Annotated in this window: 39 protein-coding genes; 26 read left to right on the top strand and 13 right to left on the bottom strand. The window is 70.1% G+C overall.

All coding sequences use genetic code 11. The features are described 5' to 3' along the window. Together F4X11_02375 and F4X11_02370 are read right to left on the bottom strand one after the other, a co-directional pair. The coding region (locus tag F4X11_02375) for a hypothetical protein (GenBank protein MYN63868.1) at positions 1-1,035 on the bottom strand (1,035 nt) is incomplete at its 3' end. Positions 1,036-1,099: 64 nt separating this feature from the next. Beyond that, positions 1,100-2,146: a porin family protein gene (locus F4X11_02370; GenBank protein ID MYN63867.1), complete on the bottom strand. Its 1,047-nt coding sequence runs from the start codon at positions 2,144-2,146 to the stop codon at positions 1,100-1,102. A 300-nt stretch (positions 2,147-2,446) separates the two neighbouring features. Between F4X11_02370 and F4X11_02365 the strand changes: the two genes are divergently transcribed. From F4X11_02365 to F4X11_02320, 10 genes are all read left to right on the top strand, one after another. Further along, positions 2,447-3,316 (top strand): DUF4159 domain-containing protein, encoded by an 870-nt coding sequence (locus tag F4X11_02365; protein MYN63866.1) that lies wholly within the window; start codon positions 2,447-2,449, stop codon positions 3,314-3,316. Positions 3,317-3,447: 131 nt separating this feature from the next. After that, entirely contained in the window at positions 3,448-5,727 is a 2,280-nt protein-coding gene (locus F4X11_02360) for a hypothetical protein (GenBank protein ID MYN63865.1), read from the top strand. Between the two features lie 86 nt (positions 5,728-5,813). Then, a complete protein-coding gene (locus F4X11_02355; GenBank protein ID MYN63864.1) occupies positions 5,814-6,815 on the top strand; it encodes a hypothetical protein in 1,002 nt (333 codons plus the stop codon). Continuing rightward, the gene (locus F4X11_02350) at positions 6,812-7,594 is read left to right on the top strand and encodes a DUF4159 domain-containing protein (protein ID MYN63863.1); all 783 of its coding nucleotides are present in this window, start codon (positions 6,812-6,814) and stop codon (positions 7,592-7,594) included. The genes F4X11_02355 and F4X11_02350 overlap by 4 nt, the downstream gene beginning before the upstream one ends. A gap of 36 nt (positions 7,595-7,630) precedes the next feature. Next, entirely contained in the window at positions 7,631-8,884 is a 1,254-nt protein-coding gene (locus tag F4X11_02345) for an AAA domain-containing protein (GenBank protein ID MYN63862.1), read from the top strand. Between the two features lies 1 nt (position 8,885). Then, positions 8,886-9,803, top strand: a complete 918-nt coding sequence (locus F4X11_02340; protein ID MYN63861.1) for a DUF58 domain-containing protein — start codon at positions 8,886-8,888, stop codon at positions 9,801-9,803. Next, positions 9,803-11,884 (top strand): VWA domain-containing protein, encoded by a 2,082-nt coding sequence (locus F4X11_02335; protein ID MYN63860.1) that lies wholly within the window; start codon positions 9,803-9,805, stop codon positions 11,882-11,884. Before F4X11_02340 ends, F4X11_02335 begins: the two co-directional genes overlap by 1 nt. Positions 11,885-12,163: 279 nt before the next feature. Further along, on the top strand, positions 12,164-15,733 hold the full coding sequence (locus F4X11_02330) for a DUF4175 family protein (GenBank protein MYN63859.1): 3,570 nt from the start codon (positions 12,164-12,166) through the stop codon (positions 15,731-15,733). Between the two features lie 89 nt (positions 15,734-15,822). Continuing rightward, the gene (locus tag F4X11_02325; GenBank protein MYN63858.1) at positions 15,823-16,650 is read left to right on the top strand and encodes a DUF4159 domain-containing protein; all 828 of its coding nucleotides are present in this window, start codon (positions 15,823-15,825) and stop codon (positions 16,648-16,650) included. 105 nt (positions 16,651-16,755) lie between these two features. Next, positions 16,756-17,355 (top strand): alpha/beta fold hydrolase, encoded by a 600-nt coding sequence (locus tag F4X11_02320; GenBank protein ID MYN63857.1) that lies wholly within the window; start codon positions 16,756-16,758, stop codon positions 17,353-17,355. 85 nt (positions 17,356-17,440) lie between these two features. Here the strand turns inward: F4X11_02320 and F4X11_02315 are convergent, their stop codons facing one another. Beyond that, positions 17,441-18,442, bottom strand: a complete 1,002-nt coding sequence (locus F4X11_02315) for a hypothetical protein (protein ID MYN63856.1) — start codon at positions 18,440-18,442, stop codon at positions 17,441-17,443. Between the two features lie 133 nt (positions 18,443-18,575). Here F4X11_02315 and F4X11_02310 point away from each other — a divergent pair, with 133 nt between their 5' ends. Then, entirely contained in the window at positions 18,576-20,672 is a 2,097-nt protein-coding gene (locus F4X11_02310; GenBank protein ID MYN63855.1) for a S9 family peptidase, read from the top strand. An 8-nt stretch (positions 20,673-20,680) separates the two neighbouring features. Here the strand turns inward: F4X11_02310 and F4X11_02305 are convergent, their stop codons facing one another. Both F4X11_02305 and F4X11_02300 read right to left on the bottom strand, forming a co-directional pair. Further along, positions 20,681-21,172 (bottom strand): DinB family protein, encoded by a 492-nt coding sequence (locus F4X11_02305; protein ID MYN63854.1) that lies wholly within the window; start codon positions 21,170-21,172, stop codon positions 20,681-20,683. Positions 21,173-21,260: 88 nt separating this feature from the next. Continuing rightward, positions 21,261-21,851: a DinB family protein gene (locus tag F4X11_02300; GenBank protein MYN63853.1), complete on the bottom strand. Its 591-nt coding sequence runs from the start codon at positions 21,849-21,851 to the stop codon at positions 21,261-21,263. Here F4X11_02300 and F4X11_02295 point away from each other — a divergent pair. The 3 genes from F4X11_02295 (at position 21,850) to F4X11_02285 (ending at position 25,374) form a co-directional block, all read left to right on the top strand. Next, on the top strand, positions 21,850-22,899 hold the full coding sequence (locus F4X11_02295; GenBank protein ID MYN63852.1) for an NADP-dependent oxidoreductase: 1,050 nt from the start codon (positions 21,850-21,852) through the stop codon (positions 22,897-22,899). The two genes, F4X11_02300 and F4X11_02295, sit on opposite strands and share 2 nt — an antisense overlap. A 125-nt stretch (positions 22,900-23,024) precedes the next feature. Beyond that, entirely contained in the window at positions 23,025-24,386 is a 1,362-nt protein-coding gene (locus tag F4X11_02290; protein MYN63851.1) for a YfcC family protein, read from the top strand. 142 nt (positions 24,387-24,528) lie between these two features. Continuing rightward, a complete protein-coding gene (locus tag F4X11_02285) occupies positions 24,529-25,374 on the top strand; it encodes a TlpA family protein disulfide reductase (GenBank protein MYN63850.1) in 846 nt (281 codons plus the stop codon). Between the two features lie 108 nt (positions 25,375-25,482). Here the strand turns inward: F4X11_02285 and F4X11_02280 are convergent, their stop codons facing one another. The 4 genes from F4X11_02280 to F4X11_02265 are packed head-to-tail and all read right to left on the bottom strand — an operon-like array spanning position 25,483 to position 33,455. Continuing rightward, positions 25,483-28,776 carry an efflux RND transporter permease subunit gene (locus F4X11_02280; protein ID MYN63849.1) on the bottom strand — a complete coding sequence of 1,098 codons (3,294 nt, stop codon included), beginning with the start codon at positions 28,774-28,776 and terminating at the stop codon, positions 25,483-25,485. Beyond that, complete coding sequence (locus F4X11_02275) at positions 28,773-31,274, bottom strand: efflux RND transporter periplasmic adaptor subunit (GenBank protein MYN63848.1); 2,502 nt, start codon at positions 31,272-31,274, stop codon at positions 28,773-28,775. Before F4X11_02275 ends, F4X11_02280 begins: the two co-directional genes overlap by 4 nt. 50 nt (positions 31,275-31,324) lie before the next feature. Further along, positions 31,325-32,887 carry an efflux transporter outer membrane subunit gene (locus F4X11_02270; GenBank protein ID MYN63847.1) on the bottom strand — a complete coding sequence of 521 codons (1,563 nt, stop codon included), beginning with the start codon at positions 32,885-32,887 and terminating at the stop codon, positions 31,325-31,327. Beyond that, positions 32,796-33,455: a TetR/AcrR family transcriptional regulator gene (locus tag F4X11_02265; protein MYN63846.1), complete on the bottom strand. Its 660-nt coding sequence runs from the start codon at positions 33,453-33,455 to the stop codon at positions 32,796-32,798. Before F4X11_02265 ends, F4X11_02270 begins: the two co-directional genes overlap by 92 nt. A 251-nt stretch (positions 33,456-33,706) precedes the next feature. Here F4X11_02265 and F4X11_02260 point away from each other — a divergent pair, with 251 nt between their 5' ends. From F4X11_02260 to F4X11_02220, 9 genes are all read left to right on the top strand, one after another. Further along, a complete protein-coding gene (locus tag F4X11_02260) occupies positions 33,707-35,209 on the top strand; it encodes a sulfatase (protein MYN63845.1) in 1,503 nt (500 codons plus the stop codon). Then, a complete protein-coding gene (locus F4X11_02255; GenBank protein ID MYN63844.1) occupies positions 35,206-36,603 on the top strand; it encodes a hypothetical protein in 1,398 nt (465 codons plus the stop codon). Before F4X11_02260 ends, F4X11_02255 begins: the two co-directional genes overlap by 4 nt. Before the next feature lie 288 nt (positions 36,604-36,891). After that, positions 36,892-37,542 carry a (2Fe-2S)-binding protein gene (locus F4X11_02250; GenBank protein MYN63843.1) on the top strand — a complete coding sequence of 217 codons (651 nt, stop codon included), beginning with the start codon at positions 36,892-36,894 and terminating at the stop codon, positions 37,540-37,542. A gap of 2 nt (positions 37,543-37,544) precedes the next feature. Further along, positions 37,545-39,971 carry a xanthine dehydrogenase family protein molybdopterin-binding subunit gene (locus tag F4X11_02245; protein ID MYN63842.1) on the top strand — a complete coding sequence of 809 codons (2,427 nt, stop codon included), beginning with the start codon at positions 37,545-37,547 and terminating at the stop codon, positions 39,969-39,971. Between the two features lie 33 nt (positions 39,972-40,004). Next, the gene (locus F4X11_02240) at positions 40,005-41,006 is read left to right on the top strand and encodes a xanthine dehydrogenase family protein subunit M (protein MYN63841.1); all 1,002 of its coding nucleotides are present in this window, start codon (positions 40,005-40,007) and stop codon (positions 41,004-41,006) included. After that, the gene (locus tag F4X11_02235; protein MYN63840.1) at positions 41,007-41,840 is read left to right on the top strand and encodes a cytochrome b/b6 domain-containing protein; all 834 of its coding nucleotides are present in this window, start codon (positions 41,007-41,009) and stop codon (positions 41,838-41,840) included. Between the two features lie 112 nt (positions 41,841-41,952). Beyond that, the gene (locus F4X11_02230) at positions 41,953-42,483 is read left to right on the top strand and encodes a hypothetical protein (GenBank protein MYN63839.1); all 531 of its coding nucleotides are present in this window, start codon (positions 41,953-41,955) and stop codon (positions 42,481-42,483) included. Positions 42,484-42,558: 75 nt separating this feature from the next. After that, positions 42,559-43,299 (top strand): SDR family oxidoreductase, encoded by a 741-nt coding sequence (locus F4X11_02225; GenBank protein ID MYN63838.1) that lies wholly within the window; start codon positions 42,559-42,561, stop codon positions 43,297-43,299. Between the two features lie 11 nt (positions 43,300-43,310). Beyond that, positions 43,311-43,673, top strand: coding sequence for a cupin (locus F4X11_02220; GenBank protein MYN63837.1), 363 nt, complete (start codon positions 43,311-43,313; stop codon positions 43,671-43,673). Between the two features lie 73 nt (positions 43,674-43,746). Here F4X11_02220 and F4X11_02215 read toward each other — a convergent pair whose 3' ends face one another. Next, positions 43,747-46,146, bottom strand: a complete 2,400-nt coding sequence (locus F4X11_02215) for a S9 family peptidase (protein ID MYN63836.1) — start codon at positions 46,144-46,146, stop codon at positions 43,747-43,749. A gap of 78 nt (positions 46,147-46,224) precedes the next feature. Here F4X11_02215 and F4X11_02210 point away from each other — a divergent pair, with 78 nt between their 5' ends. Next, on the top strand, positions 46,225-48,258 hold the full coding sequence (locus F4X11_02210; protein ID MYN63835.1) for a peptidase M49: 2,034 nt from the start codon (positions 46,225-46,227) through the stop codon (positions 48,256-48,258). 3 nt (positions 48,259-48,261) lie between these two features. On the opposite strand, the gene F4X11_02205 is transcribed toward F4X11_02210, so the two are convergent. Then, positions 48,262-48,933: a hypothetical protein gene (locus F4X11_02205; protein MYN63834.1), complete on the bottom strand. Its 672-nt coding sequence runs from the start codon at positions 48,931-48,933 to the stop codon at positions 48,262-48,264. Between the two features lie 315 nt (positions 48,934-49,248). Continuing rightward, a complete protein-coding gene (locus F4X11_02200; protein ID MYN63833.1) occupies positions 49,249-49,839 on the bottom strand; it encodes a hypothetical protein in 591 nt (196 codons plus the stop codon). Between the two features lie 248 nt (positions 49,840-50,087). Here F4X11_02200 and bshA point away from each other — a divergent pair, with 248 nt between their 5' ends. Both bshA and F4X11_02190 read left to right on the top strand, forming a co-directional pair. Further along, complete coding sequence (gene bshA / locus F4X11_02195) at positions 50,088-51,281, top strand: N-acetyl-alpha-D-glucosaminyl L-malate synthase BshA (GenBank protein MYN63832.1); 1,194 nt, start codon at positions 50,088-50,090, stop codon at positions 51,279-51,281. A gap of 23 nt (positions 51,282-51,304) precedes the next feature. Then, the gene (locus F4X11_02190; protein ID MYN63831.1) at positions 51,305-54,016 is read left to right on the top strand and encodes a PIG-L family deacetylase; all 2,712 of its coding nucleotides are present in this window, start codon (positions 51,305-51,307) and stop codon (positions 54,014-54,016) included. A gap of 70 nt (positions 54,017-54,086) precedes the next feature. Here the strand turns inward: F4X11_02190 and F4X11_02185 are convergent, their stop codons facing one another. Further along, the gene (locus F4X11_02185) at positions 54,087-54,752 is read right to left on the bottom strand and encodes an anti-sigma factor (protein ID MYN63830.1); all 666 of its coding nucleotides are present in this window, start codon (positions 54,750-54,752) and stop codon (positions 54,087-54,089) included. Positions 54,753-54,754: the final 2 nt, after the last annotated feature.

Raw genomic sequence — 54,754 nt, 5'->3', positions numbered from 1 at the left:
GAAGTGGTTGGCGGAGAAGCCCTTCGCTTGCAGGTATTCGGCGATCTCCTCGCACCGCCGCCGGGTGGCGCAATAGACGATGGCCCCGCCTGACGCGTCGACGGGCAGAAAGGTCGTGAGCAAGTCCACGATCTGTCCGAGCTTCTCCTGGGGCGTCGTCGGTGCGATGTGGAACGTCAGGTTGTCGCGTCGCGCGCCGCCGTCGAAGATCTTGAGCGAGATGCCGAGCCGTTCCTGGAAGGCCAGCGCCACCAGGACGTCGATGACGCTTTCGTCGACGCCCGCGTCGTCCAGATCGATGAGCGTGGCGGCGTCCAGATTCAGGCGGGGCTGGGTCTCGGTGAGCAACGCCTCGACCACCGGAGAGTCCGCTCGCGCGGCGGCCTCGCGCACGCTCGACACGTCGAGCGGACCCGCAATGGACTGCCGGGCGTCGCGGATCGCGGCGCGCGTCGCCGGCAGCCGGACGTCATCGGACGCTTCGGCGTCCCGCGCCGGGTTGTAGCGGCGTATCTCGATGTGCCCGCGGTCCCCGACGGACACGCTCTGAATGTCGACCCACGTGGAGCGGTTGGACAGCAGGCTGATGCCGCTCATGCGGCGCGGCTCGTCGTTCCCGCAGCGGACCTCGCCCCGCGTGAAGAGGCGGCGTCCGTCGTCGGACCAGTCGCGGCGCTCCCAGCCGTTGCAGTCGCCCTCGGCCAGCGCATGCCGTACGCCGTCGGCGACGAGCGTGCGTTCGACGAGGACCTCGCTGTCGGAGCGCGCCGTGAGCCTGGCGCCGCTTGCATTCTCGGCCGGCGTGATGCAGACGGTGGTGCGCTCGGGGAACTCGGCCCCGTCCTCGGCCGCCGCGCGGTCCACCTGCTCTTCCCAGAGCTGCCAGCAGCCCATCCAGGGAAGCCAGCGCGCATCGGCGAGATCCGCCGCTACGGCTGTCGTTGCCTGCGTGCCCGCTCCCTGCGCCGCCGCCGGCAGAGCCAGAGTCAGTAGCAGACCGAGGACCACGTACGGAGCCCGCTGCATGTTTCGCATTGTCCCATCCCTTGCCATCCAGCGACGATTCCAACTATCGCTGCGCGTTTCCTACCACTATGCGTCAGAACACGAACCGAACGCCAGCGCTAATCCGCAGTCCACTCAGGTCGAGCGGCTCGAAGTTGGCGAAGTCCTCGCCGAGCTCCCCGCTGGCCTCGACGTGGCGGGCCTCCACGTTCAGGTAGACCTGCCGGGACATGCGGATGTCCGCGCCGCCGAAGAGGTGGAGCCCGGTGCCCCAGCCCTTCGACCCGAAGGTATCCTCGAAATAACCGAGATCGTCCACGAACTCCCCGACCTGCGCCAGGTCGTACCGCACGAGGCCGAGCCCTGCCCCCACATACGGGACCACGCGGTTCGGGATCCAGGCGTACTGCCCGATGGCCCGCCCCCGCGGCGCCAGGGCGAACGCCAACTCGCCGCGGAGCTCCACCTGAGACAGCTCCGTGCGCTGCGTGAACGGAAGGCCGTCCTCGCCGATGAAGTTCCGCAACTCCGACTCGTTCAGCGACTTCGCGTAATCGACGCCGACCCGCACGTCCAGCCGCGAGTTGACCCCGAACCCGAAGTCGAAGCCGATCCCCGGCGCATCGAAGTTCAGCAGTCCGTGGTCCGGGTTCTCGTGGTCGTCGTCCGAGCTCCGCCTCACGAAGAGCTCTTCGTTCACGAAGTCGTAGAAGTCGCTCTCGGCCCGCGGGCGATGCAACAGCCCCCGGATGCCGATCGAGAGCCGCGGCTGGCCGAACAGGAAATCGGGCTCCGGAGGCGCAGCCCGCCTCTGGGCGACCCGTGTCCCGGTCGTCGGGATCTCGGGCGACGCCGGGGCCGCGCGTCCAGGCCGCGAGTCGGGCGGAACCCCCCGCGCCGGCGCGGTACGGATCGCCGGCACGCTCACCGCCGCCGCTGCCGGCGGCACGGCTCCGGACCCTGCGGAAGAAGCGGTCTCCACGTGCGCCGGACCGGCGGCAGTTGCAGCGATTCGCGCGGCCGCTGGTTCGCTGCCGGATCCCCAGGCCGCTCCCGGGGCGGTCAGCATGCCGGCGAGACCCCAGACCAGTGGGTGGATCCAAGTCACGAAGCGATGATGCAAGAGCAGGTTGTCGGCCATCGATTACTGCATCTTCGCACAAACCGTACCAGTTGCAACCGGCAGGAGCCGCGGGCGCGCGGCCGTCGCCGATGAGGTGCTTCGCTGTCCGACAATGCGGACGCTGTCACGCGCCGTGGACACGTCAGGACTGCGGCGTGCAGCCTCGCCGGGACGCACGCCGGACGCATCGCCGACCATGCGTCGCTGCTCTCCAGCCGGGCTTTCGCCGCGGGCTGTCGGCCTGCCGGCTGCGCGAACGCTGTGCTATGCTGCGGATTCGGACCCGACGGTTGCGGGCCGAACTTCCTGGAGCAGCCGATGCGGTCGTCAGGCCTCGTACGGATCGCTCTCGTGGCGTTGGCGCTCTGCGGCGCCGTCTTCGCCGTCCGCTCTGCGGCGCCCACCCCGCCCGCTCCGCCGCCCGTCGCGCCGCCGGACAACGGGATCCTGACCGGCCAGGTGCAGCGGGGCCAGCAGGGGTTCGACCCCCGGGAAATGCTGCGCCGCCGCCGTCGCGGGACGCTGCAACAGCCGGCCGGCCCGCACGAGTTCTACTTCACCCGCGCCATCTACAACAGCGGCTGGGGCTGGTCGCGCTGGGCCACCGACTATCCCAAGGCGGACCGGCAGTTCATGACCGTCGTCAACCGCCTGATCGATATCGACGGATCGCCGTACGAGAACGCGGTCCGCCTCGACGATCCGCGAATCCGGGACTTCCCCTTCCTCTACGCACTCGAGGTGGGCGACATCGCACTGAGCGAGGCGGAGATCGAGGGCCTTCGGAACTACCTGCTCGCCGGCGGCTTCCTGGTGATCGACGACTTCTGGGGTTCGTGGGAGTGGGCCGCCTTCGAGCAGCAGATCCGCAAGGTGTTCCCGGAGCACCCGATCGTGGAGGTGCCGATAGAACACCCGGTGTTCAACTCCGTGTACCGGATCGACGAGGTCATGCAGGTGCCGGCCATCGGCAACTACTGGGGCGGCCGGACCTGGGAGCGCGACGGCTACGAGGCGCACGTGCGCGGCATCTTCGACGACAAGGGCCGCCTGATGGTGCTGATCAACTGGAACACGGATCTGGGCGACGCCTGGGAGTGGGCCGAGCGCCCGGAGTACCCGCTGAAGTTCTCGACGTTCGCCGTGGAGATGGGCATCAACTTCATCGTGTACGCGATGAGCCACTGAGCCCGCGCCCGCGGTCCACCTCATTCAGGCGGCACGGCGCTCCATCGAACTGTCGTGCGTGATAGGCTCGCCGGGAGAGATGCCGGGCGCCCGCGGTCCGCGCCGGCGACCGGCGGGGTGAGCGAAACGAGATGCTGGATGCCCTGTTCGAGTTCTTCTTCAAGTACCGGCCGCTGATCTTCGAGCAGGGGGACTTCGCGTTCCGCGCTCCCTGGACCGGCGGACTGGCGTTGGCGTTGGCGGTCGTGGCCGGCTTCGTCACGTGGCGGTCCTACACGCAGGTGCGCGGCAGCAGCAGGCCGGCTGACCGGGTGGTGCTCGCCGTCGTGCGCCTCTCCGCGTTCGCCGTGCTCGCGTTCTGCCTGATGCGGCCGGTGCTCGTCCTGTCGTCCATCGTTCCGCAGCAGAACTTCCTGGGCGTCCTGATCGACGATTCCCGCAGCATGCGGATCGCCGACCGCGACGAGACGCCGCGGCTGCAGTTCGTGCAGGAGCAGCTTGCGACGCCGGAGGGTGACCTGCGCGCCGCGCTCAACGAACGCTTCGCGTTGCGTTTCTTCGGCTTTTCGTCCGACACGGACCGGCTCGACGTCGTCGACGGCCTCGAGTTCGACGGCACGCGGACGCATCTGGGACAGGCTCTCGCCCGGGCCCACGACGAGCTTTCCGACGTGCCGCTGTCCGGGCTGGTGGTGGTGACCGACGGGGCGGACAACGCCGGCGGAGAGCTCGAGGAGTCGCTGCTGCCGATTCAGGCGGCCGGGGTGCCGATCTTCACTGTCGGCCTCGGCCGCGAGTCGTACGAGCGGGACATCGAGCTCGGCCGCGTCGAGACGCCGCGCCGCGTGCTGCGGGGGACCTCCCTCGTCACCGACGTCGTGGTGACCCACCGCGGGTACGCCGGCCGGCCGGTGACCATCCAGGTGGAGGACGAGGGGCGCATCGTCGGGTCCGAGAACGTCACCCTGCTCCGCGACGGCGAGCTTCAGACCGTGCGGTTGCGCTTCACCGCCGGCGAGGCGGGACCGCGTCTGTTCACCTTCCGGGTCTCGCCGCAGCAGGGCGAGATGGTGACGCAGAACAACGTGCGCGAATCGTTGATCGCGGTCGACGACCGGCGCGACAAGGTCCTCTACTTCGAGGGCGAGCCCCGCTTCGAGGTCAAGTTCCTCCGCCGCGCCGTCGAGGACGACGAGAACCTGCAGGTCGCCATCCTGCAGCGGACCGCCGAGAACAAGTTCATGCGGTTCAACGTCGACGGGCCGGACGACCTGGCCGGCGGCTTTCCGCGCACCCGCGCCGAGCTGTTCCAGTACCGGGGGCTCATTCTCGGCAGCATCGAGGCCAACTACTTCACGCCCGACCAGCTCCGGATGATCTCGGACTTCGTCAACCACCGCGGCGGCGGGCTGCTGATGCTCGGCAGCCGGCGGTCGTTCGCCGAGGGGGGCTACGCCGGGACCCCGGTCGCCGACGTGCTGCCCGTCGTGGTCGGCGAGCCGCGGGGCGACGGCCAGGATTCCTTCTTCGTCGAGGTGGCGGTGGAGCCCACCCGGGCCGGGGCCACCCATGCCTCGACGCAGATCGCCGACACCGAGGAGCTGTCGGCCGCGCGCTGGCGGGAGCTGCCGCCGATCACCATCGTCAATCCGGTCACGGAGGTGAAGCCGGGCGCGACGACGCTGTTGACGGGGGCGGACAGCGATCTGGTGGTGCTGGCCTTCCAGCGCTACGGCGCCGGCAAGTCGATGGCGTTTCCGGTGCAGGACTCGTGGACCTGGCAGATGCACGCCGACATCGCGGTCGACGACATGACCCACGAGACCTACTGGCGCCGGCTGCTCCGGTGGCTGATCGACGGCGTACCGGATCAGGTGGTCACCGAGCTGCCGCAGGATCGCGTGCAGCCGGGCGAACCGGCCACGATTCTCGCCTCGGTGGGCGACGCGAACTTCGAGGAGCTCAACAACAGCCTCGTGGTGGCGTCGGTGACGCATCCGAACGGCGAGTTCACCGACCTGCCGATGGAGTGGACGGCCCAGCGGGACGGCGAGTACCGCGCCAACTTCACGCCGTCGACGGAGGGATTCTACGAGGTGCGGGTCGAGGCGCTGGCGGACGACGAGCTGCTCGGCGAGGACGTCACCTACCTGCAGGTGGCCCCGAGCGACGCGGAGTTCCACGACTCGACGATGCGCGCCCCGCTGCTCGAGCGGATCGCCGTCGAGACCGGCGGCCGCTTCTACACGGCGGAGACGGCGGCCTCGCTGGCGGACGAGATCCAGTACGTGGGCGGCGGCGTGACGGTGGTCGAGGAGCACGACCTCTGGGACATGCCGATCCTGTTGATGCTGCTCGCCACCCTCGTGCTCGGCGAGTGGAGCTTCCGCCGGTTCCGGGGACTCGCGTGATGCCGGGCAAGAGAGAGTGTGAGATGCGTGGTGGGGCCGCGTTCCCGGCCGGGAGTCGCGCGGCGTGCGTTGCGTGGATGGTATCGGTGCTGGTGTTGGCGGGATCGGCCGCGCCGGCGCACGCGCAGCAGACCCACCTGCTGGTCATCGTGGGGCTCGGCGGCGACTCCGTGTACACCGAGCAGTTCCATGCCTGGGCGACGACGCTGGTGAACGCGGCCACCGAGCGCTACGGGTTGCCCGCCGACAACGTCACCTACCTGGGCGAGAGGACCGAACTCGACCCGGAGGCGATCGCGGATCGGTCGACGATGGAGAACGTGTCCGCCGCCATCGAGTCGATCGCCGAGCGCGCCGGCCCGGCCGACCACGTCGCCATCGTCATCTTCGGCCACGGCAGCTTCACCGACCGCGCACGCCTCAACCTGCCGCGCCGCGATCCGTCGGCCGAGGACTTCGCTCCGCTTCTCGACCGGCTGGGCCGCCGGCGGGTGACGTTCGTGAACACCGCCAGCGCGAGCGGTCCCTTCCTGGAGGCGCTCTCCGGCGAGGGGCGCGTGGTGATGACGGCCACCCGCAACGGCCGCGAGTGGAACGCCACCCTCTTCGGGGGCTACTTCGTCGAGGCGTTCGCCGACGGCGAGGGAGAGGCCGACCAGGACCGCAACGAGCGGGTGTCGATGCTCGAGGCGTTCGTCTACGCGCGCCAGCGGGTGGTCGCCGCCTTCGAGGCCGAGGGAATCCTGCAGACCGAGCATGCCCTGCTCGACGACAACGGCGACGGCGTGGGCACGGACGCGCCGGATCCGCTGGCCGGCGACGGCATGGTGGCCCGGACCGCCTTCCTCAGCGCCGGCGAGGATCTCGCCACCGCGCGGATGGCGTTCCCCGACGATCCGGAGTTGCGGCCGCTGTACCTGGAGCGGGCCGAGATCGAGGCGCGCGTGGACGAGTTGCGGGTGTTGCGCGGGGGCGCCGACCAGGAGCAGTACGAGGCGGAGCTCGAGCGGCTGCTGATCGAGCTGGCGTTGAAGAGCCGGCAGATTCGGCAGCTGGAGGCGGCCAGGGAAGCATCGGATCCGCGATGAGGAGAAACCGCCGACTCTCGGTGACCCGGCCGGCCATGGGAGCGGCGGCGTGCGCCCTGGTGCTCGCCGCCTTGGCCGCGACCGCCGGCATGGCCGGCGCCGACGTCCTGCCGGGCAACGTCGCCTACGACGGCCGGTTCACGTTCGTGCGCCTGCGCTACGACATGAACTGGGGACTGCGGAGCGGCCTGTTTCGGCGCGACATCAAGTGGGCCCACGACTACCCGCGGGCCGAGCAGAACTTCGGCAGGATCGTCGAGGAGATCAGCGACCTCGACATCTACCTGGCGCCGAACGGGGGCAACGTGCTCCCGCTCGACGACCCCGATCTGACCCGCTTCCCGGTGGCCTACATGGCCGAGCCGGGCTTCTGGCAGCCGACCGACGAGGAGATCGAGGGCCTGCGCAACTACCTGCTCAAGGGCGGCTTCATCATCTTCGACGATTTCACCGGCTGGCACCTCGAGAACCTCACCGCCCAGATGGCGCGCGCGCTGCCCGGCATCCGGCCCATCGAGCTCGACATCTCGCATCCGATCTTTCATTCCTTCTTCGACATCGAGACGCTCGAGATGGCGCCGATGTACGGGCCGCCCCCCACCTTCTGGGGTTTCTTCGAGGACAACGACCCGTCCGGCCGGATGTACGCCATCGCCAACTACGAGAACGACATCGGGGAATACTGGGAGTTTTCCAACACCGGCTGGTACGCGGTCGACGTGACCAACGAGGCGTACAAGTTCGGCGTCAATTACGTGATGTATGCGTTGACGCACTGAAACACGACCAAAACCGGCGGGCGTTCTTCTGCAGGGATGAACGGCCGCAGACGCGAGGAGACCTTCGTGGAGCCAGACACCCCGGCCACCGAGCCGACCGACGTGGTGGAACCGACCGGCGGCGTAACGGAAGCGATCGAGGCGACGGAAGCGACAGGCGCGGCCCGGACGGCGGACGACGCGTCGGCGGCCGAGGACGTCGCGGCGGACACGGAAGCAGCGGCGGAGCAGGCCGGCGACGAAGCGCCCGCCGTGGTCGCGGCGGGGCCGGCCGATCTCGAATCCCCCGACGACATCGCGCTGGCCGACAAGCTGAAGGCCGGGCGCGAGCAGATTCTGTCGGAGCTGCACAAGAAGATCATCGGCCAGGACGAAATCATCGAGCAGGTGCTGCTGACCCTGTTCGTCGGGGGCAACAGCCTCATCGTGGGCGTTCCGGGGCTCGCCAAGACGTTGCTGATCCAGACGATGGCGCAGGTCCTCGACCTGAAATTCGCCCGGATCCAGTTCACCCCCGACCTGATGCCCTCGGACATCACCGGGACCGACATCATCCAGGACGATCCGGAGACGGGCGGGCGCAAGATGGTGTTCGCGCCGGGTCCGGTGTTCACCAACATCCTGCTCGCGGACGAGATCAACCGGACGCCGCCCAAGACCCAGTCGGCGCTGCTCGAGGCGATGCAGGAGCACCGCGTGACCGTGCAGGGACGGACCTACGAGCTCGCCGAGCCGTTCTTCGTCTTCGCGACGCAGAATCCGATCGAGCTCGAAGGGACCTATCCGCTGCCGGAGGCGCAGCTCGACCGGTTCATGTTCCACATCGTCATCGAGCATCCCCCCGAGCACGAGGAGCTCGAGGTGGTGCGCACGACGACGATCACGAACAACCCGGACTACCGGCACGCGGTGACCGGCGACGACCTCGTGGCGTTCCAGGAGCTGGTGCGCAAGGTGCCCGTGTCCGAGGCGGTGATGCGCTACACCCTGGAGCTGGTCCGGACGAGCCGGCGGAACGAGAAGGACGGCGACGGCCCGGATTTCGTCAAGAAGTGGGTGCAGTACGGGGCGAGCGTGCGCGCGGCGCAGTACCTGATCCTCGGCAGCAAGGCGCGGGCGCTCACCCAGGGGCGCTACCACGTGAACTTCGACGACATCCATGCGCTCTCGCGCCCGGTGCTGCGGCACCGCGTGCTGCTGAATTTCCACGCCGAGTCCGAGGGCATCACGTCCGATCAGATCGTCGATCAACTGGTGGAGGCGGTGCCGGTCCCGGCGTCGCAGATGTAGCGTGGCCGCCGACCCGCCTTCGTCCACGCCCGGCGCGCGGTTCGTCGATCCGCAGGTTCTCGGGCGCATCGGGAACCTGAAGCTGCTGGCGCGCAACGTCGTCGACGGCTTCATCAACGGCCTGCACAAGGCGCCGTATCTCGGCGTGTCGGTGGACTTCGCCGAGCACCGCGGCTACATGCCGGGCGACGACATCCGGTTCATCGACTGGCGGGTGTTCGCGCGCACGGACCGCTTCTACGTCAAGCAGTTCGAGGCGGACACGAACGCCAACTTCTCGGTGCTGTTCGACATCTCGCGCTCGATGAGCTTCGCCAGCCGCGGCATCTCCAAGCTGGACTACGGACGCTATCTGGCGGGGTGCCTGACCTACTTCGCCACGACGCAGCGCGACCGGGTCGGGATCGTGACCTTCGACGACGACATCGTCACCCGGGTGCCGCCCTCGGCGAAGCACCTCGACGTCGTCCTGCACACGCTCGACCGCATCGAGGCGGGGCGGCCCGGATCGTTCGAGAAGCCGCTGTTCCGCATGACCGAGTTCTTCAAGCGCCGCGGCATCCTGCTGCTGATCTCGGACCTCTACGACGAGCCGGAGACCATCGTCAACCGGCTGAAGCCGCTCAGCTACGGCGGCAACGACCTGATCGTGTTCCACGTGCTCGATCCCGCCGAGGTCGACTTTCCATACGCCGAGGCGGGCAACTTCCGGGATCTGGAGACCGGCCAGCGGATGCCGGTGGTGCCCGAGAAGCTGCGCGAGCAGTACCGCGCGCTGATCGCGGAGCACATCGAGCGGCTGACGAAGCTCTGCGCCGAGAACAAGATCGACTACGCCTTCTTCAACACCGCGCAGCCGATGGACCACGGACTGTTCCGATTCCTGGCGATGCGCGAGAAGCTGAATCGGGTGCGCTGATGGGATTGCTGGCCCCGCTGTTCCTGCTCGGACTCGCGACGATCGCCGTGCCGGTCATCCTGCACATGATCCAGCGCGAGCGGAAGGACGAGGTGGAGTTCCCCTCGCTGATGTTCCTCCGCAAGGTCCCCTACCGTTCCTTCCGCCGCCAGCGGATCCGGCACTGGTTCCTGCTGCTGCTGCGTTGCGCCGCGCTGCTCCTGCTGCTGTTCGCCTTCGCGCGCCCCTTCATCCGCGCCGCGGCGCTGGCCGCGGTGACCGACGGCGCACGCGAGGTGGTGGTCCTGCTCGACCGCTCCTACAGCATGAGCTTCGGCGACCGCTGGGACGCGGCGCAGACGCTGGCGACCGACACGATCGCTGCGCTGGACCCCGGCGATCGCGCGACGGTGATCCTGTTCGACGGCGGCGCCGAGACCGGGCCGCGCTCGACGACCGACCGCGCGAGCCTGCGCAATCTGGTCGCGAACGCGGAGGTCGGGTCCGGGGTGACCCGCTACGGTCCGGCCCTGAAGCTCGCCGAGGGCATCTTCGAGAGCTCGGACCTGCCGCGCCTCGAGGCGGTGCTCATCACCGACTTCCAGAGGGCCGGTGTCGAGAGCGCGGTCGGCGTCCGGTTCCCGCAGGGGACCGTGCTGACACCGATCCCGGTCGGCGGGGACGACGCGGCCGCGGCGAATGTCAGCGTGGCCGGCGTGCTCTTCGAGCGCGAGTACTTCTCGGGCCGCGAGCGAATCCAGGTGGCGGCGCGGCTGACCAACCGGGGGGGCGCCGCGATCACCGGCCTCGAGGTGGCGCTGGACATGGAGGGCCGCGAGATCGAGACGCTCACCGCCGACCTGCCGCCGGCCGGCTCGACGACGGTGGATTTCGCGCCGGTGACGCTCGGCGACGCGCAGATGTTCGGGGCCGTGCGCATCGCCCCGGATGCGCTGCCGGCGGACGATGTCTTCCACTTCGTCGTGTCGCCGGGGCAGGTGGTCACGGTGCTGGTCGTCGGCAGCGCCACCGCGCCGGACGACGCCAACCTCTTCCTGACGCGCGCGCTCGGCATCGGGTCCGAGCCGGCGTTCGACGTGCGGGCGACGACGCTGGAGAGCTTTTCGGCGCCGGACCTCGCGGACCGGCAGGTGGTGGTGCTGAACGACACCCGGCCTCCGGCGGGCGCCGCGGGCGAGGCGCTGGCCGCGTTCGTCGAGGCGGGAGGCGGCCTGCTCGTCGTGGCGGGGGAGCGGACCGCGTGGCCGCAGGACGATCCGGGCCTGCTGCCCGGCCGGGTGGGCGCACCGGTCGATCGCGGAGGCCGCGGGGGGTCGCTCGGCTTCGTCGACTACAGCCATCCGGTGTTCGAGGTGTTCAGCGCGCCGCGCAGCGGCGACGTCACGACCGCCCGTTTCTTCCGCTTCCGGCCGGTGGAGCCGACGGCGGAGGCGACGGTGGTGGCGCGCTTCGACGACGCCAACCCGGCCCTGATCGAGCGGCGGGTCGGCGCCGGCCGGGTGCTGCTCTGGGCCTCCAGCATCGACACGTTCTGGAACGACTTCGCGAAGAAGCCCGTCTACCTGCCGTTCGTCCACCGCATGATCCAGCACCTGGCGGACTACGCGCCGCCGACGCCCTGGTTCCTGGCGGGGCAGGTGCTCGACCTGGCCGAGCAGGAGGTGTCGCTCGGGGAGGGCGGGACGGCCGCCGCCGAATACGTCGTGATGTCGCCGACGGGCGAGCGCCTGCCGGTCGCGGTGGGCGAGCGCCGCGGATTCCTCGACCTCACCGAGCAGGGCGTCTACGAGGTCCGCGACGCCAACGCGGCGGAGGAGCTGCCGCTGATGCTGGCCGTCAACGTCGATCTGGCGGAAGCGGATCTGTCGGCGGTCGACCCCGAGGAGCTGGCCAGCATGGTCACGGGCCGCGCGGGCGGCGACCGCACCGCCGCGGGCGGGCCGGTGCGCGTGATCCCGGCCGAGGACCTGGAGCGGCGGCAGTCGGTCTGGTGGTACCTGCTGGTCGCGGCGGCGCTGCTCTTCGTGGCCGAGACGCTGGTCTCGAACCGGCTCTCGCGCACCGTGCTGAGCACCGAATAACCTGCGCTCACCCCGCGGAGCCGCGTGTTCAGGTCCGCGCCTCGTGCGGACGGTAGGGCGCGGCTCGGACGTATCCTTGCCCGCCCGCGGGTGCGGACGCTGTCGAACGATGTCCGCATCCGGATCAACGTGTCGCTCTTTGTGCCGAACGCCTTCTCGGTCGCCCGCTCGGCGCCTACGGGCATGCCGGCGCCGCCCGCGGGCTTGGCGTCAGGTGTCGGGCGTGCTAAAAGGGTGTGATCACCTTGAAACACCCAAAGCCGAATCGAGGCTGACCCCATGCGCGACGAGCCACTGCTGACCGGCGACCGAAACGAAGTCCTCCGCGCCATCCGGCACGTCCGGAACCGCTGGCGCCTGCGGCTGGGCCTGCGCGGCGTGGCCGTTCTCGTGGCGGCGGCGCTCGGGACGCTGCTGGCGTCGTCCTTCGGGCTCGAGCTGTTCAGGTTCGATCCGGGGGCGATCGTCGCGTTTCGCGTCGTGACCTACGTGGCGCTGCTGGCCTTCGGCTGGTGGCTCTTCATCCGGCCGATCTCGCGCCGCGTCTCCGACGAGCGCGTCGCGCTCTATATAGAGGAGCACGCGCCGGCGCTGCAGGCGACGGTCCTGAGCGCGGTCGAGGAGAGCCGGAGGGGCAAGCGCGAGCGGGCGGCGGACCACTCGCCGGAGCTGGTCCGCCGGCTCATCGAGTCGGCGGTGAAGCAGATCCGCGAGATCGACATGGGCCGCCGCGTCGAGACGGGGCAGCTCTGGCGGTCGACGGGCCTGCTGGCCGCGGCCGCGGCCGCCGCCGCGCTGCTCTTCACTTTCGGGCCGGCCTATCTGCGGCACGGCATCAATGCGCTGCTCACCCCGATGGGGAACGTCGAGGCGGCCAGCCCGTACCAGATCGAGGTCCTGCCGGGCGACGCGACGGTTGCGCGCGGGGCGGATCAGGCGATCACCGCCCGCCTCGTCGGCTTCGAGGCGGAGGAGGTCAACCTGCTGATGCAGGGCAGCGGCGACTCGTTCGATCGGCTGCCGCTGATCCCGGTCCTGACCGAGGACGGCGCGATCGAAGCCGGACAGTTCGAGGTGCTGCTGTTCGATCTGCAGGAGCCGGTCGACTACTTCGTGGAATCGATCGGCGTCGAGTCGCCCACCTACCGGCTGGACGTGATCGAGCTGCCGTACGCCGAGCGCATCGAGCTCGAGTACCGCTTCCCCGAGTACACCGGGCTGGAGCCGCGGACGGTGGAGGACGGCGGCGACATCGCGGTGCTGCTGGGTACCGAGGTGCGGCTGCGCGCCGTCCCGACGATGGGCACGACGGGCGGCCAGCTCGTCTTCGATGACGACGACGGCCAGCGAGTCGATCTCGCGCTCGAGGACGACGGCACGTTGACGGCCAGCTTCATGGTCGAGGAGGAGGGCTTCTACCGCGTGGACCTCGTGGCGCCGGCCGGCCAGCTCGTGACCGCCTCGCCGCAGTACACGATCGACGTGCTGACGGATCAGCCGCCCTCCGCGATGTTCATTCGTCCGGGGCGCGACACCACCGCCAGCGCCATCGAGGAGGTCTTCGTCGAGGCGCGCGCCGACGACGACTTCGGGCTGCACTCGCTCGACCTCGTCTATTCGGTCAACGGCGGGCCGGAAGAGTCGGTCACCCTCTTCGACGGAGGCGGGAACGCCCTCAGGGAGGTCTCGGCGGGCCACACCTTCTTCTTCGAGGAGCTGGAGCTCGAACCGGGCGACTTCCTGTCGTACTACGCGCGGGCGACCGACCGCAACCTGCTGCAGCAGGACGCCGACGTCAAGAGCGACCTCTACTTCATCCAGATCCGCCGCTACAGCCAGGACTACCGGATGCAGGCGTCGCAGGGCGGCGGCGGCGGCGGCATGGGCGGCGGGGCCGACGCGCGCGAGCTTTCGAAGGCGCAGCGCGAGATCATCTCCGCCACGTTCAACCTGGTGCGCGACCGGGAGCAGTACGACGCGGAGGAGTTCGAGGAGAACGTCGTCTTTCTGACCCTCGCCCAGGGGCGCCTGCGCGAGCAGGTGGAGACGCTGGTGCGGCGCATGAACAGCCGCGTGATGCCGGCCGATCCCGCCTTCCGGACCATCCAGGAGATCCTGCCGCGGGCCGCCGAGTCCATGCGCGAGGCCGAGAACGAGCTGCAGGAGCAGGACGCCGACGGAGCGCTGCCGCCCGAGCAGCGCGCGCTGCAGCATCTCCAGCGCGCCGAGGAAGCCTACGAAGAGGTGATGGTCACCATGGGCGGGGGCGGAGGCGGCGGGGGCGGAGGCAGCCGGCAGGCGGCCGAGGACCTGGCGGATCTGTTCGAGCTCGAGCTCGACAAGATGCGCAACCAGTACGAGACGCTGGAGCGGGCCGGGCAGGAGCGGGCCGACGAGACCATCGACGAGCTGATGGAGCGGCTGCGCGAGCTGGCCCGCCGGCAGGAGCGCGAGGCGGAGCGGCAGCGGCGGCGTGCGCGCGGCCAGCAGTCGACGCAAGGGGGCGGGGCCGGGCAGCGCGCCCTGGCAGACGAGGCCGAAGAGGCCGCGCGGCGTCTCGAGCGTCTGGCGCGCGAGCAGAACTCCCCGCAGATGATGGACACGGCGCGCCGGCTGCAGGAGGCGGCCGACGCCATGCGGCGCGCCGCCGCCAACGACGACAACCTCGGGTTCGCCGAGGCGGGGACGGCGCTCGACCGGTTGCGCGAGGTGCAGGAGCGGCTCGGCAGCGAGCAGCGCGGCAGACTCGAGCGCGATATCGCCGACCAGTTGCGGCGCGCCAACCGGTTGGCCGACCAGCAGCGCGAGATGCGCGCCGAGGTGGAGCAGCTTCCCGGCCTGCAGGACGAGGCGCGGTTCGACGCGTTGCGGCGCCTGCTCGATCAGAAGGGCCAGATGGAGGAGGAGGTCGCCGACCTCGAGCGGCAAATCGACTCGACGTCGGCCGAGTTCCGGCGCGACGAGCGCGACGCCTCGCGCGAACTGCAGGAGGCCGCCGGCGGGATCCGCGACAACAAGCTCAAGGAGAAGATCCGCTACACCCGCGGCCTGATCCGTAGCCGTCCCGGCCCGACCGCCAACGCGTTCGAGGAGCAGATCGACGAGAACATCGAGCAACTCGTCGAGGAGCTCACCGAGGCGGCGGCGGCGGTCGGCAGGTCCGAGGGCGACCGCATGGCGCAGGCGCTCGACCGGACGCGCGACCTGATGCGGAGCCTGGAGTCGCTCGACCACCGCATGTGGCAGCAGGGCCGGCAGGGCGAGGACGGCGAGCAGGGTCAGGAGGGCCAGGAGGGCCAGGCCGGTCAGCAGGGCCAGCAGGGTCAGGAAGGGCAGCAGGGTCAGGCTGGTCAGCAAGGCCAGCAGGGCGGGCAGCCGGGGCAGGAGGGCCAGGCCGGCGGGCAGCTCGGCGGCGCCGACGGCTGGCGCGGCGGCGACGCCAGCAACTTCGGCCGGGACTGGGGCGGCGGCTACGGGGACCGCCGGCCGGGCACGACCGTCTGGGAGCCGGGCGACATCCGGCAGTGGAGCCGCGAGTACGAGCAGCGCGCCGGCGAGGCGCAGGAGCTGCGGCGCCTGCTGAACGAGCAGGAGTTCGAGGTAGGCGATCTCGACGCCATCATCCAGCGCATGCGCGAGCTGGACGACCTGCGCCGCTACCAGGACGCGGAGGAGATCGCCCGGCTGCAGTCGTTCGTCCTCGAGGAGCTGAAGCGCTTCGAGTACCGGCTGCGGCGTGAGATCACCGAGGAGAACGAGGACCTGTTCCTCGCGGGCAACGAGGAGATGCCGGACGAGTTCCGGGACCTGGTGGAGGAGTACTTCCGGTCGCTGGCGCAGGATCAGTAGGCGTCCGAATCTTCACGGCAGGCCGGCGGCCCGGTGGGGTCGTCGGCCCCCTCGGCGCCGGCGGCGTCCGGCGCAGGCAGGAGGGTGACGTGCGCGGCAGGCTGACTGCAGCAGTGGTTGTCCTGGCGATGGCCGGCGGTACGGCGGCTCTGGCGCAACGCGGCTGGCGGGGCGGCTGGTACCGCATGCCGCCCAAGTTCCCCGTCGAGTCCCCGTCGCATCGCGCGTTCACTTTTTCCCGCATTCTGTACGACAGCGACCGCCGCGAGGCGGGCGGCCAGGGCTGGTACACCGACTACCCGACGGCCGATCAGAACCTGATGATCCGCCTCTCGGAGATGACGACCACCGACGTGGGGTTCGACCGCTTCGACGAGCCGGACCACGTCGTCGTCCGTCTCACCGACGATGCGCTGTTCGACTATCCGTTCGTCTTCATGTCCGATGTCGGCACCCTGCGCCTGAGCGATGTCGAGGTGGTGCGCCTGCGGCAGTACCTGGAGAAGGGCGGCTTCCTGTGGGTCGACGACTTCTGGGGGCCGTGGGCCTGGGAGCAGTGGCTCGGCGAGATCTCCCGGGTGCTCCCGCCGGCCGCGTACCCCATCTTCGATATTCCCGACGACCATCCGATCCGGCGGATCCAGTACGAGGTGGAGGAGATCCCGCAGATTCCCTCCATTCAGCACTGGCGCCGGAGCGGCGGGTTCACGACCTCCGAGCGCGGCCGGCGCAGCGACGAGGTGCACTTCCGGGGCATCGCCGACGACCGCGGACGCCTGCTGGTGCTGATGAGCCACAATACCGACATCGCCGACGGGTGGGAGCGCGAGGGCGAGGACTACGAGTTCTTCTACCGCTTCTCGGTTCGGGCCTACGCCGTCGGCATCAACACCGTCGTTCACGCCATGACGAACTGACGGGATAGAATCAGCACGCGACGGACGGCCATCCTGCCCACGAACCCGCATCTCGAGACGCTCGAAATCGAACCGGACGGCCCCGCCGGCGCATCCGTGATCTGGATGCACGGCCTCGGCGCCGACGCGCGCGACTTCTACGGGATCCCCGCCGAGCTCGGCCTGCCCGCCGATCTGCACGTGCGCTACGTCTTCCCCAACGCGCCCCGCATGCCGGTGACCATCAACCAGGGCCTGATCATGCCGGCCTGGTACGATGTCGCCGGCTTCGGTGCCCGCGACCAGGACGAGCGGGGCATCCGGCGGGCGGCCGAATGGATCGACGAGCTGCTCGCGCGCGAGGTGGAGCGTGGCGTGCCGGCCAACCGCATCGTTCTGGCCGGTTTCTCGCAAGGAGGGGCCATGGCGCTCTTTGCGGGTCTCCGGTACCCGGAAGCGCTGGCCGGCGTAATGTGCCTGTCGGGGTACCTACTGCTGCCCGACGTGCTGGAGGCGGAAGCGTCCGACGCCAACCGCTCCGTCTCGATCCTCCAGGCCCACGGCACCGCCGATCCGATGGTGCCGTTGGCGCTGGGCCAGGCCACCCGGGAGCGGCTGGAGCGAGCTGGCTACGAGGTCGACTACCACGAATACCCGATGCCGCACACGGTGTGCCACGAGGAGGTGCGCGACATCGGCAACTGGCTGGCCGAGCTGCTCGATTGACGCCGTCGCTGGAGCCTGGGCCGCGGGTTTCCGAAGTACCGCGGACGGCGCGCCCCTCCGGAGCGTCAGGCTTGCCTTGCCTTGTCTACGCCCGGAAGTACGGCCGGATCGCGTCGAGCCGGTACTCGATCTCGGCGATCTGGTCCGCCGTGAACGAGTAGTCGCCGCGCCGCGACTTCGACGTCTTGAAGATCCCGCGCTTCTTCAGAACGTAGAGCCGGATGCCGGGGATCGTGCGGTCGAGGTTCAGCATCAGCAGCAGCTTCCCGAACAGGTCGCGGAGCTCGTCGTGCTTGCCGGCGACATGGAGCTCCCAGAGCTGCGCATAGATGTCGGCGTACATCGCGCCGCCGGTCATCACCCCGTCCATGCCGAGCCGCATCTCGTAGAGCCACTGCCGGCCGAAGGCGGCGCCGAAGATCGACTTGACGGGATCGGGACGGTGCTCCCGAAGGGCGAGCATCCGCTCGTGGACCGGCGGGCGCTCCTCCTTCACGTAGGCGAGGTTGGGGAACTCGCGGGCCATGTCGACCATGAAGTCGACGGTCGGGACCACGTCCGGGGCGCCGCCGCTGGTCTGGAAGAAGATCGGCCGGTCGGTCACTTCGCACAGCGCGGCGTAGTAGTCGCGGAACTCCTGCAGCGTCGTCGCCTCGGTCGGCGGGATGGCGATCATGCCGTCGGGGGCGAGCGCCTCGGCGTGGCGGGCGTACTCCAGCATCCCCTTGGTGTCGTCGCCCTGCACGCCGAGGACCAGCGCCGGCCGCCTGCCCTTCGCGGCGCGGGCAAGGACGTCGAAGCCGCGCAGCCGCTCCTCCTTCGAGAGGTAGCGCTGCTCGCTGGAGTTCTGCGGCCAGACCAGCCCGTGGATGCCGCAGCGGTCGAGGAAGTCGACCTGGTTGGCCAGGTCCTCGTAGTCCACCTCGTTCGCGTCGGTGTACGGCGTGCTCATGATCATGAACGCGCCGCGCATCGGCTTCGCCTCGGCCGCTCGCAGCGGCAGATGCGGCGCGATCGCCGCTGCGCCGGTCGCCGCGCCGACAGTGGTCAGCCATTCACGACGGGTGTAGTGCTGCGAGCTCTCCATGGTGCCTTCCCTCGCTGTCGCTGTGGGTGTTCGGGTGATGTCATCGCGGGTCAAATCCCCGCGTGGAACCTTCCAGACAGCAGTCTACCGTCAAATGCGCTAGGCTGAACGCTTCGACGCTCGGGAGGAGAACATGGCCGGATCGCGACGAATCGCTTGGATCGCCGGTGCGGCGCTGATGGCGGCATGCGCCGCCGAGGAGCCGGGAATCGACGTGCCGCCGCCCCCGCCGACGGAAGTTCGGGAAGTCGTCGACACGCTGCACGGCGTGGAGGTGCCCGACCCGTACCGCTGGCTCGAGGACCAGGAGGCCCCCGAGACGCGGGCCTGGATCGACGTGCAGAACGCCTACACGGACGGCGTGCTGAACGCGCTGCCCGGTCGCGAGGAGCTGCGGGCGGTGGCCGCGTCGGTGCTCGAGCGCGACGCGATCGGACTGCCCAACGAGCGTGGCGGGCGCTACTTCTACAGCAAGCGGCTGGCCGACCAGAACCTGGCCGTCCTGTACGTCCGCGAGGGGCTCGATGGCGAGGAGCAGGTGCTGATCGACCCGCATCCTATGAGTCCGGACGACACGACCAGCGTCGAGTTGCGCGACATTTCCGACGACGGGACGCGGGTGGCCTACGCCGTACGGGAAGGGGGCGTCGACGAGGTCTCGATCCGGGTTCGGGACGTGGACACGGGCGAGGATATCGCCGACGTGCTGCCCCCGGCCCGCTACGGGCAGGTGACGCTGGGCGTCGACGGCGGCGGTCTGTACTACGAGCGCTATGGCGACGTGACGCCGCGGGTGATGTTTCACGCGTTCGGCACGCCGATGGCCGACGACGTGCAGCTCTTCGGCGAGGGATACGAGCGCCACCAGATCCCGGTCACGGTGATCTCGGACGACGGGCGCTGGATGGTGGTCCACGTCATCGAGGGCTCGTCGGGGCCGACCGCGATTCACGTCAAGGACCTCGAACGCGACTCGCCGTTCGTGACCGCCATCGCCGACGGGGTCTCGGAATCGTGGGCCGATTTCGCCGGCGGCGAGCTGTTCATCGTCACCAACCTGGACGCGCCCAACAAGAAGGTAGTGCTGGCCGACCCGGCGGACCCCGGCTTCGAGAATTGGCGCGAGGTGGTCCCGGAGCGCGACGACGTCGTCGTGGAGGCGGCCGCCGCCCTCGGCGGGAAGCTGGCCGTGTCGTACCTGCAGGACGTGCAGCCGCGGGTCGCCATCCGCGAGCTCGACGGGACGCACGTCCGCGACATCGCGTTCGACACCCTCGGCTCGGTCGGCGGCGGCGCGGGACGCTGGACCAGCGACGAGGCCTTCTTCACGTTTCAGACCTTCCACGTGCCGAGCACCATCTACCGCTACGACATCGCGACCGGCGAGCAGTCGGTCTGGGCCGAGCCCGAGCTGCCGGTCGACGCGGCCGCCTACGAGGTCCACCAGCGCTGGTTCACGTCGAAGGACGGCACCGAGGTGCCGATGTTCGTGGTCCACCGGCCGGATGTCGTGCTCGACGGCAGCAACCCGACGCTGCTCACCGGCTACGGCGGCTTCAACAACGCCATGACGCCGGCGTTCTCGGCCTTGGCGACGACGTGGCTGGAGTCGGGCGGCGTCTTCGCGCTGGCCAACATGCGCGGCGGCAGCGAGTTCGGCGAAGAGTGGCACCGGGCCGGCATGCTCGAGAGCAAGCAGAACGTCTTCGACGACTTCATCGCCGCGGCCGAGCACCTCATCGCCGAGGGCTACACCAGCAGCGAGCACCTGGCGATCCGGGGCGGCAGCAACGGCGGCCTGCTGGTCGGCGCGGTGTCGAACCAGCGGCCGGAACTCTTCGGGGCGGTCGTCTGCACCTACCCGCTGCTCGACATGGTCCGCTACCACCAGTTCCTCGTAGCCAGCTTCTGGGTGCCGGAGTACGGGTCGAGCGACGACCCCGAGCAGTTCGACTACATCCACGCCTACTCGCCGTACCACAACGTCATCGACGGCGGCGACTACCCGGCGACCCTGTACCTGTCGGGCGACGGCGACACCCGCGTGGCGCCGCTGCACGCCCGCAAGATGGCGGCGCTGATGCAGGCGAGGAACGGCTCGGACAACCCCATTCTGCTGCGCTACCACACGCAGGCGGGACACTCCGGCGGGCAGCCCGTTAGCCAGCAGATCGACGAGATGGTGGACACGGTGAGCTTCCTGCTCTGGCAGGTGGGCCGGGGGCGCTGAGCCGGCGTTCAGACGCCGGTTGCCGATCCGAAGCCCATCGCGCGGCGCCACGCGGCGATCTGGCCCAGGTGGCTGCCCTCGTGCGTCGAGATCATGAAGACCGTGTAGTCGCCGACGGTGGGGAAGCGCTTGCGGGCGCCTTCGCTCGGGTGCTCCCGGTCGAACAGCGCGGGGTCGGCGGAGGCGAGCGCCTCGGCCACCCGTCCGTGCTGGGCCGCCAGCTCGGCGAGCAGCTCTTTCTTCGAAGGGAAGTGGGCCGCGTCGCCGCTCGGCGTGCCGCCGATGCGGAACGCTTCTGCCCAGGCGGCCGGAAAGGTCGAGTCCAGGCCAAGCATCCTCGCCACCTGGTTCGACGACGCCGCGAGATGGCCCAGGAGCCACGCCGGATGGTTGACGACGCCGTGCGGCTGCCGGGTCATCTGCTCGTCCGACAGGTCGCGCACGAGCGTCCGGGCGCGGTCGAGGTTGAACTGATACGCGAACAGGAGATGTCGCAGCATCGGGGGCAGGCTCCTGGCCCGAAATCGCCGGCGACTCCGGATTGCCGCCCAACCGGGCCTGACTGGAAGTCTACGGCGTTCTGTGGCGCTAGCCCGCGCTCGGAGCGAGCCCCATCGCGCGCCGCCACGCCGCGATCTGCCCGATGTGGTTGGCTTCGTGGGCCGACAGCAGGTAGTCGACGAAATCGCCGATGGTCGGGAAGTACTTGCGCGTTCCCTCGTCCGGGTACTCCTTCGCGAAGGTGGCCGTGTCGGCGCCGGCCACCGCCGCCGACACGCGCTCGTGCTGCTTCTTCAACTCGGCCAGCAGCGCCTCCTTCGACGGGTACCGCGACGCGTCGGCGCTCGGCTCGCCGCCGGTCTTCGCCGCTTCTTCCCAGTCCGCCGGGAAGCTCGACTCCAGGCCGAGCGCCACGCCGGTATGGTTCGCGGCCGACGCCAGATGGCACAGGGTCCAAGCCGGGTGGTTGACGACCCCGTGCGGCTGCTGGACCATCTGCTCGTCGGTCAGATCCTTGACGAGCGACTCGAGGTGACCGAGGTTGAACTTGAAGGTGAAGAGAAGGTGCTCGCGCATCGGGTACTCCAGCAGGCGGCAGGTGTGAACGTTCGGACGACAATCAACCGCCCAGTATACTCCCATCGCACGTAACCGATACCGAGACGAGAGTGGGTTCATGAGCGCCGCCGCGAACCGTCAGATCCGCCTTGCCGCCCATCCCGCGGGCTTCCCGTCGGAGACCGATTTCTCGCGCACCGAGACGCCGGTTCCCGAGCCGGCGGACGGGCGGATGCTGTGCCGGACCATCTACCTGTCGCTGGATCCGTACATGCGCGGGCGGATGAACCCGGGGCCGTCCTATGCGACGGGGGTGAGTCTCGGAGAGGTGATGGTCGGCGGCACGGTCTCGCAGGTGGTGGAGTCGAGGCTGGACGGGTTCTCGGCCGGCGACGTCGTGCTCGGCGCGAACGGCTGGCAGGACTACGCCCTGTCGGACGGCACGGGGGTCCGCAAGCTGGATCCTGCCCGCGCGCCCATCTCGACGGCGCTCGGGGTGCTCGGCATGCCGGGGCACACGGCCTACGTCGGGTTGCTCGATCACGGGCGGCCGAAGCCGGGCGAGACGGTGGTCGTTTCCGCCGCTTCCGGCGCGGTGGGGGCGGTGGTCGGGCAGATCGCCCGGATCGCGGGCTGCCGGGTGGTCGGTATCGCCGGCGCGCCGGAGAAGTGCGAGTACGTTACCGGCGAGCTCGGCTTCGACGCCTGCGTCAGCCATCGCCGGGACGACCTCCCCGGTGCCCTGCGCGCGGCGTGTCCGGACGGTGTCGACGTCTACTTCGAGAACGTCGGCGGCAAGGTATTCGACGCCGTGCTGCCGTTGCTGAACGACTTCGCGCGCATCCCGGTATGCGGCCGGATCGCCAACTACAACCTGACGGGGCCGCCGCCCGGCCCGGACCAGGTGGCCCGCCTGATGGGGCTGATCCTGGTGCGCCGGCTCACGTTCCGCGGGTTCATCGTGTTCGATCACCTGGACCGGCAGCCCGACTTCCTGCGGGATGTCGCGGCATGGATCCGGGAAGGGCGGATCCGGTACCGGGAGGATGTGGTGGACGGGCTGGAGCGCGCGATACCGGCTTTTCTGGGCCTGTTGCGCGGTGAGAACTTCGGCAAGCTGCTGGTGCGGGTCTCCGACGATCCGACCACCTGGCAGTCTGCGCCGTAAAAACGGCGTAGACTGCCAGTCAGGCCCGGTTGGGCGGCAATCGGAGCCGCCGGCGACGATTGTCGGGCGAGACGGTCGCGGCGCCGTCCTGCCCGGTCGGGCGCGCCGTCGAGGAGGAACGTACCGTGTCGCCACGCCGCCGCGTCCCGGATGCGCTGGTTCTCATCTTCGCGCTGATCGTGCTCGCGCAGCTTGCGAGCTACGTCCTGCCGGCCGGCGAGTTCGAGCGCGACGGCCGCCGGGTCGTCCCCGGCACGTGGCGCGCGGTGGATGCCGAGCCGCTCCCGCCGCTCGCCTTCCTGACCTCCATTCCCGCCGGTCTGTCGGCGGCGCACGACATCATCTTCTTCGTCTTCATCGCCGGCGGGGTCATCAGCGTCGTGCGGGCCACCGGTGCGATCGACGCCTCGATCGGCGCCGCCATCGCCCGCCTCGCGTCGCGGCCGGGCTGGCTCGTCGCGGGCATGGTGGGGTTGTTCGCGCTGGGCGCCTCCACGGTGGGCATGGCCGAGGAGTACATGCCGTTCGTGCCGGTGCTGGTGACCCTGTGCCTGGCGTTGCGACTCGACGCCGTGGTGGCGGTCGGCATCGTCTACGTCGGCGCTGGCGTCGGCTATGCGTGCGCCGCGCTGAACCCGTTCACGGTGTTGATCGCCCAGGACATCGCGGGGTTGCCGCTGACCTCCGGCCAGGCCGTGCGGTGGGCGCTGCTCGTGGTCTGCGCGGCGATCGGGGTCCACCACATCCTGGGGTATGCGCAGCGGCTGCGCGGCGATCCCGCGTCGAGCCTGGTGGCCGACGTCGACTACTCGAGCGGCTTCGATCTCCCGGAGGACGTGCGGTTCACGGCGCGGCGGCTGGCGGTGCTCGCGGTGCTGGCGGCCGGCATCGGGCTCTTCGTCTACGGCGTGGCGGCCAGGGGTTGGTACCTCGCCGAGCTGTCGGCGGTGTTCCTCGGCATCGCGCTGCTCGCGGCGGGGGCCGGGGGGCTCGGTCCCGACCGCGCCGCGCGCGCGTTCATCCGCGGGGCGGCGGAGATGACCGCCACCGCGCTGCTGATCGGCTTCGCCCGGACCATCCAGGTGGTGCTGTCCGAAGCGCAGGTCATCGACACCATCGTCGACGGGCTGGCCGCGTCGCTGGCCGGCCTGCCGTCGCATGCCGCGGCGCTGGGCATGCTGGTCGTGCAGTCGGTCTGCAACCTGTTCATTCCCTCCGGATCGGGGCAGGCGTACGTGACGATGCCGATCATGGCCCCGCTCGCGGATCTGACCGGGGTGACGCGGCAGACCGCGGTGCTCGCCTATCAGTTCGGCGACGGCTTCACGAACATGCTCGTGCCGACCAACGCCCTGCTGATGGGGATGCTCGGTCTGGGCCGGATCCCGTACCAGCGCTGGGCGGCCTTCGTCGTCCCGTTGCTCGTCAAGCTGTACGCAGTCGCCGCGGTCGCGCTCGTCGCCGCGGTCGCGCTCGGCTACCGCTGAACCCGGGGGCGTGCTGCAGCGCGCGCTTCGCTTGCGGCCCCTGCCGGGGTCCGCGGCACGTGGAGGCACGGTTGTCCGTTTCGCCGCAACCGGCCGCGTTCGGGCTATACAATGAACCGTTCCGGTAAGCAAAGGAGTTGCCGTGTCCACTCGCCATTCCGCCGCGCTGCTGGTAGTTGCGATTCTCTGGGCCGCCGGCTGCGGCCCGTCGCCGGTCGACGCACCCGGAGGCGACTGGACGGGCGGCGCTCCCGGACCCCCGCCGCTGTTCGCCACGCCCGACGGCGGCGTGACGCTGCGCTTCGTCGACACGCCGGCCGAGGTTCCGGACCTGACGATGGAGACGCTCGACGGCCGCACCATCTCGATGGCCGCTCAGCGCGGCAAGGTGGTGCTGGTCAACTTCTGGGCGACCTGGTGCGGTCCGTGCCGCGAGGAGATCCCGTTCCTGGTGCGCCTCGCCGAGCGGTACCCGGACCACCTGACGGTGATCGGCGTGTCGGAGGATCACGGGTCGCCCGATGCCGTGGCCGCGTTCGGCGCACAGTACGACGTCAACTACCCGCTCGTGATGTCGACGCCCGAGATCAAGCGGGCGTTCCCCGGGGTCTTCGCCCTGCCCACCTCGTTCGTCGTCGATCCCGAGGGGCGCATGGTCGAGAGCCACGTCGGGCTGATCAGCCCGGTGATCCTGGAGCAGGAGACCCGTTACCTGGCTTCGTTGACGCACGACGCGACGATCGAGACCGCGCCGTCCAACGACCAGATCCGGCTCGCGAACGCGGCGCAGGCCACCGAGATTCCCGGCGTGGACCTGTCGGTGCTGACGCCGGAGCAGCGCGAGGAGGTGCTGCTTCGGGTGAACGAGGAGGGCTGTCCCTGCGGCTGCTCGCTGACACTGGCGCAGTGCCGGATCAACGACTCTGCTTGCGGGGTCAGTCCCCCGTTGGTCGACCAGCTCGTTGCCGAGGTCGCCGGCGCGGAGTGAATCGCCGGGCCCACGCATCGCACGCCCGGCGGCCGGCGCCGACGCGCGGTACGCGCCGCGCCGGCCGGTCCAGTCTCTGAGCCTTGGCGCGTTTGGCGCCGGTCGCCGTCAGGACGACGCTTCGGCGACCCGCGCCGCCGCAGGCGCCCCACCCTCCACGGGCTCCGCTTCCGGCACCGGCGGCAGCTCGGTCATGGCTCCCGATCCGAAGATCCGCCGCAGGGTGCCCTGCACGTCGTCGAGGATCAGGTACGAGACGGGCACCAGGATCAGCGTGATGAAGGTGGCGAACAGCACGCCGAAGGCCAGCGACACCGCCATCGGCACCAGGAACGCCGCCTGCATGCTGCGCTCCAGCATGAGCGGCGCCAGGCCGAAGAACGTCGTCAGCGACGTGAGCAGAATCGGTCGGAAGCGGTTGCTGCCCGCCTCGCGGATCGCCATCTGCAGCCCGCTGGATTCGAACTCGCGGCTGCTCGTGTGCTTGCCGCCCGCCTCGCGGATGCTGCGGCCCAGATCGGCGTGGACGCGGCGCGCGCGGTTGATGAAGTCGACCATGACGAGGCTGTCGTTGACGACGACGCCGGTCAGCGCGACGAGGCCGAACATCGACATCATCGTCACGTCGAGGCCCATCACGATGTGGCCCCAGATCGCGCCCACCAGGCCGAACGGGATGGCCGCCATGATGATCATCGGCTGCACGTACGAGCGCAGCGGGACCGCGAGCAGGGCGAAGATCATCAGCAGGGCGAGGATGAATCCGCGCTGCAGGCCGCCGACCGCGTCCACCTGCTCCGCCTGGGCGCCCTCGAACGTGTAGAACACGCCCGGATAGTCGGCGAGCACCTCCGGCAGGATCCGGGTCTGCAGGTCGGAGATGACCGCGCCGGCCGAGGTGACCGCGGCGTCGACCGAGGCGGTCACGTTGACGGCCCGGTTGCGGTTCACCCGCTTGATCGAAGCGAAGCCGCGCCCAGGCTGCACCTCCGCCACCTGGCTGAACGGCACCTCTCCGCCGTTCGGCGTGCGGATGCGCATGTTCTCCAGATCGCCGAGCGAACGGCGATCCGCCTCGGGATAGCGCACCATCACGCGGATGTCGTCCCGGCCGCGCTGGATGCGCTGGGCTTCCTCGCCGTAGAACGCCTGGCGGACCTGCCGGCCGAGGTCCTGCAGGGTGAGCCCGAGGGTCTCGGCGGCCGGCTTGATGCCGAGCTGCATCTCCTCCTTGCCGGCGCGGAACGAATCCGAGATCTCGTAGACGCCGGCATACCCCGCCAGACGGAGCTTTACCTCTTCGGCGGCGGCGCGCAGCCGCTCGATGTCCGGCCCGGCGAGCTGCACGTCGACGTCGTCGCCGGGGTTCATCATCGACATCGAGAAGTTGACCTCGACCGCCTCCGGAATCGCCTCCGTGCTCTCCCGCCACAGGTTGCCGAGCTGCTCGCTGGTGAAGGAGCGCGTCTCGGCCGGCGCGAGCTCTATCGTCACCTCGCCCACGTTGGCCGAGGCCACGGTATCGACCGGACCCATCGGTCCGCCGCCGCGCGACAGCATCGGCTGGTCGCCGACCGACGTCGATACGTGCCGGAAGTAGTCCATCCCCGTTTCCTGCTGCAGCCGGGTGCGCAGGCGCGTGGCGCCCTCCTCGAGCTTGGTGATCGCCCGCGACGTGACGTCGACCGGCGTGCCCTGCGGCATCGTCACCGACGCCGACATGAAGTCGGCCTCGATGGACGGGAAGAAGTGGAAGTTGGCCCAGCCGCCCAGCACCATCCCGCCGGTCAGGATCAGGGTCGACAGACCGATCGCCGCCGTCACGTAGCGCCACCGCAGCGCGGTTTCGAGGATCGGCGTGTACACCCGTCGGATGAAGAGCTTCAGGCCGTTGGAGAAGAGGCTCTGGAAGCGGCGCCACGGGCCGGGCTTGCCGCGCCGCGGGATGTGCGACAGGTGGGCGGGCAGGATCCCGAGCGACTCGACCAGCGAGAAGAGCAGGCACGGGATGACCACGAGCGGAATGACACGGAAGATCTTCCCCATCATCCCCGGCACGAACATCAGCGGCATGAACGCCGCGACCGTGGTCAGCACGGCGAAGGTGACCGGCTTGCCGATCTCCCTCGCGCCCTCTATGGCGCCGCGCAAGCCCTCGCCGTGCTCCTCCTGGTGCCGGTAGATGTTCTCGCCGACGATGATGGCGTCGTCGACCACGATCCCGAGCACCAGGATGAAGGCGAACAGCGAGATGACGTTCACCGAGACGTCCAGCCCCGGCATCAGGGCGATCGCGCCGAGGAACGAGATCGGGATCCCGAGGCTGACCCAGAAGGCCAGGCGCAGCTCCAGGAACAGCGTCAGCACGACGAAGACCAGGATGAACCCGGTGGCGCCGTTGCGCAGCATGAGCGTCAGGCGGTCGTTCAGCACCTCGGCCTGGTCCTGCCAGAGCGTCATCGAGACGCCCTCGGGCAGCCTCGCCCTGGCGCCTTCGACGTAGCCGTCGACCGCGGCGGCGATGTCGAGGGCGCTCTGATCGCCGGTGCGGAACACCGATACGAGCACCGTGGGCTGATGATCGAACCGGGCTTGCTGATCGGTCTCGGCGAAGCCGTCGACCACCGTCGCCACGTCCCCCAGGCGCAGCCGGCTGCCGTCGGCCCGCGTCCACAGCACGAGGTCCTCGTACTCCGCGCCGCGATAGGCCTGCCCGATCGTGCGGAGCAGGATCTCGCCGCCGTCCGTGCGGACCGAGCCGCCCGGCAGATCCAGGGACGAACGGCGCACGGCGTCGGCGACCTGATCGAAGGTCATCCCGTGACGACGCAGCGCCACTTCGGAAACTTCGATCGAGATCTCGTAGGGCGGCGCGCTGACGACGTCCACCTGCGTGATCTCCGGCATCGCGGTCAGCTCGTCGCGCACGCGCTCCGCGAGCGCCTTGAGCGCGAAGATGTCGGTGTCCCCGGAGATGGAGATGTCGGTGACCTGGTTGCGGGCGGTCATCTCCCGGATGATCGGTTTCTCCGTCTCGACGGGGAACGTCGTGATCGCGTCGACCTGGTTCTTGACCTCGTCGACCACCCGGCGCGCGTCCGCGCCGAGCTCGAGCTCGACCATCACCGACGCGTTGCCCTCCGATGCAGTGGACTGGATCTCCTTGATGCCGTCGACGCCCTGAATCGCCTCCTCGATGCGGATGACGACGCCTTCCTCCACCTCTGCCGGCGCCGCTCCCAGATACGGCACCTGGATGCTGATGCGGTCGAGCTCGACCTCCGGAAAGACCTCTTCCTTGACCGTGCCGGTCGCGATCAGGCCGCTCACCATGATGAAGACCATCATGAGGTTCGCAGCCACGGGATTCCGCGCGAACCAGGCGATTCCACCGTTGTTCATGACCGTCTCCCTTCGCGCCGGCGCGTCGCGGGATCCGTCGCGGGACCCGACCTGGCGACCGACTCGCCGGCGAGTGCTTCGCGCACGCTCTCGGTCATCACGGCCGCCACGCGCGACTGCAGGTCGGCGAGCGCCTCGACGGTGCCGTCCACCTTCACCGCCGTCACGACGGCTCCGCTGCGGACGTCGGTGAGCCGGGCGGTCACGCGGACCATCGTTCCGATGCGCTGGATGCCGCCGCCGACGGCCCAGGCGGCTTCGTCGCCGGGCGTCACGACGGCCACCGCGGCCAGCGTGGACAGCCGCTCGGCGATCGCCTCCGCGATGACGCTCCCGAGGTCCACGTCGAGGGCCGACGCGCTGCCCGCGCTGAGATCGTCGAACGGAAGCACGGCCAGCGCGCTGGGCGTCGTCGCGCCGGCCGCCATGCCGCCGGACGCGGTCGGCGCCGTCGACCCGGGCATGGCGGTGAGGTGCTCGATGACGGCCGCCGCGACGTCCGCTTCGAGGGCCGGTCGATCGGCCGTGGAGCCGTCGATCTTCGCCGCGTGCAGCACGGCGCCGTTCTCGGTGTCGACGATGCGCGCGGTGACCCGCACCAGCGGGCCGACCTGCTGGAGCCCACCGCGGACGACGTACCGCGCATCGGACTCGTTCTCCGACACCGCGATGTCGTCGGACGACGCCAGACGCGCGGCGACGGCCCGGCTCAACGCCGGACCGAGCCCGGCATCGCCGGTCGCGCGATTGAGACTCGCGAACGAGGCGACCGCAACGACGCTCGCGGGCGCCGCGTCCGGCGTGCGAAGAGCAGGGCGCCGCGGGGCGGCGGCAACCGTTGCCGCCGGTCGCGCAACGGGCTCTGCGCCCGGCCGTCGGCGCGCCGGCCGCGCAACGGACTCTGCGTCCGGCCGGCCTCGCGTCGGCCGTGCCGCCGCCGGTCTCGTGCGGGGCGGACGAGAGCGCAGGTTCTCTGCCGCCGGCCGGCGTTCTGCCAGCAGAGACGCCAGCCACTGCGGTTGGTCCGCGCGTCCGGCCGTCGTCGCTCCGCCGCCAGGCGCGCCCGGGGGCGCCTGCTCCGTGGCCGCTACCGCCCGGGCCGCGCCGGGCCGCGCTGCCGCCGCCGGTTCAGCCGGTACGGGCGGCACCCCTGGTGCGGCTTCCGCCCGGCGGGCGGCGGCGGGCTCGATCGGCACGTTCGAGGCAGCCGTCGCAGCCGGAGCGCCGACCTGGGAGGCCGGCGCATCTACCCGTTGCGCGGCCGGAGCCGCGGCCTGGGAAGGCGGGGCCGCAGCGGCGGCCGCGCGGCGCTCCAGCAGGCCGGGGTCCGCATCGGCCAACTGCACCCGCATGCCGTCGGTCGGCGTGTCGAGCGGCGAGATGACCACGAGCTCGCCCGCCTGCAGGCCCGAACGCACGATCACGGACTCGGTCGAGGTCCGCAATACGGCGATCGTGCGGAACGAGAGTCGGTCGTCGGGCGTGACCACGAGCACCTGATCCCGGCCGCGCAGCGCCTGGCGCGGCAACACCGCGACATCGCGCGCGGTGCGGCCGTTGATCTCGGCTTCCACGTACATTCCGACGGCGAGCGGGGGCCGGTTGGGATTGGGACCCGGCGCGTAGGGGTCCGGAACCTCCGCAATCGCGTGCACCATGCGGCTCACCGAGTCGATCTCGCTCTCGGTGCGGACGATGAGGCCGTCCCAGGCATGGGTCTCGCCGGCGAAGGTCGCGTGCAGCGTCACGAGCGGCCGCACCTGCTGCTCGACGCCGCGGTACGACAGCGGCAGGTCCAGGTAGGCGAGCTCGTCGTCGGGCAGCGGCAGGCGAATCTCGGCCACGTCGACCGCGTACACGGTGGCGAGCGCGTCGCCGACCCGGACGTACTGGCCGATGTCGACGTTCTTCGTGCGGACCCGGCCGGCGTACGGCGCCACGATCTCCGCGCGCTGCAGGTCCCGCGTGGCCCGCTCGACACCCGCCTCGGCGGCGGCCACCGAGGCGCGCGCATCCTCGAGCTGCGGCTTGCGCAGCGCCAGCTCGCGCGGGTCGCCGCGGCCCAGCGTGTCCCATTCCCGCTGCGCCACCTCCGCCTCGGCCTCCTCCTGCGCGAGCCGCAGGCGGGCCTGGGCCAGTTGCGACCGCGCGCCGACGAGCGCCTGCTCGTAGTCGAACGGGTCGATCTCGACGAGCACATCGCCGGCCTCGAAGAACCCGCCCTCCGCGAAGGAGGGAGCCACCCAGGTGACGCGCCCCGCGATCTCGGGCACGAGCTGGCTCTCGGTGCGCGGCTGGACGGTGCCTTGGCTGGTGACGGAGAGGCTCGCATCCTGGAGCGAGACCTCGTGCACGCGGACGCCCGGCGGTTCGATCACCGGCGTCAGGGTCTCCACCGGTGGGCGGTTCATGATCATCGTGACCGCGGCGAAGGCGGCCGCAGCGACGATGATCAGGGGAAGAAGGGCCCTGATGGTGCGGATGATTACGCGTTTCATGGCTGTTTCCAGTTCAATGCCGCAAGTGGCTCGATTGGTGACGGATGCGTTCAGTTGGTCATCGCGATCGGCGAGTCGAGCTGCTCGAACCCGCCGCCGAGGGCCAGGTACAGGTCCACGCGGTTCTCCAGACGCAGGCGCCGCGCCGCGATCAACTGGGATTCGGCCTGAAACGCCGATCGCTGCGAGTCGAGCACGGTGATGTAAGTGTCCAGCCCGGTCCGGTAGCGTTCGTCGGCCAGGCGTTCCGCGGCGCGGGCCTGCTCGACCGACGTCATCAGATAAACGACCCGGTCGGCCAGGTACTCCTCGGCGGCCAGCGCCGTCTCGACCTCGGCGTACGCCGCGAGGGCCGTGTTCACGTAGCTGGCCAGCACCTCGGCGACGAGCGCCTCGGCGCGGCTCACCTGGGCGCGCAGCCGTCCTCCCTGCCAGAGCGGAGCAAGGACGTTGCCGACGAGTCCCCAGACGGCGAAGTCGCCGTTGAGCAGCGTGCGGAGGGTATTCGTCGAGGTGCCGGTGTTCACGGTCAGGCTGAAGCTCGGAAGCAGATCCCGCCGCGCCACGCGCAGCCGTGCCTCGGAAGCCGCCACCTGCCGCTCCGCCGCGACGAGGTCCGGTCTGCGGGCCACCAGGTCGGCCGGGATTCCGCCCGGCACGGCGGACGCCATTTCCGGCAGGTCCGCCGGCGGGGCGATGTCGGCGCCCGCGTACTGCGCCAGCAACACCTCGAGCTGGCGGGTCGACGCGTCGAGCTGCTGCCGCCGCTGGGCGAGATCGGCGCGGGCGTTGGACAGGTTCAGCATCGCCTGACGGAGGTCGAGCGCCGGGCGTACCCCCGACTCGAACCGATCCCGCACGCGCGCCACGGATTCTCCGAAGCTCTCGACGGTCGCCTCCGACAGGAGTACCTGCTGCTGAGCCTCCGCAATGGCGAACCAGGCCTTGGCGGTCTGGCCTGCGATGGACAGTTGGGCGCCCCGCAGGTCGGCCGCCGACCGCTGCAGGTCGGCCAGGGCGGCCTGCTCGGTGGTGCGCAGCCTGCCCCAGAGGTCGACCTCCCACGTCGTGTCCAGCGAGATGCCCTGGTTGGTGAACACCGTGCTCAGGACGCGGTCCTCGGCGCCGGGAATCGGAAAGCCCACGAAGTTCTGCTTGCGGCGGCTGCCGCTGTACGAGCCCTGCACCGTGGGCTGCAACGCGCTGGATGCGATCCGCGCGTCGGCGGCGGCCTGTTCGAGACGAGCGGCGGCCGCCCGCAGATCGAGGTTGCGCTCCAGCACGGTCTCGATCGCAGCGTTCAGCTCGTCGTCGCCGAAGTCCGTCCACCAGTCCGGACCCACTTCGCCGGCCGGCACTTCGGCGGCCGTCCATTCCACCGGTACCGGGACCCGTATCTCGGGCCGCTCGACCGGCAGAGCGGTCACGCAGCCGGCGCCCAGCGCCGCGACGGCGGCGAGCGCCACGGCCCGGAATCCACGCATCAACGAGGTTGGTCTCAACAACTGCACGTCAGCACCTTCATCGTGCGGTGGCCGCCACGGCCGGCACGCCGAGCGGCGCCGGCGCCGCCATTCCGGCGGCGGCGTACAGCACGAGCGACTCCAGCACATCTTCCGGATCGCGCCCTCCGCCCCGCCCGCGCGCCCGGAGCTCGGGCCCCCAGGACATCGTGAACGCCATCGACCCGACCATGAACAGCATCCGCCAGCTCAGATCCGCTTCATCGAGTTCCGGCCGCGCGCGGTGAAGAGCGGCCGTGAACCGCTCCAGCACCGCGTCGAACTGCTTGACGAAGGTCGCGCGGAACTCCTCGTTGGTCTCGCCGTGGATCCGGCCCACCAGCCGCAGGAAGTTCCGGCCCTTGTCGCCCCACGCGCGCTGGCTGTGGAACGGGGGCGACAGGAACGCCCGGATGACGGCTTCGAGCTCCGGAGGTCCGTCCCCGGCCTGCGCCTCCACGGCGTCGAGCAGCTCCAGGCGGCGTGCGTTGATGGGCTTCAGACGCCTCTCGAGCACCTCCGCCAGCAGCGCTTCCTTCGAGCCGAAGTGGTAGTTCACCGACGCGACGTTGACCCCGGCCTCCGTGGTGATGTCGCGCAGCGGGGTCGCCGGGAACCCGCGCTCGCCGAACAGCCGCTCGGCGACGTCGAGAATGCGCTCCCGGGTGTCCATTGCCATCTGGCTGGATCTCCTGTCCTTAAACAACTGTTTCAATCATACGTATGAAAGAAGAGAAAGTTCAAAGGTCGCAGTCGCGTGTTTTCCGATTGGTGCACGGAACGCCGCGTGGTGTGACCGCTGCGACAAGGCCGGTGGCCGGAAGCCCGCCGCGGCGCTGCGGCTACAATCGGATCGGCCGCCGGTCACGGCGCCGGCGGCGGTTCGCGCCGGCGCTCGCGTGGGCCGGCCTGACATCGAGGATGACCGGTATGCCATGCAGTGACACCACGTCGGTACCGGCGGGACGGCATCGTCGCTCGGTCACGCAGCGGCGGGCGCGGCGCTCGAGTGCCTTCGCCACGAGGCGCCTGGCGGCGCTCGGGGCCGCGGCGGGGGTTGCCGCCGCGGCGCTCGGTCCGCCCGAGCGGCTCGCCGCGCAGAGCCCACCGCCCAACATCGTCATCATCTTCGCCGACGACCTCGGGTACGGCGACCTCGGCGCCTACGGGCACCCGACGATCCGCACGCCCCACCTCGACCGCATGGCCGCCGAGGGCCAGCGCTGGACCAGCTTCTACTCGCAGGCCCCGGTCTGCTCGCCGAGCCGGGCGGCCCTGCTGACCGGGCGCATACACCTGCGGAGCGGGATGTTCGGCCGGCGCCAGGGGGTGTTCTTCCAGGACTCGCACCACGGTCTGCCGGCCGCCGAGATCACCCTGGCCGAGGCGTTGAAGGAGGTCGGCTACGCGACCGGCATCGTCGGAAAATGGCACCTCGGCCACCAGCCGGCGTATCGCCCGCTGCGGCACGGTTTCGATTCGTGGTTCGGGATCCCGTATTCGAACGACATGGACTGGCGGGTGCCGCCCGGTCGTGACGCGCGCCGCGCCGCGATTCTCGATCCATCGATCGAATACTGGCACGTGCCGCTCATGCGCAACGACGAGGTGCTGGAGCGGCCGGCCGACCAGACCACGATCACGCGCCGGTACGCGGAGGAGGCGGTGCGGTTCATCCGGGAGCACCGTGACCGGCCGTTCTTCCTCTATGTACCCCACACCATGCCGCACGTTCCCCTGTTCCGCTCCGAGGCGTTCGCCGGCCGGAGCCGCGCGGGGCGCTACGGCGACGTGATCGAGGAGATCGACTGGGGCGTCGGCCGCATCCTCGACACGTTGCGGGAAGAGGGGCTCGCCGAGCGCACGCTGGTCGTCTTCTCCAGCGACAACGGGCCGTGGCTGTCCTACCGGCAGCACGGGGGGAGCGCCGGGATGCTGCGCCAGGGCAAGGGGACCACGTGGGAGGGCGGCATGCGCGTACCGGGCATCTTCTGGTGGCCGGGGACCATCCCGCCGGGGGTGATCAGGGACATCGGCGCCACCACGGACCTTTTCACCACCGTCGTTCCGCTCGCCGGGGGGACGGTGCCGGACGATCGGCCTCTGGACGGAGTCGACCTCTCGCCGGTGCTCCTCGGGCGGGGTTCGAGCCCGCGCGACTGGATGGCGTTCTACCGCATGGGAGAGCTCTACGCCTACCGCCGGGGGCCGTACAAGGTGCACCTGGTGACCGAGGGGCGCTACGGCCTGGGCTCCGCGCGCGCCACGCACGATCCGCCGCTGCTCTTCCATCTCGGCGACGATCCGGGAGAGAAGTACGACCTGGCGCCGGAGCGTCCCGACGTGGTGGCCGATCTGCTGGCCGCGGTCGAGGCTCACCGCGCCGGGATGACCGTCGCCGAGCCGCTGTTCGACGCGCGGGGCGCGCGATGATCCCTGCACCGGCGCGTGCGCGCGAGACACGCCGGCCCGCGCGGCGGCGCGGCTGCGAACCGGCAGGGCACGGCGGCGTCAGCCTGCGGCGAAGCGCCGCGGCCGGCGCGGTTGCGGCCGCTGTCCTGGCCGGCATCGGCGCCGCTCCCGGGCGCGCGGCCGACGACCTCTCGCTCGCGGCGAAGGCGGCCCTGTTCGACGTCGACCTGGCCGAGCGCTTCCTGGCCGCGGACGGCCAGGTGCGGGTGCGCCGCAGGCTGCCGACCGCGGAGCACCCCTACGTCACCTGGAACATGTCCGACACGGCGTACATGACCGGCCTCTACTGCGCGGCCCAGACATGGCGCCAGCTCGCCACCGGCGATCCGGAGGCCGCGCGGCGTGCGCGGACGGCCGCCGCCGCGCTCAGGCATCTCGTCGCGGTGACCGGTCGCGACGGTCTGCTGGCGCGGGCGTCGGCGCCGATCGACGAGCCCTGGCTCGACGACGGCACATGGCGGGAGAGCCCGGACGGCAGGCGCCGCTGGCGCGGCAACGTCAGCTCGGATCAGGTGGACGCGGCCATGTTCGGCCTCTTCGTGTACACGATGCATCTGGCCGACGCGCGCGAGCGGGAGGCGATCGGCGAAACGGTGGCCGCGGTGGTCGACGCGATCGTCGACGACGGCCTTCGCATCATCGGCTACGACGGCCGGCCCACCCGCTGGGGGCGCTACGAGCCCGCCTACGTCGCCGGCGAGGAGCCGATGAATGCCCTGCTGATGTTGCAGATGGTCAAGGTGGCGCACGAGTTGACCGGGCTGCCCCGCTTCGGCCGGGAGTACGCGCGGTTGCTGCAGATGGGGTACGCGCGCATCGGCGAGGGCGCGCGTCTGGACCGTCCGCCGCGAGAGGCGAACCACTCCGACGACGTCCTGATAGCGCTCGCGCTGTACCCGCTCCTGGAGCTCGAGACCGATGCCGCGGTCCGGCTGCACTACGAGCGGGCGGCGCACCGCTGGTTCCACGGCCGGACGTATCCCGGCATCGATGTCGAGGGGAATCCGCTGGCGACGTTTCTCCACCGGCACTGGACCGGTGACCGGACGTATGACGCCGCTGCGCTCGACACGCTGCGCGGCGTGCCGCTCGACATGAAGTGGAACGCAGGCACCATCGAGACCTACGCCCGCCGCTTCGGATTCTCGTTCACCGCCGACCCGGTGGCGCCGTTGACGGGCGACGGACCCCTGCCGATCGCCCAGCGCGGCCGCACGTGGAGCTTCCTCGTCCACAATCCCTACCGCGTCGGAGGCGACCGCCATGCCGTGGCGCCGTTCGAGACGAACGGCCTCGACTATCTGGTCAGCTACTGGTTCGGCCGGGCGCATGGCATGATCCGGGCCGAGGATTGACGCCGCGGAACGCGGCTCGCGCACGTCGGATGGCGGCGGCCCCGGATCCCGCGATCCGCGACTCCGGATTTCCCCCGCAAGTGAGACAGGATCTCATTTTAAGAGACCCGCGTGTTCCATGTAAACCACTGGATAGATTGGTCTTGCGGGTGCGCCAGGGCTGGCGTCAGAAAGTCTCGTTTCGGGGTTGGCATCTGCGAAATCCGGTGCTAGACTTCGCACTTCGGGAGAGGTATTTCTTTCCTCTGGTTCCCGGCGCGCAGGGCCGCGCTACGAGGAGGTCGTCTCATGGGAGACGTGGCGCACACGCAAGTGCAGACAACTACAGAGCAGCAGGGCGTTTCACGGCGGGGCTTCATCAAGGGAGTGATCGCCACCGGCGCCAGCGTATCGGCGTCGAACTACGTTCTGCGGAACGGTCACGGCGTGGCCCTGGCGCAGGCGCCGGGCGCCGTCGAGCGGCTGGTGACGTTGAACGTCAACGGGCAGCAGCGCCGCGTCGACGTCATGCCGCAGGAGACCCTGGCCATGACCCTGCGGTACAAGCTGGGTCTGACCGGCACGAAGATCGGCTGCGACCGCGCCGAGTGCGGCGCCTGCACCGTTCTCGTGGATGGCGTGCCGCAGTACTCCTGCTCGACCCTGACCCATCAGGTTCGCGGCCGCGAAGTGCAGACCATCGAGGGGCTCGAGGGCGCCGACGGGACGCTGCATCCGGTGCAGCAGGCGGTCGTCGACCTGCAGGGCTTCCAGTGTGCCTTCTGCATGCCCGGCTTCGTGATGAACATGGTCAACCTGACCGAAGAGAACCCCAACGCGACCCGGGGCGAGTGCGCGCACCATCTCGCCGGCAACATCTGCCGGTGCATCGACTACAACAAGATCCTCAACGTCGCCGAGAAGGCGTGCGAGTATACGCGTAACGGGATGAGGAGCTGACGATGGCTGACTACAAGCTGATCGGCAAGAACTACACGACGCCCGACATCCTCGCCAAGGTCACGGGGCGTGCGAAGTACGCCGAGGACTTTCGCGCGGAGGGCATGCTCTTCACGAAGCTGCTCGTCAGCCCGATGCCGCACGCGCGCGTTCGACGCCTGGACACCAGCGCGGCGATGGCGATGCCCGGGGTGGAAGCGATTCTGACCGCGGACGATCTGCCCGAGGCCGAGGCGCCGCAGGAAGCGGGTCTGACCAACGAGCCCTTGTACGAGGGCGAGCCGATTCTGGCCATCGCGGCGGTCGACGAAGAGACCGCGGCGGAGGCGGTCGAGGCGGTGCAGATCGACTTCGAGCCGCTGCCCTTCGTTCTCGACCCGATGGACAGCCTGCGTCCGGGCGGCCCGAACGCGCGGCTCGACGGCAACACGATGGCCGGCCGCGACCTGTCGACGATCAAGTGGGACAACGTCGACTGGGCCGGGTTCGACCGCGGCATCATGCCGACGGGCGGCGAGGTGACCGACGAGTGGCAGGTCGGCGACGTCGACGCCGGGTTCGCCGAGGCGGATCTGATTCTCGACGAATCGGTGTTCTCCGCGTCGCTGTCGCACCAGCCGCTCGAGACCCGTACCGCGATGGCCTACTGGCAGAACGGCAAGTGCTACATGCACTGCTCGACCCAGAGCACGGCCCGCACCGAGGGCGGCATGGCCCGCTGGATCGGCATCGATCCGACCGACCTCGTGCTCGTCGCCGAGTACTGCGGCGGCGGGTTCGGCAGCAAGATCTCCGCCTCCATCCAGTCGCGGATTCCGGCGCTGCTCTCGCGCAAGGCGGGCAGGCCGGTCATGATGCGCGTGACCCGGCAGGAAGAGAACTTCTTCGGGCGCGCCCGGCCCGGCATCCAGGCCCGCGCCAAGTTCGGGTTCAAGAGCGACGGCCGGATCGTCGCCATCGACCTGACGATGGTTCAGGACGGCGGCCCCTACGGCCGGTCCGGCGACTACATGTCGTGCGGCGACCAGGCTTCGCTGATGTATCAGCCCGCGAACATGCGGGTGCGGGGCATGACCGTCTACACGAACACGCCTCCGCGCGGTGCGCAGCGTGCGCCGGGCGGCGTCCAGGCGGTCGCGATGTTCGCGCCGGTCGTCGACAAGGCGGCGCGGCAGCTCGGCCTCGACCGGCTCGACATCATCCACACCAACGCCCCGCAGGGGCAGGCGCTGTTCGGCCGCCCGCGGCAGGGGCGGCAGGGCAACGTCTCGAGCGCCTTCCCGAAGGAAGCCATCGACAAGGCGCGCGAGGAGTTCGACTGGGAAGGCATGAAGGCGCGCAGCGGCCAGCGCAACGGCTCCAAGGTGACCGGGGTCGGCGTTGCGATCAGCTCGTACTCCGCCGGAACATCGGGCGTCGACGGCCTGCTGGTGATTCGGCCCGACGGCATGGTCGAGATTCACACCGGCGTCGGCAACCTCGGCACGGAGTCGTTCTCCGACACGTCGCGCGCGGCGATGGAAGCGCTCGACACGCCGTGGGAGCAGGCCGAGGTGGTCTGGGGCGACACCAGCAAGCATCTGCCGTGGAGCGCGATCCAGGGCGGCAGCCAGACGACCCACGGCCACACCCGCTCGAACTGGGCGGCCGGCCTGGAGGCCAAGAAGCGCCTCCAGGAGATCGCGGCGGACCGGTTCGGCGGCGAGCCGGACAGCTTCGACGTCGGGGAAGGCCGCGTCTTCCGTCGCGGCAACCGCGGGCAGGCGATGACGTTCGGTCAGGCGGCCGAGCGCGCCATCCAGCTCGGCGGCGTCTACGACGGGTCGCAGTTGCCCGAGGACCTCAACGAGATGACGACGCGGTCGGCCACCGCGCTCGCCGGTCGGGGACTCGTGGTCGCCGCCAAGGACAACTTCGAGACCGGTGGCCGGAACATGTCGTTCTGCATCGGCTTCGCCGAGGTCGAGGTGGACACCGAGACCGGGGCGGTGGTGTTGAAGGACTACAAGGTGGCCTCCGACGCCGGGACGGTTCTGCACCCGCAGAACTTCGCGGGTCAGGTGCACGGCGGCGGGATTCAGGGCTTCGGTGTGGCGCTTGGCCAGAAGTGGGTCATGGACCCGCAGTGGGGGCTGCACGTGGCGAAGCGGTTCTACTCGAACCGGCCGCCGACGATCCTCGACGCGCCGCACGACCAGGAGATGGCCTGGAGCGTCTCGGACGACCCGGATCCCTTCAACCCGCTAGGCGCCAAGGGCATCGGCGAGGCGCCGGTCGGGGCGGGCGCGGGAGCGGTGCTCAACGCCATCTCCGACGCGCTGGGCGGCAACGTCGACTTCAACCGCTCGCCGATCATGGGCGACATGATTCTGACGATGCTCAATCACGATCTCGACGAGGCTCACAACAAGCTGTCGACGCACGTCTAGCGCCACACTGGGAAGGTAAAGGGAGAAGAAACAATGGCCGTGATTCGCGACAAGATGCCGGCATTTCAGCTCTTCCAGCCTGCCAGCACGGAGGAGGCGCTGGGAGTGCTCGATCAGTACGGCGCCGATGCCTGGGTGCTGGCGGGTGGGCTGGACACCTGGGATTGGCTGAAGGACCGCGTCAAGAAGCCCGCCGCCGTCGTCGACCTCGGCGGCATCTCCGAGTTGAGTGAGATCCGCTCCCTGGGCGGCGGACTCGAGATCGGCGCGATGGCGACGCTGCGGGACGTCATCCGGCACCCCGAGGTGTCGGAGCAGTTCAGCATGCTCGCCGACTCCGCGTCGCAGGCGGCGTCGCCGCAGATCCAGAACCAGGGCACCCTCGGCGGCAACGTCGGCCAGGACACCCGCTGCTGGTACTACCGAGACGGCTGGAGCTGTTATCGCGCCGGGGGCAACATCTGCTACGCGGATACCCCGACCGCGATGAACCGCGAGCATGCCATTCTCGGCGCAAGCCGTTGCGTGGCCGTCAACCCGTCGGACACCGCTCCGGTGCTCGTGGCGCTCGACGCAGAGATGGTCGTTCGCAACAGCACCGGCGAGCGGGTCATCCCGGCGCAGGACTTCTTCATTGGTCCAGCCGTCGACATCATGCGCATGACGGCGCTGCAGCCGGGTGACATTCTCACGTCGATCCGGATTCCGTGGACCTTCGCGAACACGCGGTTCTACTTCGAGAAGGCCAGGGACCGGGCCGTGTGGGACTTCCCGCTCGCCAACGTGGCGTCGGCGGCGAAGATCAGCAACGGCGTGGTCGAGGACATTCGTATCGTGGCCAACGGCGTCGCGCCCTATCCGGTGCGGTTCCTGGCGGCCGAGGATGCGGTGCGCGGCCGTCAGGTGGGTCTGGCGGTTGCGATGGAAGCCGGCGACATCGCCATCAACGGGGTGCGAACGTTGCGGCACAACGCGTACAAGGTGACGTTGCTGCGCAACCTCGTGAAGCGGTCCGTTCAAGGTGCCGAGGCGTAGATGGAACTGTTTCAGTGGGGAACCAATCCGTGGGGCCAGGAGACCCTGATTCGGGTCTCCTGGGACTTGCTCTACCTGTTTTTCTGGGCCGGAATCGCCTTCATCGTGTTCCACGTGGTGTACGCAGCCGTCTGGCTGCCGAAGCTGGCGAGGGCGAACGGCGGCCAGGAGGAGGCGGCTGCGGACATCCCTGACACGATCGAGCGGCACACCCTGTGGGCCCGGATATTCCACTGGGTGATGGCGGCGGCGATGCTGGTGCTGCTGGTGACCGGTTTCTTCCCGATCGTCGGCATCCAGTTCGCGTGGGTCACCATCCACTGGATCGCCGGCATCGTTCTGACGATTTCGATTCTCTACCACATCGTGCACGCGACCTTCTACCTCGACTTCTGGTCGATCTGGATTCTTCCGGACGACATGGACGAGGCGGTGCAGCGGGTCAAGCGCCAGATGGGGCACGAGGCCGGCGAAATCAAGAAGCACGGGAAGTACCCGCTGGACCACAAGCTGTACCACACCGCCGTCATGCTGGCGGGACTGGCCGTGATCGGAACGGGGCTCGTCATGATGTTCCGGATCGAGAACGCGCTGGTACCGCGGAACGCGTACCTGCTCTCGGAGCCGACCTGGGGGCTGATGTACACCCTCCACGGCCTCGGCGCGGTGCTGTTCGTGATGTTGACGCTGACCCACATCTACTTCGCGATTCGGCCCGACAAGTTCTGGCTGACGAAGTCGATGCTCTTCGGGTCGGTGGATCGCCGGCACTATCTGGACCATCACGATCCGGAGCGTTGGGACGTGTCCAAGGGATCGACGTCGAAGGGTTAGTACCGTTCGCGTTCGACTGGGTAATCCGTGGGGCGGCGCCGGGCAAGGCTTGGCGTCGCTCCTCTTGTGTACGGCGCACGGCGTCCGGTCGGTGCCGTAGCGGATGGGTGAGGTGGCTGTAATGTCGCAGTCCGCGACGCAAGCGCTGCAGGCGCACGTCAACGTCGTCGAAGAGACGTACGAGTACTGTCTCGCATACGCGGCCAGGGGCGTCAACCTGCAGATGGCGCTTGCGAACGACAAGCTCGTGCGCGAGCGCCTGGAGAAGATGGCGGCGACGCTGGGCGAGCTGCCAGGGAGCTTCCTGGCGCTGGCGGAGGAGCGCGGCCCGCAGAACGGCGACCGCTACCGGGCGTTCATCGAGGTCATGCAACGGGACTCGGCGGCCGGACGCGCAGCAGTGCAGTTGGTCCTGGCGCAGCCGGGCATCACGTCGCAGATGGTCGACAACCTCAACGGGATGATCCACCTCCGTGCGTTGCTGACCGACGTGTTCCTGCTCGACGAGATCCTGCGGCCCGACGCCGTGCAGCCGGCGCACACGCCGCCGGCCGAGGACGCGGAGCGGCACGTGCACGAGCCGGGCGGCGCTTCGAACCAGGCGCCGGACGGCGGTCAAGGCGGTGGCGGCGATTCGCGCTAGGGGCCTGCGCCGTAGAAGCGGTGCACCTTGTCGGTCGGGGAGTAGAACCCCGGACTCGGTGTGGGTTCGCAGGTCATGGAGCTGACCGGCAAGGTCGCGCTCATCACGGGCGGCAGGCGTATCGGCGCGGCGGTCGCCGAGCGGCTGGCGAGATGCGGCGTGGACGTCGCTCTCTCCTACAATCGATCCGGTGCCGAAGCGGAGACGGCGGCCGATCGCGTACGCGGCGCCGGGCGCGTGGCGGCGGTCGCGCGTGCGGATCTCGCGCAGCGGCTCGAGGTGGAGCGGCTGGTCGACGAAACCGCCGCGCGATTCGGCCGCCTCGATATTCTGATCCACATGGCGTCGGTCTACCGGCATACCTCCTTCGACGCGTTGACGGACGCGGACTGGACCGGGGCGCTCGACGTCGATCTCTCGGCCGCATGGCGGCTGGCGCGGGCGGCGGTGCCGCATCTGCGCGCCGCCGGCGGGGGGCGCATCGTCCACTTCAGCGACTGGACCGCCGCCAGCGGCCGACCGCGCTACGCTGGATATCTCCCGTACTACGTTGCGAAACGAGCCGTGATCGGACTCACGGAGGCCCTGGCGCTGGAGCTCGCCGGCGACGGGATTCTCGTCAACACCGTTGCGCCCGGCCCGATGGTGCCGCCTCCGGATCTGGACGCCGGGGACATCGAGGCGGTCGAGCGGGCGACGCCCGTGGGCCGCTGGGGCGGCGCGCAGGAAATAGCCGACACCGTCGTCGGCCTGCTCGAGTCGGACTTCATCACCGGCGAGACGATCCGCGTGGACGGCGGCCGGCACCTGCGGTAGGGGGACAACCGATGCCCATCCTGATCGAGCGTCCGTCCATCGTCGAAGCGGCCGGAACGAAGCCCAAGCAGATCCAGGAGTTCGCCGGGCGGGTCAATTCCGGACACCGGCAGGTGAGCGTCGCCCGCATGGTGTCGCCGGCGGGATGGGAAGAGCCGGGCCAGAGGCCGGAGTTCGAGGAGATTACGGTCGTGCTCCGCGGCCTGCTGCGCGTGGAGCACGAGGGAGGCCGCCTCGACGTCGCGGCCGGTCAGGCCGTCGTGGCGGCGCCGGGCGAATGGGTACGTTACAGCAGCCCGAAGCCGGGTGGCGCCGAGTACATCGCCGTCTGCCTGCCCGCGTTCTCTCCGGCGACCGTCCATCGGGACGACTGATCCGAAGACCGTTCGGCCCTGCCCGCGGCCGGTGCGGCGAAGTCCGAGCGTGGCAGTGGGCCGCCTGGTTCGTTCATTCGCCCGATGAACCGGCCGCTCCTGCGCCCTCGGGGCGCAGGTGCTCGAGGACGAACGCCAGCATCTTCTCCCGCCGGTGCAGCTCCAGGTCGGGACCGCCGAGCCGGTGCCGCGACCGTGGGTAGATCATCATGTCGAACGGCTTGCCGGCCCGCTGCAGCTCCAGAGCGAACTGCAGCGTGTTCTGCATGTGGACGTTCTCGTCCATCGATCCGTGGACGAGCAGCAGGGCGCCGTGCAGGTCGGCCGCGTCGAAGCGGGGCGAGCTGCGCCGGTAGCCGTCCGGGTTGTTCTGCGGCATCCGCATGTAGCGCTCGGTGTAGATGGTGTCGTAGTCGCGCCAGTCGGTCACCGAGCCGCCGGCGATGCCCATCGACCAGCCTCGGCTGTGGGTCAACGCGTAGCTGACCATGAAGCCGCCGTAGCTCCAGCCCTCGATGCCGATGCGGTCGGGGTCGACGTAGCCCTGTCCGACGAGCCAGTCGAGGCCGTCCTCCTGATCGCGCAGCTCGAGCTCGCCGAAGCGCTGGTAGACGGGCCAGGTGGAAACGGCCCCCTTGCCGCTGGCGGTGCTGTTGTCGAGCACCCAGACGATGATGCCGTGCTGGGCCAGGAGCTGCCAGTAGAGCGTCTCGCGGCTCCAGGCGTTGCGCACCCGCTGCACGTGCGGGCCGCCGTAGATGTGCTGATAGACGGGATAGCGGCGCGACGGGTCGAAGTCGGGCGGCCTGATCATCAGCGCTTCCATCACGAACCCGTCGCGGTTGGCGACCTGCAGGAACTCCGGCGCGGGAAGGTCGAAGTCGCGGAGCGCGCGCACTTCGTTCGCGGCCACGACGCGCGCCACCGACCCGTCCGCCGCGTGGACGCGCACCTGGGGCGGCGTGGAGATGTCGCTCCAGCGATCGAGGTAGTGCGTCAGGCCCGGGTTGAACGTCGCTCCGTGGGTACCGGACGCGTCCGAGAGCCGGCGCAGCCCGGAACCGTCCAGATTCACCCGGTAGACGTCGAGTCCGATGGGGCTGCGTTCGGTGGCGGAGAAATAGACGACGCCATTCCCCTCGTCGACGCCGTGGACACGCCGGACCTCCCACTCGCCGCTCGTCACGGTGCGTTTCACCGCCCCGGATCGGTCGACGTGGTACAGGTGCTTCCAGCCGGAGCGCTCGCTCTGCCAGAGAAAGGTGCCGTCCTCCAGCCAGATCGGCGGGCCGTTGACGTTGACCCACGCCTCGGTCGTCTCGCGCAGCACCTTCTCGACGGATCCGCTGTCCGGGTCCGCCAGGACCAGGTCGAGCCAGGTCTGCTCGCGGTCCTGCACTTGGAAGACGACGTGCGAGCTGTCCGGCGTCCAGTCGACGTTGACGACGAGCGGATCGGACGGCCGGTAGCCGGAAAGATCGGTCCAGGTCGTCGCGCCGCCGGCCGCACGGACGATGCCGAGCCGGACCACCGGATTGGTGTCGCCCGCCTTGGGGTACTCCCAGTGCTCGACCTCGGGGTGATACGGAATGTGGTCGAGGACGGTGAAGGTCGGCACGGCCCGGTCGTCGAGCTGCAGGTAGGTGATGCGGGACGAGTCGGGGCTCCACCAGTAGCCGCGGAAGTTGCCGCGGCCGTAGATCTCCTCCTGGTACACCCAGTCGAGCTGTCCGTTCCGGACCCGCTCGCCCCCGTCGGTGGTCAGCGCGTGCTCGCGACCGTGCTCGACGTCGACGACGATCAGGTTGCCGCCGCGCACGAAGGCGACGAGCCGGCCGTCGGGACTGAGCGACACCTCGTCCTCGGCCTCCGGGGTGGCGGTGAGCCGCCGCGCGCGCTCCGTACCGAAGTCGTAGTGGTAGAGGTCGTCGGCGAAGTCGAAGACCAACGCCGCGCGGTCCGCGTTCGACACGTGCCCCGCCTGTCGTGCGATGCGCCTGGCGTCCGCCGCGCTCAGGCCCGGCAGCGCCGCCACCGCCGCCTCGAACGGCGCGACCTCGTAGAGCGGCGTTCGCTCGCCCGTGAGGGCGTCCACCCGGACGAGAGGGCTGCCGGAGGCGTCCCGCGGCGAGCGCCGTTCGAGGTAGTGGCTGTCGTCCAGCCACGTCAGCCCGAACGGGGCGTTGCCGTCGAAGTTGACCCGCCGCGTGGGATCGTAGATATCGGCGATGGTCAGCGTGCGCTGCTGGGCATCGACGGCCGCCGGGAGGATGGCGAGGCAGGTGGCCGCCGCTACCAGGAAGCCGGCGACGAGAACTCCGGCCGATCCGCCCTTCGTCGACGAACCGTCTGGCGACGAGGGCGTCGGGAGGGGGACCGCGGAAGCGCGCGGCTTCCGGGAACCGCCGCGACGGGATTCGGGTCGGCGTCCGAAGGTAGGAACGACGAAGGCGGACAGTCGTGCGCAACTCATGGGACAGCCTCCCGGCCGATATAATCCGTTGAACGCTCCATTCTATAGTGGCCGGTTTCCCGGCGCCGGAGGAACCCCATGAGCTGCCTGCGATCCATTGTCCCGGCGATTCTCGTCACACTGGTCGGCATCGCGTCACCGGCGCCCGCGGAACCGCACGAGGCGCCGCCGCCCGCGGCCGGCCAGGAGGCCGAGCGCCCGTACCTGCTCGAACGCATCGGCGACGCCGCGATCGGCCAGATCTACGCCGACGGCTTCGAGGGGCTGGACCTGCGAGAGAAGGTGCTGATCTGGCACCTGTACAACGCGGCGCTGGCCGGGCGCGACATCTTCTACGACCAGCGCTACGTCCACAACCTGGACATGCGCGAGACGTTCGAGCAGATCCTCACGCACGCCGACGGCGTCGAGGCGGAAACGCTCGAGGCCATCCACCGCTACGCCAAGCTCTTCTGGATCAACACCGGACCGTACAACAACCTCACGGCGCGCAAGTTCGTGCTGGAAGTGACGCCCGAGGCGTTCCGCGCGGCGGCGCACGCGGCCGCGGCGGCCGGCGCCGGCTTCCCGACCGGCGACGGCGAGAGCCTCGACGCGCTGCTCGACCGCCTGGAGCCGCTGTTCTTCGACGCCGGCGTGGATCCCATCCTGACCAACAAGACGCCGGCCCCCGGCGACGACATGCTGCTGTCGAGCGCCAACAACCTGTACGCCGGCGTCTCGATGGCCGACCTCGAGGGCTTCGACGAGCAGTATCCGCTGAACTCGCGGCTGATCAAGCGCGACGGCGAGCTCGTCGAGGAGGTCTACCGGATCGACGGCGGCGGCAAGTACGCGACGGAGCTCACCGAGGTGGTCCGGCACCTGGAGGCGGCGATTCCCTTCGCGACCGAGCCGATGGCGGCGGCGATCGAGGCGCTGATCACCTGGTACCGCACCGGCGAGCCGCTGGACCGGCGCGCCTACGACATCGCCTGGGTCGCCGATCAGGCGTCGCCCGTCGACACCATCAACGGCTTCACCGAGGTCTACATGGACGCGCGGGGCGCCAAGGGTGCGTGGGAGGCGCTGGTCTACTACGTCAACCCGGAGAAGACCGAGGCGATTCGGACCCTGGCCGAGTACGCGCAGTGGTTCGAGGACCGCATGCCGTGGGATCCGCGCTACCGCAAGGCCGGCGTGCGGGGCATCACCGCCAACGCCATCGACGTGGTGATCGAGATCGGCGATGCCGGCCCGGTCACCCCGATCGGCATCAACCTGCCGAACGACCAGACCGTCCGCGAGCAGTACGGCAGCAAGTCCATCTCGCTGTCGAACGTCATCGAGGCCTACGATCTCTCCGCGCCGGCCGCCTACCTCGCGGAGTTCACGTGGGACGAGGCCGAGACCGCGCGAGCCGAGCGTTGGGGCAGCCTCGCCGGCGACATGACGACGAACATGCACGAGGTGATCGGGCACGCCTCCGGCCAGCTCGCCGAGCGCCTCGGCGGCAACGCGCAGCCGTTCCTGCGAGAGCAGTACTCCGCGCTGGAGGAGGCGCGCGCGGACCTCATCGCGCTCTACTTCATCGCCGACCCGAAGCTGGTCGAGATCGGCATCTTCGACGCAGGGGACCAGGCGGACATCGTGCTGGCGCAGTACGAGGCGTATGCGCGCAACGCCATTCTGCAGCTCCGGCGCGTTCGCGAGGGGAACCAGTTGGAGCAGGACCACATGCGCAACCGCCAGACGGTGGTCCACTGGCTGATCGAGAACACGGACGCGATCGAGGTGCGCCGGCGGGACGGCAGTACCTACAACGTCGTGACCGACGCCGAGGCGTTCCGCGCCGGAGTCGCCACCCTGCTCGCCGAGGTGCAGCGGATCAAGTCGGAGGGCGACTACGACGCGGCCCGGACGCTGTTCGAAACCTACGGCATCCGCTTCGACCCGGCGCTGCGTGACGAGGTGCTCGAGCGGGTCGCCCGCGTCGACCTGCCGTCCTATACGGGCTTCGTGATGCCCAAGCTGGAAGCGGTGACCGCCGCCGACGGATCGATCACCGACGTCGTCATCTCCTACCCGCAGGACTTCACGCAGCAGATGCTGGAGTACTCGGGCAAGCGGTAGTTCCTACCGCCCGGTCAGCAACTCGCGCAGCCGCAGGACGCCCTCGCTGGCCGGGCCGACCACGGGCGCCGGGTGCGCGGCGGCGCTGCCGGGCAGGATCCGCTCCATCGAGAACTGCGCGAAGAGGATGGCCGTCCCGTCGTCGATGGCCCGCACCGCCTCGAGCACGAGCTCGTCGTGGCGCGCGGGGTCGCCGCCCACCAGCGCGTCGAGGGCGCCGTCCACCGCCGAGCGGGTGATCGACAGCGGATGCGACCGCCGCGCCGCCTCGGCCTCGATCTCCGCGGACAGCAGCACGGACGAGTCCGGCGCCGTCGACATCACGTGCAGCGGCCGGTCGAGCGAGAACGCGCGCTCGACGATGCCGTCGAACGAGGTCATCACGGGGATGTCCATCCCCTCGCGGGCCCGCTTGGTCATGTCACCGAAGAACGAGCCGGTGACGATGATCGCCTCGGCGCCGGTCGACGCGCTGTACTTGACGAGCCGGTCGACGCGCGCGCCGAGCTCCGCGTCGTCGGCCGATCCGCGGCTGCGGTCGAGGTAGAGCGAGCCGTCGAGAAGGTGGGCGACGTCGGCCGCCGACCAGTTGCGGTCGAAGGCGGTCTGCGTGGTCGGGATGGCGTTCATCAGCGCGTGGATCGCGCCGATGCGGTAGCGTCGCTGCTGGGTCATGTCGCGCTCCGGGCCCGGATCGCGCGGGCCGTCAGTTGGATGCCACGTACGACTCGCCGATGCCGTTGCGGCTGTTCGTCACGGTGAGCGTCGCTGAACCGGGCTCGGGCGTCGAGCAACGCAGGTTGACGATTATAGGCGGATCGTGGCGCTCGCCCGAAAACCGTCGCCCGGATCCGTTTCGGCCCAGCCAGGGCCTCCCCGGTAGTCTGCGCCGTTCGACGGTGCAGGCTAGGAGTCTGCGCCGTAGAACGGCGTAGACTGCTAGTCAGGCCGGTTGGGCGGCAATCGGAGCCGCAGGCGACGATTGTCGGGCTAGGGGCGCAGCCAACCCGGCGGCACGCCGGCGCGGCGCGCCTCCTCGCGGATGTCGCGGACTTCGCGCTCGAAACGTGCCGCTTCCGCCTGCGTGCGCTCCAGTTCCGCCAGCGCCTCGTCCCGTTGTCGTTCGACGACCCCCCGGCGGGCGGGATCGTCCATCCCGGTGAACTGCGCCCACAGGCCGTCCGCCCGATTCTGAAGCGCCGAGGCCATCAGCTCGGCGCGCTCCCGCCCCTCCTGCGCCGCGGCAACCCGCGCGCGCCAGTCGTCCTCGTCCGGGAGGTCGCCGGCTTCCGTGCTTCCGGGCCCGGCGTCGGAATCCCGGCTCCCGATTCCATGCCCGGCGCGCCCGGATCCGGCATCGGCCTCCTGCCGGTCCGCCGCCGGGAGCGCGCCGATGGTCAGTCCGCCGCTGTCGCGCAGGTCGTCGTTCGTATAGACCCTGGAGCGTTCCCCGGGGGGAATCGCGTCGCGCCGCGCCTTCTCCCGCCGGGCGACTTCGAGCAGCGTCTGCGCCGCCGCGCCGCCGGCAGCCAGCGTCAGAAGCAGCGTCGCGGTCGCCGTCCGCATGATCTTGCGCTTCACGAGGTCCTCCTTCATCGATCCGTCGTGTGCAGCGTCTGCAGAATGCGTACCGTACCGGGCGGTGGACGAGACCGGGCCGGGCTCCGTGCAGGCGGGGCGCCGGCCGCCCGCAGGCGCGCGGTAGAATGAGTCCGGCGTTCGCTCGTCCCGCGGGTGCGCAACGTTGGGCCGGCGAGGGTCGTCTATTGTCATCGGACGCTGCGCCGGGTGAGCGCACGGCCGGCGCCGCGCCCCGAAGATAACGTTTCATGAACGTCGGCATCGTCTGCTACGCATCCGTCGGCGGCAGCGGCATCGTTGCCACCGAGCTCGCCAAGGGCCTCGCGCGGCGCGGCCACGAGGTGCGGCTCATCAGCAGCGAGCCGCCGGTGCGACTGGGCGACTTCCAGGCGGGCCTGGCGTTTCACGCCGTGCGGACTCCAGGCTACCCGCTGTTCCGGGAGCCGCAGTACCTGCTGACGCTCGCCAACAAGATCGTCGAGGTGTGCCGCGAGGGCCGGCTCGACATCATTCACGCGCACTACGCCGTGCCGCACGCGACCGCCGCCTACCTCGCCCGGCAGATCGTGGCCGCCTCCGGGGACGGCCACGTGCCGCGGGTCATCACCACGTTGCACGGCACCGACGTCACGCTGATCGGCAGCGATGCGTCCTACCTGGAGACGGTCGCCTTCTCCATCGACCAGTCGCACGGCGTCACCGCGGTCTCGGGGAGCCTGCGGGACGACACGTACCGCCAACTGCCGGTACGGTCGCGGATCGAGGTCATTCCCAACTTCCTCGACTGCCGGGATCACCGGCGGATCGCCGACGCCGGCCTGGCGGCGCGTTACCGCGGCGGCCGGTCCGACACGAAGCTGGTGATCCACGTCTCGAACTTCAGGCCGGTCAAGCGGGCGGATGTGGTGGTCGAGCTGTTTCGCCGCATCCGCGAGCAGGTGCCCGCGCGCCTCCTGCTGGTGGGGGACGGGCCCGACCTGTCGGCCGCCTGCCGACGCGCACGTGATCTGGGACTGGCGAGCGATGTCGAAGCGCTCGGGGAGCAGGAGCTGGTGGTGCCCCTCCTGTCCCTGGCGGATCTGTGCCTGCTGCCTTCGGCGCAGGAGAGCTTCGGCGTCGCTGCGCTCGAGGCCATGGCGTGCTCGGTCCCGGTGGTCGCGTCGCGGGTCGGTGGTCTGCCCGAGGTGATCACCGACGGCGAGTCGGGTTTCCTCCGCGACCCGGAGGACCTCGACGGCATGACCGCGTGCGCGGTCCGGTTGCTGACCGACCCCGCGCTGCATCGCCGCATCGCGGCCGGCGGCTGGCGGCGAGTGCACGATCACTTCTGCGCCGACGAGGTCGTGCCGCGCTACGAGGCGTTCTACAAGGCCGTGCTGCTCCAGGACGCGGCGGCGGTCCGGGACGATGCGGCCATTCCGGCGCGGTTCGGCGGATCCTGACGCGTCGCTATACTGGGAGAACCATGCACATCCATCGATTCGCAGCCGTGGTCGGGGCGATGCTAGCGATAGGAGTCGGCGGTTTCGGGACAGCGGCCCACGCGCAGCCGCTCGCGTCGGGCGAGGGGCGGGAGGCGCTCGGCGTCGCCCTGCGCCAGCTCAACAGCACCGGTTCCTTCATGTCGATCGTGGCCCATCCCGACGACGAGAACAATGCCCTGCTGGCGCGACTGTCGAGAGGCGAGGGCCACCGCGCCGTGCTGCTGTCGGCGACGCGCGGCGACGGCGGCCAGAACGAGATCGGCGCCGAGCTGTTCGACGCGCTGGCGGTGTTGCGGACCGAGGAGCTGCACGCCGCGCACCGGCTGGACGGCGCCGAGCAGTACTTCACCCGCGCCGTCGACTTCGGTTACTCCTTCAGCATCGAGGAGACCTTCGAGCGGTGGGGCCGGGACGAGATCCTCGGCGACTTCGTCCGGATGATTCGCACCATCCGGCCCGACGTGGTCTCCGCCATGTCGCCGGAGGGGCGCGGCGGCGGCCAGCATCACCAGGCGTCGGCGGTGCTGGCGCACGAGGCGTGGCACGCCGCCGCGGACCCGGAACGCTTCCCGGAGCAGATCGCCGAGGGGCTGGCGCCCTGGCAGGCGCGCAAGTTCTATTTCCGCGTCGGGTTCCCCTTCGGCATGGGTTTCGGTCCGCCGGGATTCCGCTTCCGGTCGGCGTCCGACCCGGAGCTGACCACGGTCGATCTGGGCGGCTACGATCCGCTGCTCGGCGCGACCTGGGCGGAGATCGGCAGCCTCGCACGCGGCATGCACAAGTGCCAGGGCATGGGGCAGTTTGTCGCCCTGCCGTCCGGCCCGGCCGGCGGGCGCTACCGTCTCGCCGAGACGGCCATTGCGGACCACTCGGCGGCCGCCGACGCCTCGTTGTTCGACGGCGTGGACACCTCCATCGCGGGGCTCGCGCGCTTCGCCGGCGAGAATCCGCCCGACGAGCTCCGGTGGACGCTGGAACGGATCGGCATGTATGCATCCGACGCCCTGCGCACCTTCGAGCGCGGCGAGGGACGATTCCACAGGGCCGGTAGGTCGATCCGCGTGTCCGGGCCGGGGCACCAGCCGCTGATCGAAGGTCTGGAAGCGGTGCGCGATCTGCGCGCCCGCCTCGCCGGAATGGCGTTGTCCGCCGACGCCCGCCGGGAGATCGATTTCCGGTTGGCGGCCAAGGAGCGCCAGTTCGAGCGGGCGGTCCTGCTCGACTTCGCGGTGTCCATCGACGCGTTCGCGGACGACGGCGTCGTGACGCCCGGCCAATCGGTGGAGGTGACCGTGCGGGCGGCGAATCACGGCCCCGGCGGCAGCGGCTCCGGGGTGACCGTCCGTGATGTCAGCCTCCTCGGCTTCGACGGCGCGGCGGCGTGCGACAGCGGGCCGATCCGCGCGGGCGGCGTGTACGTCTGCGATCAGCAGGTGCGGATTCCCGCCGCCGCGCGGACCACCGACATCCACTGGAGTCATGTCGAAGGGGCGGACCGTTACGTCCTGGATCCGGACGTGCCGTTCGGGCTGCCGTTCCGCCCGACGCCGTTCCGGGCCGTTGTCGAGATCGAGCTGGGAGGGCGGGCGCGTCTGGCGGTGGAGCGGCCCGTCCGCCACCGCTACGTCGACGACGTATTCACGGCCGAGAAGCGGATGGACCTGCAGGTGGTGCCGCGTTTCGCCGTCTCCATGACGCCCGACATCGCGATCATCCCGACGGGGTCCGGCGCCGTTCGTGAGGTCCGCGTAACGGTAACGAACACCGCCCCGGAGGCGGCCGAGGGCGCCGTCACCCTGGAGTTGCCCCGGGGATGGAGCGCGACCCCGGCGACCGTGCCGGTGCGGTTGTCGCGCGAGGACGAGTCCCGCACGGTCCGCTTCGACGTGTCGGCGGGCGGCGCGGCGGCGGGCGAATACAGCGTGCGCGCGGCGGTCGAGGACGGGGGTGAGAGGTTCGAGCGCGGCTACCAGGTCATCGAGTATCCACACATCGAGCGGCGCCACATCGGCCGGCCGGCAGACGGGACGTTCAAGGTCATCGACGTAACCATTGCGCCGGATTTGCTGGTCGGCTACGTCGAGGGCGTGGGCGACGCCGTGCCCCCGGCGATCGAGCAGCTCGGCGCGCGGCTCGAGTTCGTCGATGCCGACGATCTGGCGTGGGGCGACCTGTCGCGTTTCGACGTCATCGTCACCGGCGTGCGTGCCTACGAGCGCCGGCAGGACCTGCGCGCGAACAACGATCGGCTGCTGGAGTACGCCGACGACGGCGGGACGGTCATCGTCCAGTACAACAAGTTCGAGTTCAACCAGGCGCAGTACGGCCCGTATCCGGCCCTCGTCAGCCGCAACCGGGTGACGGACGAGTCGGCGCCCATTCGTGTTCTCGCCAACGATCATCCCGTGTTCGCCTGGCCCAATCCGGTCGGTCCGGCGACATGGGATCAGTGGGTGCAGGAGCGCGGCCTGTACTTTCTCGGCGAGCGCGACCGGCGCTACGCCGATCTGGTCGAGCTCGAGGACACGTTCGAGTACAACCCCGGCCTCAAGCGCGGGGCCCTGGTCGAGGCGCAACCGGGCCGCGGACGCTGGATCTACGTCGGACTCGGTCTCTGGCGGCAGCTTCCCGCGGGAACGACCGGCGCGTACGCCCTGCTGGCGAACCTGCTCAGCCTGGGGGGCGAGCGGTAGGAGCCTGCGCCGCGGAAACCGCGCAGACCACGCAAGACAGGAACCAGTTCGCGCTCCGAACCGCGGCCGATCAGGGTCGGCCGAGCAGGTAGACTTCTCCGCCCGGCGTCGCGGCGCCGCCGGCCGGCTCCAGGGTCACGGCCGCGGGGACCGGTCCGGTCACGCCCTCCGGCGGGGTGACGGCCGCCATCACCCGGCCCTCGGCGTCGGCAGACAGGATCGCCGCGCTCAGCGGAGACGCGTCCGGGATGAGCCAGAGCTGGTAGACGCGTCCGGGCGGCACCGGCGGCAGGCCGGTTGCCGTGAGCAGCCCGCCCTCGGTGGCGCTCCAGAACAACCGTCCGCGGGCATCGGGAGCGACCGGCTGGCCGTTCAGATCGAGCGGCTGCACGTCGGTGGCCGTAAGGACGCGCGCGCCGCCGCGTAGCCCGTCGGCGACCCGTTGCGCCGCCGCCGCCTCCAGCTCCGCGATGCGAGCCTGGGTATTCGCCGCGTCGAGGTTCTCCTGCAGCGCCGCGGCCAGGTTGGCCTGCCGGGCCGCGAACAGGCCCAGGCCGGCGGCGACGACCAGGCCGCCGGCGGCGAGCGACAGCAGTGTCCAGCGCCCGCCTTTCTTCTGCGCGCCCGGCGTCGGTTTCGGCATGGGTGGCGTCGGCTCCTGTTCGGTCGGCTTCGATGCGGGCTGCTCCCGCTCGTCGAAGGGCGGCGTCGGCGCCAGGGGGGGCGTCGGCGCCAGGG

Source organism: Acidobacteriota bacterium, assembly GCA_009861545.1.
Classification (GTDB): domain Bacteria; phylum Acidobacteriota; class Vicinamibacteria; order Vicinamibacterales; family UBA8438; genus WTFV01.
This window is presented reverse-complemented; position numbering and strand designations above follow the sequence as displayed.

What these genes read in the sequence shown, in the direction of transcription:
- F4X11_02345 (MYN63862.1), top strand. Translation starts at nt 7,631, where the DNA reads ATGAACGGCCGCAGACGCGAGGAGACCTTCGTGGAGCCAGACACCCCG.
- F4X11_02300 (MYN63853.1), bottom strand. Translation starts at nt 21,851, where the DNA reads ATGAACCCACTCTCGTCTCGGTATCGGTTACGTGCGATGGGAGTATAC.
- F4X11_02260 (MYN63845.1), top strand. Translation starts at nt 33,707, where the DNA reads ATGCCATGCAGTGACACCACGTCGGTACCGGCGGGACGGCATCGTCGC.
- F4X11_02215 (MYN63836.1), bottom strand. Translation starts at nt 46,146, where the DNA reads ATGAGTTGCGCACGACTGTCCGCCTTCGTCGTTCCTACCTTCGGACGC.
- F4X11_02360 (MYN63865.1), top strand. Translation starts at nt 3,448, where the DNA reads ATGCTGGATGCCCTGTTCGAGTTCTTCTTCAAGTACCGGCCGCTGATC.
- F4X11_02255 (MYN63844.1), top strand. Translation starts at nt 35,206, where the DNA reads ATGATCCCTGCACCGGCGCGTGCGCGCGAGACACGCCGGCCCGCGCGG.
- F4X11_02330 (MYN63859.1), top strand. Translation starts at nt 12,164, where the DNA reads ATGCGCGACGAGCCACTGCTGACCGGCGACCGAAACGAAGTCCTCCGC.
- F4X11_02265 (MYN63846.1), bottom strand. Translation starts at nt 33,455, where the DNA reads ATGGCAATGGACACCCGGGAGCGCATTCTCGACGTCGCCGAGCGGCTG.
- F4X11_02280 (MYN63849.1), bottom strand. Translation starts at nt 28,776, where the DNA reads ATGAACAACGGTGGAATCGCCTGGTTCGCGCGGAATCCCGTGGCTGCG.
- F4X11_02335 (MYN63860.1), top strand. Translation starts at nt 9,803, where the DNA reads ATGGGATTGCTGGCCCCGCTGTTCCTGCTCGGACTCGCGACGATCGCC.
- F4X11_02320 (MYN63857.1), top strand. Translation starts at nt 16,756, where the DNA reads ATGCACGGCCTCGGCGCCGACGCGCGCGACTTCTACGGGATCCCCGCC.
- F4X11_02295 (MYN63852.1), top strand. Translation starts at nt 21,850, where the DNA reads ATGAGCGCCGCCGCGAACCGTCAGATCCGCCTTGCCGCCCATCCCGCG.
- F4X11_02275 (MYN63848.1), bottom strand. Translation starts at nt 31,274, where the DNA reads ATGAAACGCGTAATCATCCGCACCATCAGGGCCCTTCTTCCCCTGATC.
- F4X11_02210 (MYN63835.1), top strand. Translation starts at nt 46,225, where the DNA reads ATGAGCTGCCTGCGATCCATTGTCCCGGCGATTCTCGTCACACTGGTC.
- bshA (MYN63832.1), top strand. Translation starts at nt 50,088, where the DNA reads ATGAACGTCGGCATCGTCTGCTACGCATCCGTCGGCGGCAGCGGCATC.
- F4X11_02245 (MYN63842.1), top strand. Translation starts at nt 37,545, where the DNA reads ATGGCTGACTACAAGCTGATCGGCAAGAACTACACGACGCCCGACATC.
- F4X11_02250 (MYN63843.1), top strand. Translation starts at nt 36,892, where the DNA reads ATGGGAGACGTGGCGCACACGCAAGTGCAGACAACTACAGAGCAGCAG.
- F4X11_02240 (MYN63841.1), top strand. Translation starts at nt 40,005, where the DNA reads ATGGCCGTGATTCGCGACAAGATGCCGGCATTTCAGCTCTTCCAGCCT.
- F4X11_02310 (MYN63855.1), top strand. Translation starts at nt 18,576, where the DNA reads ATGGCCGGATCGCGACGAATCGCTTGGATCGCCGGTGCGGCGCTGATG.
- F4X11_02370 (MYN63867.1), bottom strand. Translation starts at nt 2,146, where the DNA reads ATGGCCGACAACCTGCTCTTGCATCATCGCTTCGTGACTTGGATCCAC.
- F4X11_02270 (MYN63847.1), bottom strand. Translation starts at nt 32,887, where the DNA reads ATGTGCTGGAGTCGCTCGTGCTGTACGCCGCCGCCGGAATGGCGGCGC.
- F4X11_02235 (MYN63840.1), top strand. Translation starts at nt 41,007, where the DNA reads ATGGAACTGTTTCAGTGGGGAACCAATCCGTGGGGCCAGGAGACCCTG.
- F4X11_02225 (MYN63838.1), top strand. Translation starts at nt 42,559, where the DNA reads ATGGAGCTGACCGGCAAGGTCGCGCTCATCACGGGCGGCAGGCGTATC.
- F4X11_02315 (MYN63856.1), bottom strand. Translation starts at nt 18,442, where the DNA reads ATGGAGAGCTCGCAGCACTACACCCGTCGTGAATGGCTGACCACTGTC.
- F4X11_02205 (MYN63834.1), bottom strand. Translation starts at nt 48,933, where the DNA reads ATGACCCAGCAGCGACGCTACCGCATCGGCGCGATCCACGCGCTGATG.
- F4X11_02190 (MYN63831.1), top strand. Translation starts at nt 51,305, where the DNA reads ATGCACATCCATCGATTCGCAGCCGTGGTCGGGGCGATGCTAGCGATA.
- F4X11_02350 (MYN63863.1), top strand. Translation starts at nt 6,812, where the DNA reads ATGAGGAGAAACCGCCGACTCTCGGTGACCCGGCCGGCCATGGGAGCG.
- F4X11_02220 (MYN63837.1), top strand. Translation starts at nt 43,311, where the DNA reads ATGCCCATCCTGATCGAGCGTCCGTCCATCGTCGAAGCGGCCGGAACG.
- F4X11_02365 (MYN63866.1), top strand. Translation starts at nt 2,447, where the DNA reads ATGCGGTCGTCAGGCCTCGTACGGATCGCTCTCGTGGCGTTGGCGCTC.
- F4X11_02305 (MYN63854.1), bottom strand. Translation starts at nt 21,172, where the DNA reads ATGCTGCGACATCTCCTGTTCGCGTATCAGTTCAACCTCGACCGCGCC.